This window comes from Streptomyces sp. NPDC022552 (assembly GCF_055561875.1).
This window is the reverse complement of sequence record NZ_JBVHGJ010000016.1, coordinates 1-57,671: the sequence shown is the minus strand read 5'-3', so window position 1 is coordinate 57,671 and position 57,671 is coordinate 1. Positions and strand designations below refer to the sequence as shown.

At 70.8% G+C, this 57,671-nt stretch carries 48 protein-coding genes (1 of these 48 running past the window's edge); 27 read left to right on the top strand and 21 right to left on the bottom strand.

Annotation, left to right across the window (positions count from 1 at the left end; genetic code table 11):
* Together ACZ3OF_RS30930 and ACZ3OF_RS30925 are read left to right on the top strand one after the other, a co-directional pair.
* Positions 1 to 459, top strand: partial view of a GNAT family N-acetyltransferase gene (locus tag ACZ3OF_RS30930; RefSeq protein WP_361678850.1) — the 3' portion only. Its footprint begins 87 nt before the window's first position; 459 of the gene's 546 nt are visible here — the last part of the coding sequence; its start codon lies beyond the left edge, outside the window; the stop codon is at positions 457 to 459.
* A gap of 77 nt (positions 460 to 536) precedes the next feature.
* A complete protein-coding gene (locus ACZ3OF_RS30925; protein WP_361678847.1) occupies positions 537 to 2,237 on the top strand; it encodes a proline--tRNA ligase in 1,701 nt (566 codons plus the stop codon).
* A 101-nt stretch (positions 2,238 to 2,338) separates the two neighbouring features.
* Here ACZ3OF_RS30925 and ACZ3OF_RS30920 read toward each other — a convergent pair whose 3' ends face one another.
* Genes ACZ3OF_RS30920 through ACZ3OF_RS30905 form a run of 4 tightly spaced genes read right to left on the bottom strand, consistent with a single transcriptional unit; the run spans position 2,339 to position 5,357 of the window.
* Entirely contained in the window at positions 2,339 to 3,334 is a 996-nt protein-coding gene (locus ACZ3OF_RS30920) for a slipin family protein (RefSeq protein ID WP_467308068.1), read from the bottom strand.
* A gap of 47 nt (positions 3,335 to 3,381) precedes the next feature.
* Complete coding sequence (locus tag ACZ3OF_RS30915; RefSeq protein WP_361682171.1) at positions 3,382 to 4,281, bottom strand: aminoglycoside phosphotransferase family protein; 900 nt, start codon at positions 4,279 to 4,281, stop codon at positions 3,382 to 3,384.
* A gap of 30 nt (positions 4,282 to 4,311) precedes the next feature.
* Positions 4,312 to 4,728, bottom strand: coding sequence for a ferritin-like domain-containing protein (locus tag ACZ3OF_RS30910; protein ID WP_361682168.1), 417 nt, complete (start codon positions 4,726 to 4,728; stop codon positions 4,312 to 4,314).
* Positions 4,725 to 5,357 (bottom strand): hypothetical protein, encoded by a 633-nt coding sequence (locus ACZ3OF_RS30905; RefSeq protein WP_467308064.1) that lies wholly within the window; start codon positions 5,355 to 5,357, stop codon positions 4,725 to 4,727. Before ACZ3OF_RS30905 ends, ACZ3OF_RS30910 begins: the two co-directional genes overlap by 4 nt.
* Before the next feature lie 152 nt (positions 5,358 to 5,509).
* Between ACZ3OF_RS30905 and rimP the strand changes: the two genes are divergently transcribed.
* The 9 genes from rimP (at position 5,510) to ACZ3OF_RS30860 (ending at position 17,541) form a co-directional block, all read left to right on the top strand.
* Positions 5,510 to 6,007 (top strand): ribosome maturation factor RimP, encoded by a 498-nt coding sequence (gene rimP, locus ACZ3OF_RS30900; protein ID WP_361434419.1) that lies wholly within the window; start codon positions 5,510 to 5,512, stop codon positions 6,005 to 6,007.
* 2 nt (positions 6,008 to 6,009) lie between these two features.
* Positions 6,010 to 7,011: a transcription termination factor NusA gene (gene nusA, locus ACZ3OF_RS30895; protein WP_361682162.1), complete on the top strand. Its 1,002-nt coding sequence runs from the start codon at positions 6,010 to 6,012 to the stop codon at positions 7,009 to 7,011.
* A 131-nt stretch (positions 7,012 to 7,142) separates the two neighbouring features.
* On the top strand, positions 7,143 to 7,421 hold the full coding sequence (locus ACZ3OF_RS30890) for a YlxR family protein (protein ID WP_352191528.1): 279 nt from the start codon (positions 7,143 to 7,145) through the stop codon (positions 7,419 to 7,421).
* Between the two features lie 147 nt (positions 7,422 to 7,568).
* Complete coding sequence (gene infB, locus ACZ3OF_RS30885; protein ID WP_361682159.1) at positions 7,569 to 10,664, top strand: translation initiation factor IF-2; 3,096 nt, start codon at positions 7,569 to 7,571, stop codon at positions 10,662 to 10,664.
* 140 nt (positions 10,665 to 10,804) lie between these two features.
* Positions 10,805 to 11,098, top strand: a complete 294-nt coding sequence (locus ACZ3OF_RS30880) for a DUF503 domain-containing protein (protein ID WP_019889861.1) — start codon at positions 10,805 to 10,807, stop codon at positions 11,096 to 11,098.
* 29 nt (positions 11,099 to 11,127) lie between these two features.
* A complete protein-coding gene (rbfA, locus tag ACZ3OF_RS30875; protein WP_361434416.1) occupies positions 11,128 to 11,577 on the top strand; it encodes a 30S ribosome-binding factor RbfA in 450 nt (149 codons plus the stop codon).
* Positions 11,577 to 12,473, top strand: a complete 897-nt coding sequence (gene truB / locus ACZ3OF_RS30870) for a tRNA pseudouridine(55) synthase TruB (RefSeq protein WP_389574072.1) — start codon at positions 11,577 to 11,579, stop codon at positions 12,471 to 12,473. The genes rbfA and truB overlap by 1 nt, the downstream gene beginning before the upstream one ends.
* 216 nt (positions 12,474 to 12,689) lie before the next feature.
* Positions 12,690 to 16,553, top strand: a complete 3,864-nt coding sequence (locus ACZ3OF_RS30865; protein ID WP_467308058.1) for a trypsin-like peptidase domain-containing protein — start codon at positions 12,690 to 12,692, stop codon at positions 16,551 to 16,553.
* A gap of 31 nt (positions 16,554 to 16,584) precedes the next feature.
* Positions 16,585 to 17,541 (top strand): bifunctional riboflavin kinase/FAD synthetase, encoded by a 957-nt coding sequence (locus ACZ3OF_RS30860; RefSeq protein WP_361681273.1) that lies wholly within the window; start codon positions 16,585 to 16,587, stop codon positions 17,539 to 17,541.
* Positions 17,542 to 17,564: 23 nt separating this feature from the next.
* On the opposite strand, the gene ACZ3OF_RS30855 is transcribed toward ACZ3OF_RS30860, so the two are convergent.
* From ACZ3OF_RS30855 to eccE, 8 genes are all read right to left on the bottom strand, one after another.
* Complete coding sequence (locus ACZ3OF_RS30855; protein WP_467308055.1) at positions 17,565 to 18,638, bottom strand: ABC transporter ATP-binding protein; 1,074 nt, start codon at positions 18,636 to 18,638, stop codon at positions 17,565 to 17,567.
* Positions 18,635 to 19,600, bottom strand: coding sequence for an ABC transporter ATP-binding protein (locus ACZ3OF_RS30850; protein WP_361434411.1), 966 nt, complete (start codon positions 19,598 to 19,600; stop codon positions 18,635 to 18,637). The genes ACZ3OF_RS30855 and ACZ3OF_RS30850 overlap by 4 nt, the downstream gene beginning before the upstream one ends.
* Positions 19,597 to 20,496, bottom strand: a complete 900-nt coding sequence (locus ACZ3OF_RS30845; RefSeq protein ID WP_361681263.1) for an ABC transporter permease — start codon at positions 20,494 to 20,496, stop codon at positions 19,597 to 19,599. The genes ACZ3OF_RS30850 and ACZ3OF_RS30845 overlap by 4 nt, the downstream gene beginning before the upstream one ends.
* Entirely contained in the window at positions 20,493 to 21,554 is a 1,062-nt protein-coding gene (locus ACZ3OF_RS30840) for an ABC transporter permease (RefSeq protein ID WP_467308052.1), read from the bottom strand. The genes ACZ3OF_RS30845 and ACZ3OF_RS30840 overlap by 4 nt, the downstream gene beginning before the upstream one ends.
* 12 nt (positions 21,555 to 21,566) lie before the next feature.
* Positions 21,567 to 23,423 (bottom strand): ABC transporter substrate-binding protein, encoded by a 1,857-nt coding sequence (locus ACZ3OF_RS30835; protein ID WP_467308050.1) that lies wholly within the window; start codon positions 23,421 to 23,423, stop codon positions 21,567 to 21,569.
* 178 nt (positions 23,424 to 23,601) lie between these two features.
* Positions 23,602 to 26,976, bottom strand: coding sequence for an SCO5717 family growth-regulating ATPase (locus ACZ3OF_RS30830; protein WP_467308048.1), 3,375 nt, complete (start codon positions 26,974 to 26,976; stop codon positions 23,602 to 23,604).
* Between the two features lie 227 nt (positions 26,977 to 27,203).
* Positions 27,204 to 28,034: a hypothetical protein gene (locus ACZ3OF_RS30825; protein ID WP_361681251.1), complete on the bottom strand. Its 831-nt coding sequence runs from the start codon at positions 28,032 to 28,034 to the stop codon at positions 27,204 to 27,206.
* Entirely contained in the window at positions 28,034 to 29,347 is a 1,314-nt protein-coding gene (gene eccE, locus ACZ3OF_RS30820) for a type VII secretion protein EccE (RefSeq protein WP_467308196.1), read from the bottom strand. Before eccE ends, ACZ3OF_RS30825 begins: the two co-directional genes overlap by 1 nt.
* A 191-nt stretch (positions 29,348 to 29,538) precedes the next feature.
* On the opposite strand from eccE, the gene eccB reads away from it, so the two are divergent.
* The 7 genes from eccB (at position 29,539) to ACZ3OF_RS30785 (ending at position 36,194) form a co-directional block, all read left to right on the top strand.
* Positions 29,539 to 31,098: a type VII secretion protein EccB gene (gene eccB / locus ACZ3OF_RS30815; RefSeq protein ID WP_467308047.1), complete on the top strand. Its 1,560-nt coding sequence runs from the start codon at positions 29,539 to 29,541 to the stop codon at positions 31,096 to 31,098.
* A gap of 12 nt (positions 31,099 to 31,110) precedes the next feature.
* Positions 31,111 to 32,352, top strand: coding sequence for a type VII secretion-associated serine protease mycosin (gene mycP / locus ACZ3OF_RS30810; protein WP_467308045.1), 1,242 nt, complete (start codon positions 31,111 to 31,113; stop codon positions 32,350 to 32,352).
* A gap of 123 nt (positions 32,353 to 32,475) precedes the next feature.
* Positions 32,476 to 32,898, top strand: coding sequence for a hypothetical protein (locus tag ACZ3OF_RS30805; protein WP_361681243.1), 423 nt, complete (start codon positions 32,476 to 32,478; stop codon positions 32,896 to 32,898).
* Positions 32,899 to 32,916: 18 nt separating this feature from the next.
* On the top strand, positions 32,917 to 34,242 hold the full coding sequence (locus ACZ3OF_RS30800; protein ID WP_361681240.1) for a hypothetical protein: 1,326 nt from the start codon (positions 32,917 to 32,919) through the stop codon (positions 34,240 to 34,242).
* A 67-nt stretch (positions 34,243 to 34,309) separates the two neighbouring features.
* Entirely contained in the window at positions 34,310 to 35,491 is a 1,182-nt protein-coding gene (locus ACZ3OF_RS30795) for a S8 family peptidase (protein WP_361681237.1), read from the top strand.
* 51 nt (positions 35,492 to 35,542) lie between these two features.
* A complete protein-coding gene (locus ACZ3OF_RS30790; protein WP_361603457.1) occupies positions 35,543 to 35,869 on the top strand; it encodes a WXG100 family type VII secretion target in 327 nt (108 codons plus the stop codon).
* A 16-nt stretch (positions 35,870 to 35,885) separates the two neighbouring features.
* Entirely contained in the window at positions 35,886 to 36,194 is a 309-nt protein-coding gene (locus ACZ3OF_RS30785; protein ID WP_361681234.1) for a WXG100 family type VII secretion target, read from the top strand.
* An 83-nt stretch (positions 36,195 to 36,277) separates the two neighbouring features.
* Here the strand turns inward: ACZ3OF_RS30785 and ACZ3OF_RS30780 are convergent, their stop codons facing one another.
* The 7 genes from ACZ3OF_RS30780 to eccCa all read right to left on the bottom strand — a co-directional run bounded on the left by ACZ3OF_RS30780 (position 36,278) and on the right by eccCa (position 45,336).
* The gene (locus ACZ3OF_RS30780; RefSeq protein ID WP_361681231.1) at positions 36,278 to 36,511 is read right to left on the bottom strand and encodes a DUF397 domain-containing protein; all 234 of its coding nucleotides are present in this window, start codon (positions 36,509 to 36,511) and stop codon (positions 36,278 to 36,280) included.
* A gap of 130 nt (positions 36,512 to 36,641) precedes the next feature.
* Positions 36,642 to 37,298, bottom strand: coding sequence for a hypothetical protein (locus ACZ3OF_RS30775; RefSeq protein WP_467308040.1), 657 nt, complete (start codon positions 37,296 to 37,298; stop codon positions 36,642 to 36,644).
* Between the two features lie 9 nt (positions 37,299 to 37,307).
* The gene (locus ACZ3OF_RS30770) at positions 37,308 to 38,039 is read right to left on the bottom strand and encodes a hypothetical protein (RefSeq protein ID WP_467308038.1); all 732 of its coding nucleotides are present in this window, start codon (positions 38,037 to 38,039) and stop codon (positions 37,308 to 37,310) included.
* The gene (locus tag ACZ3OF_RS30765) at positions 38,036 to 38,584 is read right to left on the bottom strand and encodes a hypothetical protein (RefSeq protein WP_467308036.1); all 549 of its coding nucleotides are present in this window, start codon (positions 38,582 to 38,584) and stop codon (positions 38,036 to 38,038) included. The genes ACZ3OF_RS30770 and ACZ3OF_RS30765 overlap by 4 nt, the downstream gene beginning before the upstream one ends.
* 100 nt (positions 38,585 to 38,684) lie before the next feature.
* The gene (locus ACZ3OF_RS30760) at positions 38,685 to 40,847 is read right to left on the bottom strand and encodes a hypothetical protein (RefSeq protein ID WP_467308034.1); all 2,163 of its coding nucleotides are present in this window, start codon (positions 40,845 to 40,847) and stop codon (positions 38,685 to 38,687) included.
* 11 nt (positions 40,848 to 40,858) lie between these two features.
* Complete coding sequence (locus tag ACZ3OF_RS30755; RefSeq protein WP_361681219.1) at positions 40,859 to 41,293, bottom strand: hypothetical protein; 435 nt, start codon at positions 41,291 to 41,293, stop codon at positions 40,859 to 40,861.
* An 89-nt stretch (positions 41,294 to 41,382) separates the two neighbouring features.
* Positions 41,383 to 45,336 (bottom strand): type VII secretion protein EccCa, encoded by a 3,954-nt coding sequence (gene eccCa / locus ACZ3OF_RS30750; RefSeq protein WP_467308031.1) that lies wholly within the window; start codon positions 45,334 to 45,336, stop codon positions 41,383 to 41,385.
* Between the two features lie 172 nt (positions 45,337 to 45,508).
* Between eccCa and eccD the strand changes: the two genes are divergently transcribed.
* From eccD to ACZ3OF_RS30720, 6 genes are all read left to right on the top strand, one after another.
* Positions 45,509 to 46,984, top strand: a complete 1,476-nt coding sequence (gene eccD, locus ACZ3OF_RS30745) for a type VII secretion integral membrane protein EccD (RefSeq protein ID WP_361681214.1) — start codon at positions 45,509 to 45,511, stop codon at positions 46,982 to 46,984.
* 186 nt (positions 46,985 to 47,170) lie between these two features.
* Positions 47,171 to 47,461 carry a 30S ribosomal protein S15 gene (gene rpsO / locus ACZ3OF_RS30740; protein WP_331917982.1) on the top strand — a complete coding sequence of 97 codons (291 nt, stop codon included), beginning with the start codon at positions 47,171 to 47,173 and terminating at the stop codon, positions 47,459 to 47,461.
* A gap of 280 nt (positions 47,462 to 47,741) precedes the next feature.
* Positions 47,742 to 49,961 carry a polyribonucleotide nucleotidyltransferase gene (locus ACZ3OF_RS30735; protein WP_361681212.1) on the top strand — a complete coding sequence of 740 codons (2,220 nt, stop codon included), beginning with the start codon at positions 47,742 to 47,744 and terminating at the stop codon, positions 49,959 to 49,961.
* The gene (locus ACZ3OF_RS30730) at positions 49,958 to 51,337 is read left to right on the top strand and encodes a M16 family metallopeptidase (RefSeq protein WP_361649600.1); all 1,380 of its coding nucleotides are present in this window, start codon (positions 49,958 to 49,960) and stop codon (positions 51,335 to 51,337) included. The genes ACZ3OF_RS30735 and ACZ3OF_RS30730 overlap by 4 nt, the downstream gene beginning before the upstream one ends.
* 17 nt (positions 51,338 to 51,354) lie before the next feature.
* Entirely contained in the window at positions 51,355 to 52,107 is a 753-nt protein-coding gene (gene dapB / locus ACZ3OF_RS30725; protein ID WP_361681209.1) for a 4-hydroxy-tetrahydrodipicolinate reductase, read from the top strand.
* 5 nt (positions 52,108 to 52,112) lie between these two features.
* Entirely contained in the window at positions 52,113 to 52,565 is a 453-nt protein-coding gene (locus ACZ3OF_RS30720; protein ID WP_361603428.1) for a tetratricopeptide repeat protein, read from the top strand.
* 25 nt (positions 52,566 to 52,590) lie between these two features.
* Here the strand turns inward: ACZ3OF_RS30720 and ACZ3OF_RS30715 are convergent, their stop codons facing one another.
* Positions 52,591 to 53,154 carry a hypothetical protein gene (locus ACZ3OF_RS30715; protein ID WP_361681207.1) on the bottom strand — a complete coding sequence of 188 codons (564 nt, stop codon included), beginning with the start codon at positions 53,152 to 53,154 and terminating at the stop codon, positions 52,591 to 52,593.
* Positions 53,155 to 53,249: 95 nt separating this feature from the next.
* Positions 53,250 to 53,489 carry a hypothetical protein gene (locus ACZ3OF_RS30710; RefSeq protein WP_361681204.1) on the bottom strand — a complete coding sequence of 80 codons (240 nt, stop codon included), beginning with the start codon at positions 53,487 to 53,489 and terminating at the stop codon, positions 53,250 to 53,252.
* Positions 53,490 to 53,677: 188 nt separating this feature from the next.
* Between ACZ3OF_RS30710 and thyX the strand changes: the two genes are divergently transcribed.
* The 3 genes from thyX to ACZ3OF_RS30695 all read left to right on the top strand — a co-directional run bounded on the left by thyX (position 53,678) and on the right by ACZ3OF_RS30695 (position 57,302).
* The gene (gene thyX / locus ACZ3OF_RS30705) at positions 53,678 to 54,418 is read left to right on the top strand and encodes an FAD-dependent thymidylate synthase (protein ID WP_361681201.1); all 741 of its coding nucleotides are present in this window, start codon (positions 53,678 to 53,680) and stop codon (positions 54,416 to 54,418) included.
* Positions 54,419 to 54,596: 178 nt separating this feature from the next.
* Positions 54,597 to 55,496 carry a 4-hydroxy-tetrahydrodipicolinate synthase gene (gene dapA / locus ACZ3OF_RS30700; RefSeq protein ID WP_361681198.1) on the top strand — a complete coding sequence of 300 codons (900 nt, stop codon included), beginning with the start codon at positions 54,597 to 54,599 and terminating at the stop codon, positions 55,494 to 55,496.
* Between the two features lie 120 nt (positions 55,497 to 55,616).
* Positions 55,617 to 57,302, top strand: coding sequence for a ribonuclease J (locus ACZ3OF_RS30695; protein WP_361603414.1), 1,686 nt, complete (start codon positions 55,617 to 55,619; stop codon positions 57,300 to 57,302).
* The last annotated feature ends 369 nt before the right edge of the window (positions 57,303 to 57,671 follow it).

Genomic DNA, 57,671 nt, shown 5'->3' with positions numbered 1-57,671 from the left:
CTGAGCGAGGACGAGATCGTCGTACGCCGCCACATCGTGCTGCGCCATCTGCTCAACCCGGGCGCCCGCGCGTACGGAGCGACCACCGCGTCCGGGCGGCTGGTGGGGTTCGTGTACGGGATGCCCAACGACCGGACCCACTGGTGGTCCGGCGTCGTGGAGCCGTACCTCCGCTCCAACGGCACCGTCGAGTGGCTCGACGACTCCTTCGTGATCACCGAACTCCACGTCCACCCCGACCATCAGGGGCGGGGCGTGGGCCGGGAGCTCATCACCACCATCACCGACCAGTCGAAGCTGCCGCGCTCGATCCTCTCCGCGATCGACACCGAGAGCCCGGCCCGCGGGCTGTACCGCTCCCTCGGGTACGTCGACCTCGCCCGGCGGGTCCACTTCCCCAGCGCCCCCCGTCCGTACGCCGTGATGGGCGCCCCGCTACCGCTCCCGCGCCGGAACTGAGTTACTGATTTCCACCCGCGCGGGCCGCCCGGCTAACCTCCTAGCCATCACCCTTACCCGGCAGGAGTACGAGAACCATGGCCAACGCACCGGTCCAGCGCATGTCCCAGTTGATGGCGAAGACGCTGCGCGACGACCCGGCCGACGCCGAGGTCCTCAGCCACAAGCTCCTCGTCCGCGCCGGCTACGTGCGCCGTACCGCCGCCGGCATCTGGAGCTGGCTGCCGCTCGGCAAGAAGGTCCTCGCCAACGTCGAGCGCATCGTGCGCGAGGAGATGGACGCCATCGGCGCCCAGGAGGTCTCGCTGCCCGCCCTGCTGCCGCGTGAGCCCTACGAGGCGACCGGCCGCTGGGACGAGTACGGCGCCGAGCTCTTCCGCCTCCAGGACCGCAGGGGCGGCGACTACCTCCTCGGCCCGACCCACGAGGAGATCTTCACCCTCCTGGTGAAGGACCAGTGCTCGTCCTACAAGGACCTGCCGGTCATCCTGTACCAGATCCAGACGAAGTTCCGCGACGAGGCCCGTCCGCGGGCCGGCATCCTGCGCGGCCGCGAGTTCCTGATGAAGGACTCGTACTCCTTCGACACGGAGGACGAGGGCCTCGCCCAGTCCTACGCCCTGCACCGCGAGGCCTACAAGCGCGTCTTCGAGCGTCTCGGTCTCGACTACCGCATCGTGGCCGCCACCGCCGGCGCCATGGGCGGCTCGAAGTCCGAGGAGTTCCTCGCCCCGGCCGAGGCCGGCGAGGACACCTTCGCCGACTGCCCGAACTGCGACTTCGCCGCGAACACCGAGGCGATCTCCTACGAGCTCCAGCCGGTCGACGGCTCCGCCGTCGCCGCCGCCGAGGAGATCCCCACCCCCGACACCCCGACCATCGAGACCCTGGCCGCCTCCCTCGGTGTCCCGGCCTCCGCCACGCTCAAGAACCTGCTGGTGAAGGTCGACGGCGAGATCGTGGCCGTGGGCGTGCCCGGCGACCGTGAGGTCGACATGGGCAAGGTCGAGGAGCACTTCGCCCCGGCCGTCGTCGAGATGGTCACCGAGGCCGACTTCGCCGAGCGCGCGGACCTCGTACGCGGCTACGTCGGCCCGCAGGGCCTGGAGAAGGTCACGTACATCGCCGACCCGCGCGTCGCCCCGGGCACGGCGTGGATCACGGGCGCCAACAAGGAGGGCATGCACGCGAAGAACGTCGTCGCGGGGCGTGACTTCGAGGTCTCCGAGTACGTCGACGTCGTCGTCGTGCAGGAGGGCGACCCGTGCCCCAAGTGCGGCACCGGCCTGAAGCTGGACCGCGCGATCGAGATCGGCCACATCTTCCAGCTGGGCCGCAAGTACGCCGACGCCCTCAAGCTCGACGTCCTCGGCCAGAACGGCAAGCCGGTCCGCGTGACCATGGGCTCGTACGGCATCGGCGTCTCGCGCGCGGTCGCCGCTCTCGCCGAGCAGTCGGCCGACGACAAGGGCCTGTGCTGGCCCGCCGAGGTCGCCCCGGCGGACGTCCACGTCGTGGCGGCGGGCAAGGCGCTCCAGACGGAGCTGGCCCTGGACGTCTCGGAGCAGCTGCGCGCCGCGGGCCTCCGGGTCCTGGTCGACGACCGCGCGGGCGTCTCCCCGGGCGTGAAGTTCACCGACGCGGAGCTGATCGGCGTCCCGAAGATCCTGGTCGCAGGCCGCCGCTCGGCGGAGGGCGTCCTGGAGCTGAAGGACCGCCGCACGGGCGAACGCGAAGAGCTCCCGGTGGCAGAGGCGATCGCCCGCCTGACCGCGTAGGCCCCGCCGCCGCGTGGCGGGCCCCGCCCACCCGGGCGGCGCCCGCCCCCGTTGTGGGCAATCGTTCCGCCCCACGGAACGATTGCCCACCACCCCGACCGCTACGCCGCTTCGTCGCGCGGTGCCGGGTCCGCCGGCGGGCCCGCCAGCGTGTCGTCCGGGAGCGGCGGGAGGTCCGCCAGGTCCGGAAGGTCCGTCGTCGACCGAGGCTCCGGCCCCTCCACCGCCTCCGGCTCCGACGTCAGCTCCGGCAGCGGGTCCTGGAACATCTCCGGCGGCGCCACCGGCACAGGGGCCGTGCCTTCGGCCGCATCCGACGGCGCCGCGCCGGCCTGCGGCGGCGTCGCCCGCTCCAGGAACCTCAGCAGCTCCACTGGGATCGGCAGGACCAGCGTCGAGTTCTTCTCCGCCGACACCGCCATCACCGTCTGCAGCAGCCTCAGCTGAAGCGCCGCCGGCTGCGCCGACATCACCTCCGCGGCCTCCGCCAGCTTCTTCGATGCCTGGAGCTCCGCGTCCGCGTTGATCACCCGCGCCCGCCGCTCCCGGTCCGCCTCCGCCTGCCGGGCCATCGAGCGCTTCATCGTCTCCGGCAGCGAGACGTCCTTGATCTCGACCCGGTCGATCGCGACACCCCAACCCATCGCCGGACTGTCGAGCATCAGCTCCAGACCCTGGTTGAGCTTCTCGCGGTTCGACAGCAGGTCGTCCAGATCGCTCTTGCCGATGATCGACCGCAGCGACGTCTGCGCCATCTGCGAGACCGCGAACCGGTAGTCCTCCACCCGCACCAGCGCGTCCGCCGCGTCGACCACCTTGAAGTACACGACCGCGTCCACCCGCACCGTCACGTTGTCCCGGGTGATGCCCTCCTGCGCCGGCACGGGCAGCGTCACGATCTGGAGGTTCACCTTGTGCAGCCGGTCGACCACCGGCACGATCATCGTGAATCCCGGCTGCCGGACCTGGCTCACGAGCCGCCCGAAGCGGAAGACCACACCTCGTTCGTACTGCTTCACCACGCGCGCGGCCGCGCCTACGTAGACCACGACCGCTACGCCGGTCGCCGCCGCCGCTGCCAACAGCTCCTCGACCATGACGGCCCCCTGAGCTCCGAGCCGAGCGTTACAGCAAGGTTATTCCCCTACAGCCAGCCCGCGAACTCGAGCAGCAGCTCCGCGTCCTGCCGCCGCCCCGCCGTCAGCGCCCGGGTCCCCGACTCGACGGCGCGGAACAGGGTCCAGCCGCGCAGCCGGTCCCGGTCCACCTCCAGGGAATCCGCCAGCTTGTTGACCCGCCGACGGGCCGCCGACGCCCCGGCCGAGGCGCCCACCAGGTCCTCGACCCGGTCCCGTACCAGCCGCGCCAGGTCGTAGGCGCGCTCGCCGACCAGCGGCTCGGGACCGACGGCCAGCCAGGGCGCGCGGTCACCGGCGAGCACCTTGCCCTGGCGGAAGTTCCCGTGCAGGAGCAGCGTCTCGGGGGAATCGGCGACCAGCTCCGCGCGCGCGTCGAGCGCGGCCGCGGTCAGCGCACCGGCCTCCGCGTCGGCGCGGTAGGACTCCATCGCCGTCGCCTGGCGGGCGGTGCGCTCGGCCACCGACTCGAAGCCGTGCCCCACGGGCGGCTCCACCCACAGCTTCCGTACCGTGCCCGCCGCCTCGAGGAGTGCCTTCGCCTCCGGCAGGGACCGCACCGACACCTCGGGGTGCAGCCGCTCCAGGACCAGCGAACCGTCCTCGGGCGCGCCGAGCAGCCGCACAGCGCCCCAGCCGTTCCAGTGCGCCAGCGCGTCCCGCTCCAGATCGGGCCGTGCGGCCTCCGGGGCGAGCTTCAGCGCGGCGGGGGAGCCGTCCCCCTGCCGTACGAGCACCACCAGGCTGCTGCGCCCGCCGGGGGCCATCACCCGTTCGACGTCCAGGGAGGCGTGCTCCACGGCGTTGCGCGCGAGCTCGGGCAGCTTCCCGAGCCACTCGGCCGCGACCGCGTCCCCGTACGTCTCGCCGAGCGTCCGCACCAGTCGCTGCGGCGGTTCGAAACCCATACGTGCGTTGTTCCTTCTGGTCAAAGGGGCCTACGCCCGCTCGGCGAGCCCAGGAAAGGTTACGTCGGTGCCGCGCCAGCGAACGGCCCGTACCGCCGCCTCCCGCAACGCGGCGGCCGCGTCCCGCCGCAGCGGCCCCTCCGCCGCCCGTACGAGATCGGAGTACACCCCGGCCAGGCGGTCCTCCAGGACGGCGGCGAGACGTACGGCGGCGGCCGTGTCCGGTACCGGGAACGGCAGCTCGTAGCCGGCCGCGGCGGCCACCGGTTCGCCGCCCAGGTCCCGCACGGTCCTGCGCAGCCCGTCGCGGCGGGCACGGTGCGCCTCGTACGCCGCCGTGGCCTCCGCGCGCCGCTCGGCGCCGATCCGGCCGCCGACGACGCCGTACCCGTACACCGCAGCGTGCTCGGCGGCGAGGGCGGCGCGCGCCGCGTCGAGGGCGCTCATGCCCGGCCTCCTTCGGTCAGCAGAATCGCGTGGACCGCTCCGGCCGCCGCCACGGAGGCGAGCAGCCGGGCGTACTCGGGCGGCGCGTCGAGCAGTGTCGCCGCGTGGGCGTCGGCGGTCGACCGGGCGGCCGTCGCCAGCTCCTTGAGGGCGACCGCGGGTTCGGTGGCCACGGCGGGCGCTCCCGAGGCCGGTGCCCCGGAGGCCGGTGCCCCGGAGCCCGAAGGGACCGGGCTCGCCGAACCGGTCGCCGAGCCCCTCCCCGAAGCGCTCCCCGTGCCGCTCGTCGCCCGCTCGGCGCCCGTGTCCGCCGGTCGGGTGTCCGCCGAAGGGGCGTCCTTCGCCGCGCCCTCGGCCAGCGCGGCGACATGGGCCGCCACCGCCGCCCGCAGCGGGGCCAGGCGCCCGGCCAGCGGGGGATGCGCGGTGAGCACCGCGTCGTAACGTTCCAGCAGATCCCGGCTCGTCGCCGCCGACCTGCGGCGGAGCGCCGCCTCGGCCAGTGCCGCCCGTTCCGCCGCGGAGGGCTTCCTCGGCCGCCCGCCGCCGCCCTCCGAGGTGCAGCCGGCCAGTGTCACCGCGCCGGCAGCCAGGAGCGCGCGCCTGCCTACGGTCCCCGTGCGCCCCACATTCACTCCCTCGGCCCGGATCGAAGATCACCGCAGGCGAGCGTACCCGCGGCCCCCGGCCCCGTGGACGGCAACACCCCCCGCGACCGGATACCCTTTGGTCTGACACGCGACGAACCCACAACAGCACACGCGGCCGAGGAGTCACCCGGATGAGCACCACCCAGAGCGACAGGCTGCGAGCACTCCTTGAGCCGCTCATCGCCTCGCAGGGACTCGATCTCGAAGAGCTCGAGGTGGCCTCCGTGGGACGCAAGCGGGTGCTGCGTGTGGTCGTCGACTCCGACGAAGGCGCCGACCTGGACCAGGTCGCCGATGTGAGCCGCGCGCTCTCGGCGAAGCTGGACGAGACCGACGCGATGGGCGAGGGGGAGTACACCCTCGAGGTCGGCACCCCGGGCGCGGAGCGCCCGCTCACCGAGCACCGCCACTACGTGCGCGCCACCGGGCGCCTGGCCAAGCTGCAGCTGAACGACGGCGCGGAGCTCGTCGCGCGGATCCTCGCCGTGGACGAGGACGGCATCGACCTCGAAGTGCCGGGCGTGAAGGGGCGCAAGCCCACCGCCCGCCGGGTCGAGTTCGCGGACGTCGCCAAGGCGCGTGTCGAGATCGAGTTCAACCGCAAGGACAAGAAGGAAGAGGAGGCGTAGCCGTGGACATCGACGTGAAGCTCCTGAAGGGCTTGGCACAAGAGAAGGAGATCTCCTTCGACCTGTTGGTCGAGGCGATCGAGTCGGCCCTCCTCATCGCATACCACCGCACCCCCTCGGCCCGCCGCCACGCGCGCGTGGAGCTGAACCGGCAGACCGGTCACGTGACGGTGTGGGCCAAGGAAGACCCCTCCGAGCTGGAGGAGGGCCAGGAGCCCAAGGAGTTCGACGACACCCCGTCGGACTTCGGCCGGATCGCCGCGAGCACCGCCCGCCAGGTCATCCAGCAGCGGCTCCGCGACGCCGAGAACGACGTCACCTTCGGCGAGTACGCCCGCCGTGAGGGCGACATCGTGGCCGGCATGGTGCAGCAGGGCAAGGACCCGAAGAACGTCCTCGTCAAGCTGGACGACAAGCTCGAGGCCATCCTTCCGGTGCAGGAGCAGGTGCCGGGCGAGGAGTACACGCACGGTCTGCGGCTGCGGACGTACGTGGTCCGGGTCGCCAAGGGTGTCCGCGGTCCGTCCGTCACCCTTTCGCGCACCCACCCCAATCTGGTGAAGAAGCTGTTCGCCCTGGAGGTCCCCGAGATCGCCGACGGTTCCGTCGAGATCGCGGCGATCGCCCGTGAGGCCGGTCACCGCACCAAGATCGCCGTACGGTCCACCCGTTCGGGCCTGAACGCCAAGGGCGCCTGCATCGGCCCCATGGGCAGCCGGGTGCGCAATGTCATGGCCGAGCTGCTCGGCGAGAAGATCGACATCGTCGACTGGTCGGACGACCCGGCCGAGATGGTGGCCAGCGCGCTCTCCCCGGCCCGGGTCTCCAAGGTCGAGATCGTCGACCTGGCCGCCCGCTCCGCGCGGGTGACCGTGCCGGACTACCAGCTGTCGCTGGCGATCGGCAAGGAGGGCCAGAACGCCCGCCTGGCCGCCCGCCTGACCGGCTGGCGCATCGACATCCGTCCGGACACCGAGCCCGACGAGCAGCGCGACCGGGACTGAGCGGCCCGCAAGGGCCGCAAGGATAGAGAGATCCCGCCCTCCTCACCTGGTGTGAGGGCGAGATCACGACAAACGACCGTTCGAATTTTGCCCCAAACGGGTGAGGTCGGTACGGGGAGGTAGACTTAGCCGTGTCTGGCCGGACGCATGCCCGCGCGTGCCCTGAGCGAACCTGTGTGGGATGCCGGGAGCGAGCGGCCAAGAGCGATCTGCTGCGCATCGTGGCGGTCGAGGGCGCTTGTGTCCCCGATCATCGCGGTACGCTGCCCGGCCGGGGTGCGTATCTGCACCCCGCCTCGGTCTGTCTCGACCTGGCGGTCCGTCGCCGGGCGTTCCCGAGGGCCTTCAAGGTCCAGGGGCCGCTCGAACTGGCGGAAATCAGGTGTCGGCTGGAGCAGCTCACCCAGTAAGAAGAAGTACGGCACGGAGAACCGTGCGGTCAGGTACCTCGCGAGTTGGAAGTAGGTCGAGATTGCGATGAGCACTCGATGAGTACGCGATGAGTACGCCCATGAAGTAGCGACGGTCCGGCGGTAACCGGACCTAAAAGGAGCGAAGTGGCTAAGGTCCGGGTATACGAACTCGCCAAGGAGTTCGGTGTGGAGAGCAAGGTCGTCATGGCCAAGCTCCAAGAACTCGGTGAATTCGTCCGTTCGGCGTCCTCGACGATCGAGGCGCCGGTCGTGCGCAAGTTGACTGATGCGTTGCAGGGTCCCGGCGGTGGCGCCGGCAAGACCGCTGCGAAGCCTGGCGCGCCTCGTAAGGCCGCCCCCTCGAAGCCCGCGGCGCCGTCTCCGGCCGCCGCGGCACGTCCCGCTGCCCCGAAGCCCGGCGCCCCGGCCCCCAAGCCGGCCCCCGCCGCGCCTGCGGCCCCGGTCACCCCGGCGGCTCCGGCGAGCAGCACCCCCTCTCCGGCTCCGGCCGCCTCGGGCCCCCGCCCGGGCCCGAAGCCCGCGCCCAAGCCGGTCACGCCGGCTCCGGCCGCGCCCGAGTTCACCGCGCCTCCGTCGGCTCCCGCCGCCGGTCAGCGTCCCGGTGGCGCGACCCCGGGACCCCGTCCCGCCGGCGAGCGTCCCGCTCGTCCGGGTCAGGGCGCGCCGCGTCCGCAGGGCCAGGGTGCCCCGCGTCCGCAGGGCCAGGGCGCTCCGCGTCCGGGCGGTGCCCGTCCGGCCGGTCCGCGTCCGGGCAACAACCCCTTCACCTCGGGTGGCTCCACCGGAATGGCGCGCCCGCAGGCGCCCCGTCCGGGTGGCGGTGCCCCCCGTCCCGGCGGCGGTGCCGTTCCGGGTGCCCCGCGTCCGCAGGGCGGCCCCGGTGGCGCCCCGCGTCCCCAGGGTCAGGGCGGCGCCCGTCCGACCCCCGGTGGCATGCCTCGTCCGCAGGCTCCCCGTCCGGGCGGCGCGCCCGGCGGTAACCGTCCGAACCCGGGCATGATGCCGCAGCGTCCCGCTGCCGGCCCGCGTCCCGGTGGTGGCCCCGGCGGCGGTCGTGGTCCCGGTGGCCCCGGTGGCCGTCCGGGTGGCGGCGGCGGTCGTCCCGGTGGCGGCGGCGGCTTCGCCGGCCGTCCGGCCGGTCCCGGCGGTGGCGGCGGCGGCTTCGCCGGTCGTCCCGGTGGTCCCGGTGGCGGCGGCGGTCGTCCGGGTGGTCCCGGCGGCGGTGGCGGCGGCTTCGGCGGTCGTCCCGGCGGCTTCGGTGGCCGTCCCGGTGGCCCCGGTGGCCGTGGTGGCACGCAGGGCGCCTTCGGTCGCCCCGGCGGTCCCGCGCGTCGTGGTCGCAAGTCGAAGCGTCAGAGGCGCCAGGAGTACGAGGCCATGCAGGCCCCGTCGGTCGGCGGCGTGATGCTGCCCCGCGGTGGCGGCGAGACCATTCGCCTGTCGCGCGGTGCCTCCCTCACCGACTTCGCCGAGAAGATCGGCGCCAACCCGGCGTCGCTCGTCGCGGTGATGATGAACCTCGGCGAGATGGTGACGGCCACGCAGTCCGTCTCCGACGACACGCTGCAGATGCTCGGCGACGAGATGAACTACACGGTTCAGATCGTCTCCCCGGAGGAGGAGGACCGCGAGCTCCTCGAGTCCTTCGACATCGAGTTCGGCGAGGACGAGGGCGGCGAAGAGGCTCTGGTCTCCCGTCCGCCGGTCGTCACCGTCATGGGTCACGTCGACCACGGTAAGACCCGACTTCTCGACGCGATCCGCAAGACGAACGTCGTCGCGGGCGAGGCCGGTGGCATCACCCAGCACATCGGTGCCTACCAGGTGGGTACCGAGGTCAACGGCGAAGAGCGTCGCATCACCTTCATCGACACCCCGGGTCACGAGGCGTTCACCGCCATGCGTGCCCGTGGTGCGAAGTCGACCGACATCGCGATCCTCGTGGTCGCGGCCAACGACGGCGTCATGCCGCAGACGATCGAGGCGCTCAACCACGCCAAGGCCGCCGGCGTCCCGATCGTCGTCGCGGTCAACAAGATCGACGTCGAGGGTGCCGACCCGACCAAGGTCCGCGGTCAGCTGACCGAGTTCGGTCTGGTGGCCGAGGAGTACGGCGGCGACACGATGTTCGTCGACATCTCCGCCAAGCAGGGTCTGCACATCGACTCCCTGCTGGAGGCCGTCGTCCTCACCGCCGACGCCTCGCTCGACCTGCGGGCCAACCCGAACCAGGACGCGCAGGGTATTGCGATCGAGTCCCACCTCGACCGCGGTCGCGGTGCCGTCTCGACCGTCCTGGTCCAGCGCGGAACGCTGCGCATCGGCGACACCGTGGTGGTCGGCGACGCGTACGGCCGTGTCCGGGCGATGCTCGACGACAAGGGCAACAACGTCGAGGAGGCGACCCCGTCGACTCCCGTCCTGGTGCTCGGTCTCACCAACGTGCCGGGTGCCGGCGACAACCTCCTGGTCGTCGACGAGGACCGTACGGCGCGTCAGATCGCCGAGAAGCGTGCTGCGCGTGAGCGCAACGCCGCCTTCGCCAAGCGCGTCCGCCGGGTGTCCCTCGAGGACCTCGACAAGGTGCTCAAGGCCGGTCTGGTCCAGGAACTCAACCTCATCATCAAGGGCGACGCGTCCGGTGCGGTCGAGGCTCTCGAGTCCTCGCTGCTCCAGCTCGACGTCGGCGAAGAGGTCGACATCCGTGTCCTGCACCGCGGTGTGGGTGCGGTCACCGAGTCCGACATCGACCTGGCCATGGGCTCCGACGCCATCGTCATCGGCTACAACGTCCGGGCTGCCGGCCGTGCGGCCCAGATGGCGGAGCGCGAGGGTGTCGACGTCCGGTACTACTCGGTGATCTACCAGGCCATCGAGGAGATCGAGGCGGCGCTCAAGGGCCTCCTCAAGCCGGAGTACGAAGAGGTCGAGCTCGGTACGGCGGAGATCCGCGAGGTCTTCCGCTCGTCCAAGCTGGGCAACATCGCCGGTGTCCTCATCCGCTCCGGCGAGGTCAAGCGCAACACCAAGGCGCGCCTCGTCCGCGACGGCAAGGTCATCGCCGAGGACCTCACGATCCACGGTCTGCGCCGCTTCAAGGACGACGTCACCGAGATCCGCGAAGGCTTCGAGGGCGGTATCAACCTCGGAAACTTCAACGACATCAAGATCGACGACGTCATCGCGACGTACGAGATGCGCGAGAAGCCGCGCGCCTGAGTGCAGCGGTAGGTCGGGGCCGGTCGGCGGAAAGTATTCCGTCGATCGGCCCCGGCCGTTGCGTGTACGGTTCTGGTGTTCCTGCCAAGCGACGGCGTGGCAGGCCACCGAACCCGAACCGGCGGGACATCCGGCACTACATGTACGTGGGGACTCTGTCCTTCGATCTGCTCCTCGGCGACGTTCATTCGTTGAAGGAGAAACGCTCCGTCGTCCGGCCCATCGTCGCCGAGCTCCAGCGCAAGTTCTCCGTGAGCGCGGCCGAGGTGGGCGACCAGGACCTCCATCGCAGGGCCCGTCTGGGCGTCGCGCTGGTGTCCGGGGACCCGGGGTTCGTGTCGGACGTGCTCGACCGCTGTGAGCGGCTGGTCGCGGCCCGGCCCGAGGTGGAGCTGCTGTCGGTGCGACGCAGGCTCCACACTGATGAAGACTGAATGAGCAAGGCAAAGAAGGAGAAGGACCAGTGGCCGACAACGCGCGGGCGAAGAAGCTGGCGGACCTCATCCGGGAGGTGGTCGCCGAGAAGCTGCAGCGCGGCATCAAGGACCCGCGCCTGGGTACGCACGTGACCATCACGGACACCCGCGTCACCGGTGACCTGCGGGAGGCCACGGTCTTCTACACGGTCTACGGCGACGACGAGGAGCGGGCCAGCGCGGCCGCCGGCCTGGAGAGCGCCAAGGGCATCCTGCGCTCCGCCGTCGGTGCCGCCGCCGGGACGAAGTTCACGCCGACGCTGACCTTCGTCGCGGACGCCCTTCCGGAGACCGCCAAGACGATCGAGGACCTCCTCGACAAGGCGCGGGCCTCGGACGCCAAGGTGCGCGAGGCGTCCTCGGGCGCGAAGTACGCCGGCGAGGCCGACCCGTACCGCAAGCCCGAGGACGAGGACGAAGAGGGCACCACCGCCTGATGAGCACCGCAAAGACGCCCGACGGCCTTGTCATCGTCGACAAGCCGTCGGGCTTCACTTCGCACGACGTCGTGGCCAAGATGCGCGGGATCGCCAAGACCCGACGCGTCGGCCACGCGGGCACGCTCGACCCCATGGCGACGGGCGTCCTCGTCCTCGGCGTGGAGCGGGCGACCAAGCTGCTCGGTCACCTCGCGCTGACCGAGAAGGAGTACCTCGGCACCATCCGCCTCGGCCAGACGACGATCACCGACGACGCCGAGGGCGAGATCACGGCCTCCGTGGACGCGTCCAAGGTGACCCGTGAGGGGATCGACGCGGGCGTGGCGGAGCTGACCGGCGCCATCATGCAGGTGCCGTCGAAGGTCTCCGCCATCAAGATCGACGGCAAGCGGTCGTACGCGCGCGTGCGCGGCGGCGAGGAGTTCGAGATCCCGGCACGCCCGGTCACGGTCTCGTCCTTCCAGGTGTACGACGTCCGCGAGGCCGTCGCCGAGGACGGCACGCCCGTCGTGGACCTCGTCGTCTCGGTGGTCTGCTCCTCCGGTACGTACATCCGGGCGCTCGCCCGCGACCTGGGCGCCGGACTCGGCGTGGGCGGTCATCTGACCGCGCTGCGACGGACCCGGGTCGGCCCGTACAAGCTCGACTCGGCGCGGACGCTCGATCAGCTCCAGGAGGAGCTGACGGTCATGCCGGTCGCCGAGGCGGCCGCCGCGGCGTTCCCGCGCTGGGACGTCGACGAGAAGCGGGGCCGGCTGCTGCTGAACGGCGTCCGCCTGGAGATGCCGTCCTACCCGGCCGGACCGGTCGCGGTCTTCGGGCCAGGGGACCGGCTGCTCGCCCTCGTGGAGGACCAGAAGGGCAAGGCCAAGAGCCTCGCCGTCTTCGGCTGACCCGTCGGGGTGGACCACGGTGGAGCGGGCACGCGCGCGTGCCCGCTCCACACTCCCCCCGGGTGATCCCCCGATCCCCCGGGCGAGTATCTATCCACTCCGATCCGCGTATTCACCCCTTCGGGCAGGCGCTCGGAGTGAAACGGGGGAGCGCTGGGGGGCGCGTTCGGCCTGTGTGGTTCTCGGAGTGATCACCGCCGACCTACCGTCGACACCATGGGACGCGGGGACCTCGGCACGCTGGTACGGATCTGCGATCCGGCGGGCCGACCGCGTGGCACCGGCTTCGTGGCCGACGACCGGGGAACGGTCGTCACCAGTCACGAGGCCGTCGACGGGCTCGTACGGATCGTCCTGCGCGCCCCCGGCGACCGGACGTACGTCGCCGAGGCCGACGCCGTCACCGCGCTGCCCGAGACGGGTCTCGCGCTCGTACGGACCGAAGGGCTCGACGTCCGGCCGATGCCGGTCTCGGCGCGGACCGAGGTCGAGGCCGGGACGTACGTACGGATCGCGGCGCACGGCTGGCGGGAGGCCCGGGTCCTCGGCGCGGCGGCCGTCACCTACCCGGCGGCCGGCCGCCGGCCGATTCCCGGCCACGCCTGGGAGCTGGCCATCGGCACCGAGGGCGCCGATGCCCTGCGGCTGGGCGGACAGGCCACGGGCGGGCCCGTCGTGGATCCGGAGACCGGGGCCGTCCTCGCCGTCCTCGCCACCGCCCTGCACGGCGACCACCGGGCCGCCGGCTACGCCCTGCGGCTCGCGCCCGTCGGCCGGCTCGGCGAGCTGCTGAGGCGCAACGCGGCGACCGCGCCCTGCTACGGACCCGAGCTCAACCTGGCGGCCGTCCTGGAGCTCACCGCCACCTCCACCGGAGTCGTGGACCCGGCCGGGACCCGGCCCGCGCCCGTCGAACGGGCCGACTGCGTACGTGAGTTCACCGCCTTCGCCGCCTCGGACGCCCTGGTCCTCGCCCTCGTCGGCGCCCCCGGCAGCGGCCGTACGACCGCGCTTGCCGCCCACCGCGCCGAGCGGGCCGGCGGCGCCGAGCCCGCCCCCACGGTCTGGCTGCGCGGGGCCGACCTGCGCGCCGACGACACCTCGGCCGCCGACGCCGTGGCCCGTGTCCTGCGCCAGGCCGGCCGTATCGTCACCGCCTCGGGCGCCCGCGGCGACACCACGGGAGCCACCCCCGAACACGCCGCGGCGCTCGCCCGCGCGGCCGGCCGGCCGCTGCTGATCGTCCTCGACGGCCCCGAGGAGATGCCTCCCGCCCTCGCGCACCGCCTCCCCGCCTGGACGAGGGGCACCGAGACCTGGCTCCGCGCCCACGGTGCCCGGCTGATGCTCGGCTGCCGCCCGGAGCACTGGGAACAGGCGTTCCGGCACTACACCCCCGAATCCCTGCACAGGCCTGGCGCCGCGCCGGGAGCCGGGGCGGTGCCCGGCGCCGTACCGCTCGGGGATCTCACCGAGGAGGAGGCGAGGCGTGCCCGCGCGCGGTACGGACTCGACCTCGGCGATCTCGCCGCCGACGACGCCCGGCATCCCCTCACGCTGCGGCTGCTCGCCGAGGTCCGGGACGCCGTGCCCGGGGGAGCGCCCGGGAGGCCCGGGCGGGAGGAGATCTTCGGCGCCCACCTCGACCTGATGTGTCTGCGGGTCGCCGTACGGATCGCCGCCGGTACCCGCCCCGTCCCGCGCGGCGCCGCCGTGCGCCGGCTCGCCACGCGGGTCGCCGGGCAGGTCCACGAGGCGGCCCGCAGATGCCTCGGACCCGGGCAGGGCGAACTGGACCGCGGCTCGTTCGAGGAGCTCTTCCCGTGGCGGACCGGCTGGGCCTCCGCCGTACTGACCGAGGGGCTCGTCGTCCCGGCAGGCTCCGGCTACCGCCTCGGCCACGAGGAGGTCGCCGACTGGATCCAGGGCGCCCACCTGGACGTCGACGAGGCCCTCCACACGCTCGCCGAGGCCACCGCGCCCGGCCCGACGCGGCCGGGGGTCGCTACGCCCGCCCCCACACGGCCCGGGGCCACCACCCCCGCCGCAGCACCGTCGGGGGTCTCTGCGCCCGGCTCGACGTGGTCGGAGGTCTCTGCGCCCGCCCCGGCACGGTGGGGGGTCTCTGCGCCCGGCCCGACGCGGTCGGAGGGCACGACCCCCGCCGCAGCACTGTCGGGTGCCACCGCGCCCGACCCCACGCGGCCGGAGGCCACCACCCCCGTTCCCACGCAGCCGGGGGCCACCACCCCCGCCGCAGCATGGTCGGGAGCCACCACCCCCGCCTCCACGCAGCCTGGGGCCTCACCGGAGGAGCCGGCCCCGGGCCCCCTGCCCGTACCTCGGCACCGCATCGGGCCCGTCGTCCAGGCCCTGCTCCTGATGGACCGCGAACACGGCTCCGACGCGCTCGGGCTCCGTCTGACCGGACTGACCGAGACCCTGAACCGGCTCCGCGCCGACGGCCTGGCGACCACCGACGCCGGCTGGTGGGCCTCCCGGCTCCTCGCCCAGACCCTGCTCCGGCTCCAGGACCCCCGGCCCTACCTCCCGGTCCTCCGCCGGCTCGCCGACCACCTGGGCGGCCCCCGGCCCGCCCCCCTCGCCGGCGAGGGGATCCCCCAGCCGCGCCCCGCCCCGGAAGCCCGGCCCCCGGCCCATCTCTCCACACCAGCCACCCCGCCCCCACCGCCTGCCCACCTCTCCGCACCGGCGGCCGCCCCCGTCTTCGGACCCGCGTTCTGGCAGGCACTGCGGGTCGGCGACGGGGAGCGGATCGACCTGCTGCGGCGGCTCGTGCCGGCCGACCCGCCCGTGGGCGCCACCACCGTGCCCCGGTTCCTCGACGTCGTCGCCGCACGCCTCGTCGCCGAGCCCCGTGGCGTACAGCCACTGCTCTGCCGCTGGTTCGCGGACCGACGCGCCCTCGCCGCCGCCCCGTACGCCACCGTCGGCACCGCCGCGCAGGCCCTGCTGCACACCCATCGGCACCTGGCCGTCGACGACCTCTGCGAAGCGCTCGTCGCCACCGCCCACCCGCTCGCCGACGGCCTGCTCACCGCGCTCACGGAGGACGAACCCTCGGCCGTGTGCCGGGCCGTCGACCGCTGGGCCCACGACGACGGCCGGCCCGCGCGCCGCGCCGCGGCCGCGACGTACGGCAGCCTGGTCGCCCCGCACGTCACGACCGGCCCCGACCGCGAACTCCTCCGCTACGCCGCCCTCGCCCTGCTCGCCCGCCCCGGCGACGCCGCCCTGCACGGCCCCGCCCTCGGCCTCCTCGTCCGCGACCCGCACACCCGCTCCCGCCATCTGCCCCGCGCCCTGACCCACCCGCGCGTACCCGCGGACGCCCTCACCGCCGCGCTCGTCACCCACGCCGAACCCGTCCTCGCCGCCCTCCAGGCCCGGCTGCACGGACCCGGCGAGGGCGCCGGAGAGACCCTCCGCGCGCTCGCCGAGGTCACCACGCCCGCCCTCGCCCGGCGCGCCGCCGCACTCGTCGGCGCGTACGTCGACCACCACCCCGACGGCGCCCGCCACGCCGCCGCCTTCGTCGACCGCCGCCTCGAACACGGCCCCGCCGCCCGCGCCGTCCTCTTCCCCCTGGTCACCGGCCTGCTGCGCGGCAGGCCCGTCCAGGTCCGCAGCGCCCTCGCCCCGGTGCTCGCCGCGCCCGGCACAGGCGCCTCCCGCCTGCTGCGTACCGAACTCCTCGACGTACTCCTCGACCACGAGCGGTACGCGGCACGGGACCTCGCCGTGCTCGACGCCCTGCTGCGGGCCGCCGCCCTCGGCTGCGAGCGGCGCCCCGAGGTCCGCACCCGCGACCTCGTCCACCGCAGCGCCCTCCTCCTGGTCCGTACGCCCGAAGGGGCGACCTGCTGCGACCGCAGGCTCGTCGAGCTCGCCCGCGAAGTACCCGCGTTCGCCACCCAGCTGGCACGCTGGCTCGCCGACGCCCCCGACGAGTGGGCCGTCGTGGTCGGCCCCGGCGCCCGCCGCACGGTCCAGAGCATCGGCAGGTCCATGCCGATGCGAGGAGAAGGCCGTGGGCATGGCAGTCTTAGACCGGCGTAATCGGCGAACAGGCGGACGAGGAGCGGTCACAGTGCAGCGCTGGCGTGGCTTGGAGGACATCCCCCAGGACTGGGGGCGCAGCGTCGTCACCATCGGCTCCTACGACGGGGTGCACCGCGGGCACCAGCTGATCATCGGGAGGGCCGTGGAGCGCGCCCGGGAGCTGGGCGTGCCCTCGGTCGTCGTCACCTTCGAGCCGCACCCCTCCGAGGTCGTAAGGCCCGGCAGCCACCCCCCGCTGCTCGCCCCGCACCCCCGCCGCGCAGAGCTGATGGCGGAGCTGGGTGTGGACGCGGTCCTCGTCCTGCCGTTCACGGCCGACTTCTCGCAGCTCTCCCCGGCGGACTTCATCGTGAAGGTCCTCGTCGACAAGCTGCACGCCAAGGCCGTCGTCGAGGGACCGAACTTCCGCTTCGGCCACCGAGCCGCGGGCAACGTCGCCTACCTCACCGAGCTCGGCGCCACCTACGACTACGAGGTCGAGGTCATCGACCTCTTCGTGAGCGGCACGGCGGGCGGCGGGGAGCCGTTCTCCTCCACGCTCACCCGCCGGCTGGTCGCCGAGGGCGACGTGGAGGGCGCAGCCGAGATCCTCGGACGCCCCCACCGCGTTGAGGGCATCGTCGTCCGCGGCGCCCAGCGCGGCCGCGAGCTGGGCTTCCCCACGGCCAACGTGGAGACCCTGCCGCACACCGCGATCCCGGCGGACGGCGTGTACGCCGGCTGGCTGACCGCCGCCGGGGAGCGCATGCCGGCCGCGATCTCGGTCGGCACGAACCCCCAGTTCGACGGGACGGAGCGGACGGTCGAGGCGTACGCCATCGACCGCGAGGGCCTGGACCTGTACGGCCTGCACGTGGCCGTCGACTTCCTGGCGTACGTCCGCGGCATGCTCAAGTTCGACACCCTGGACGACCTGCTCGCGGCGATGGCCGGGGACGTGCGGCAGGCCCGTGAGCTCACCGCGGCGTACGACAAGAAGAGCTGACCCCCCCCGGGGGCGGCCGCGCGTCAGACCGCCTTCGCGCCGCCGGCCACCCAGTGGCAGGCCACCTCCCGCGTACCGCCGCCGCCGAGCACCGGCAGGTCCTCGCCCCGGCAGCGGTCCGCGACCGCCGAGGCCTCGCCCGAGGCGAGGACCTGGCAGCGGGCGTGGAAGCGGCACCCGGACGGGATCCGGGCCGGGTCCGGCGGCTCACCGGTCAGCACCACCGGCGCCCCCTCGGACTCCGGCAGCACGGACAACAGAGCACGGGTGTACGGGTGCTGAGGGGCGGTCAGGACGGACTCCACCGTGCCGGTCTCCACGATCCGCCCCAGATACATCACCGCCACCCGGTCCGCGATGTTCCATGCGAGACCCAGGTCGTGCGTCACGACCAGCGCCGAGAGCCCCAGTTCGTCGCGGAGCCGCAGCAGCAGCGCCAGGATCTCGCCCCGTACCGACGCGTCCAGCGAGGCCACCGGCTCGTCCGCGACAATCAGCTCGGGCTGGAGGACCAGCGCGCCCGCGATCACGACGCGCTGGCGCTGCCCGCCCGAGAGCTCGTGCGGATAGCGCAGGAAGAACCGCTCCGGCGGGCGCAGACCCGCCCGGGACAGTGCTTGGGCGACGGCCGTCCGCTCGTCACCTTCGTACCCGTGGATCCGCAGCCCCTCGGCCACCGCGTCGTACACCGTGTGACGGGGGTTCAGCGAGCCGCTGGGGTCCTGGAGTACCAGCTGGGCGCGCCTGCGGTACGCCTTGAGCGCGCGTGAGGTGTACGAGAGGGGCGCACCGGCGAAGGTGACGGAGCCGGCCGTCGGCGGCACCAGTCCGAGCAGCGACCGCGCCAGCGTGGTCTTGCCGCACCCCGACTCGCCGACCAGGGCCACGATCTCCCCGGCACCGATGTCCAGATCCACCCCGTCCACGGCCCGCGCGGGGGGAGCGCCCCGCCTCCCGGGGAAGGTGACGCGCAACCCGCTCGCCGACAGCAGCGGACCGACGGCCTCCGCCGTGCCCGCCGGGGACGGCGAAGCCACCGACGCCCCCGCGCTCGCTCCCGCGCCCGTCGGTGCGGCGTCCGGTGTCAGCGGGTTCATGAGCCACTCCCTACGTGTACGCAGGCGGCGCGGCGACCCGCGCCCGCCTCCCGCAACTCCTGGTCCTGCTCACCGCAGACCTCCACCGCCGCCGGACAGCGCGGGTGGAACGCGCAGCCGCCCGGCAGATCGGCCGGGTCCGGCGGATCGCCCGGCAGCCCGCGCGGCGCCCGGCGTGACGCCGGGTCGCCGATCCTCGGGAAGGCCGAGGACAGGGCGCGCCCGTACGGATGCTCCGCCGCGTCGTACACCTCCCGCGCCGGGCCCTCCTCCACCACGCGTCCCGCGTACATCACCGCGAGCCGGTCGCAGGTGTCGGCGAGGACCGCCAGATCGTGGCTGATCATCAGCAGACTGATGCCGTCGTCGGCCACCAGACGCTCGATCAGCCGCAGGATCTGCGCCTGGATCATCACATCGAGCGCGGTCGTCGGCTCGTCGGCCACGATCAGCCGCGGATCGCAGGCGAGCGCCATCGCGATCATCACGCGCTGGCGCTGCCCGCCGGACAGCTCGTGCGGATACGCCGCCGCCCGCGCCGTCGGCAGGCCGACGTGCTCCAGGAGCTCCCCGACCCGCTTCCGCGCCTCCGCCGGGGTCGGCCGCCCGTGCACGAGCAGCGGCTCCGCGATCTGGTCGCCGATCCGCTGCACCGCGTTGAGCGAGTGCATCGCGCCCTGGAAGACGATCGAGGCCCCCGCCCAGCGCACGGCCCGCAGCCGCCCCCACTTCATGGCGAGGACGTCCTCGCCGTCGAGGAGGATCTGCCCCGTCAGCCGCGCCGACGCGGGCAGCAGGCGCAGCAGCGCCAGCGCCATCGTCGACTTCCCGCACCCCGACTCGCCCGCGACCCCGAGCTTCTGCCCGGCGGCCAGGGTGAGATCGACGCCCCGTACGGCGGGGACGGCGGACGCCCCCGACCCGTACGTCACCGTCAGGTTCCGTACCTCGAGCAGGCTCATCGCCCCACCCCCAGCTTCGGGTTCAGTACGGACTCGACGGCCCGCCCGCACAGCGTGAAGGCCAGCGCGACCAGCGCGATCGCGATCCCGGGCGGGGCGAGGTACCACCAGTGGCCGGACGAGACCGCGCCCGCCTCGCGGGCGTCCTGGAGCATGCCGCCCCAGGAGACCACCGTCGGATCGCCGAGGCCCAGGAAGGCCAGCGTCGCCTCGGTGAGGATGGCGGTGGAGATGCCGAGCGTGGTCTGGGCGAGCACCAGCGGCATCACGTTGGGCAGCACGTGCCGGCTCATGATGTGCCCGTGTCCGCCGCCGAGCGCCGTGGCCCGCTCGATGTACGGGCGGGACTCCACCGCGATCGTCTGGGCGCGCACCAGCCGGGCCGTGGTCGGCCAGCTGGTGACACCGATCGCGAGGATCACCGTCCACATCGACCGGGACATCACGGTCGCGAGGACGATCGCGAGGACGAGGGCCGGCATGACGAGGAACCAGTCCGTGATGCGCATGACGACCGTCGAGAACCAGCCGCCGTAGTGCCCGGCGATGATCCCGACGAGGGTGCCGATGGCGACCGAGAGCGCCGCCGCGAGCAGCCCGACGAGCAGCGAGATCCGCGCGCCCCAGATCAGCAGGCCGAGCAGCGATCGCCCGAACTGGTCCGTACCGAGGGGGAATTCGGCGCTCGGCGACTCCATGGCCGTACCCGGCGCGTTCGTCACCGACTGCACGTCAGCGCCGACGATCAGCGGCGCGGCGAGCGCGAGCAGGGCGATCAGGGCGAGTCCGGCGAGACCGTAGAGACCGGCGCGGTGGGTGCGGTACTGCTTCCAGAAGCGGGACACCGTACCGCGTCGGCGTTCCCAGGCCAGAGAGGAGAGTGACGAGGAGGTCATCGGCCCACCCGGGGGTCGAGCAGCGGATAGAGCAGATCGGCGATCAGGTTCATCACGATCATCGCGCCGGCGAAGACCACGAACAGACCCTGGACCAGTGGCAGATCGGGCACGCTGAGCGCCTGGTAGAACAGCCCGCCGAGCCCCGGCCAGGAGAACACCGTCTCCACCAGGATCGAACCAGCCGCCACATGGCCGAGGTTGATGAAGACCATGGTCACGGTCGGCAGCAGCGCGTTCGGTACGGCGTGCCGGCGCCGTACGACGTCGTCGCGCAGGCCCTTCGCCCGCGCGGTCGTCAGATAGTCGCTGCCCATCTCGTCGAGCAGCGAGGAGCGCATGACGAGCAGCGTCTGCGCGTAGCCCACCGCCACCAGGGTGACGACCGGCAGCACCATGTGGTGCGCGACGTCGAGGACGTACGCGAAGCCGGTCTCACCCGCGCCCGACTCCATGCCGCCGGTGGGGAAGAGCCCGGGGATCGGCCCGATGCCGACCGAGAAGACGATGATCAGGAGCAGCCCGAGCCAGAACGAGGGCACGGACCACAGGGTCAGCGCGACACCCGTGCTCACCTTGTCGCCGAGCCCGCCGTGGTGCCAGGCGGAGCGGGTGCCGAGCCAGAGGCCGAGCGCCGAGTAGATCACCACGGCGACACCGGTCAGCAGCAGCGTCGCCGGCAGCTTCGTCGCGATGAGATCGCCGACCGGGGCGTGGAACTGGTACGAGGTGCCGAGATCGCCGCTCAGCGCCTTGGCGCAGTAGTCGGTGAACTGCTGCCACAGCGGCAGATCGAGCCCGAACTGCCGGCGCAGCGTCGCCAGCTGCTCGGCCGAGGTGGGGATCCCGTGGGTCATCGCCTTGACCGGGTCACCGGGGATGATCCGGAACAGGAAGAAGCTGGTGACGAGGACGGCGAAGAGCGAGACGGCCGCGCCGCCCAGCTTCCCGGCCACGTAGCGGAGGTACTGGAGGGTCGTACCGGTGCGGGACGCGCCGTCCGTGGTGCGGACCTTCTCGGTCCGCACCACGTCGGCGGGGGTGCTTGCTGTCGTCACGTCGCCGCTCGTCTACTCGCGGTCGTCGGCGGTGGAGCGCCGCCGCATGCCGAGGAAGACGCCGAGACCGACCACGACGACCACGGCCGCGCCGATGGCGAGGACGGCACCGTCGGACGACTCGCTCTCCGATCCGGCGGCGGTGGAGGCCGGGGTCGGCACGGCCGACCACCAGCTCCAGTAGCCGTCCTGACCCCAGAGGTTGCCGGCGGCCGCCGGCATGGTCGTGATGGACTTGATCTGGTCCGAGCGGTACGCCTCCAGGGCGTTCGGGTAGGCCATGATGTTCATGTACCCGGTGTCGTACAGTCTCGACTGCATCTGCTTGACGAGATCCGCCCGCTTGGCGGCGTCGTACTCCGCCGACTGCTGCGCGTAGAGCGTGTCGAACTGCTTGTCGCAGATGAAGTTGTCGGTGGCGCCGGTGTCCTTCGGGGTCGCGGGCAGCGTGCCGCAGGTGTGGATCGACAGGACGTAGTCGGGGTCCGGGTTGACCGACCAGCCGTCGAACGCGAGGTCGTAGTCGCCCTTGGTCCACGGGTCGCCGACGTTGTCGAGGCACTCGACCTTCAGCCCGATGCCGAGCTCGCCCCACCACTCCTGGAGGTACTTCCCGACCGCCTTGTCGTTCGGGTCGGTGGCGTGACAGAGGATCCGGAAGTCGAGCGGCCTGCCGTTCTTGCCGACCCGCTTGCCCTCGCCGTTCTTCTTGTATCCGGCCTGGTCGAGGAGGAGCGCGGCCTTGGCCGGGTCGTAGGCGAGCTTCTGCTCGGCACTCGGCTTCCAGAAGTACGCGCCGAAGCGCGGCGGGATGTAGCCCTCGCCCTCGACGGCGTGGCCCTGGAAGACCTTGTCGACGATCGTGGTCCGGTCGACGGCGAGGAAGAGCGCCTTGCGGACCGCCGGGTCGAGGAGCGCCGGGTGGCCGTTGCCGAAGGTCTTGCCGTCCTTGGAGCGGGCGCCCGGGTTGGTGGCCAGGGCGAAGAAGCGCCGGCCGGGAGCGTCGTTGACCTTGATGTTCTTGGTGGACTTCAGCGCGTCGGCCTGAGCGGGTGTCAGGTTCGAGACGAAGGACACCTCGCCCTTCTGCAGCGCGGCGACGGCGGCGTCACCGTCCTTGTAGTACTTGAACACCAGCTCGTCGAACTTGGGTGCGCCCCGCCAGAAGCCCTTGTTCGGCTTCATCTTGATGTACTGGTCGACCTTGAAGTCCGTGATGACGAACGGCCCGTTGCCGACGATCGGGAACTGCTGGTCGTTGTTGAACTTCGAGAAGTCGCCGACCTTCTCCCAGACGTGCTTGGGCACGATCGGCACGTCGAGCGCCGTCATCGTGGCCTGCGGCTTCTTCAGCTCGATGACGAGGGTCCGCGGGTCGGGCGCGGTGACCTTCTTGAAGTTGGACGTGAAGCTGCCGTTCGCGGTGGCGGCGTTCGGGTCCGTCATCATCTTGTTGAAGGTCCAGGCGGCGTCCTCTGCGGTGGCCGGCTTCCCGTCGGACCACTTCGAATCCTCGCGGATCGTGTACGTCCAGGTGAGCTTGTCCGGCGAGGGCGTCCACGCCGTCGCCAGACCCGGAATCGCCCGAGCGTCGTCGGCGTCGTAATTGGTCAGGTACTCGTACGCCAAACGGTGGATGCTGGTCGAGACGAGCTTCTGGGCGAGGAACGGGCTCAGGGAGTCGACGCTCTGCGAGACGGCGACGGTGAGGGTGGTGCCACCGCTCTTCGCGTCGCCTTCGGCGGCCGGAGCGGCCTGGGCCGTGACCTGGGGGACGGCCATGAGCGTGGTGGCGGCGACGCCCGCGGCAAGGAGCAGCCGGGGCAGTCTTCGGGGGGTGGCGGGGCGGGGCGGGACCTTCGTGACCATGACCATAGGACGTACCTCGCGTCGTGGATCTTGGGCGCCAACTGGTGAAGCGAAGGTTTATCAGCGGTGGACGAGCGTCGTCAACGATGACTCAAACCCCTTGTGGGCTGCGGGAATACAGGAAGGCCCCGCACCGGGGAGCCGGTGCGGGGCCTCATTGGTCTACTCCTGTGACGCCTTACTGCTGAGGGGCTGGCGGAGCCTGCGGGGGCGTCTGCGGGGCCTGCTGCGGCCACCCGGCGGGGGGTACGGGAGCGTTCGGATCCGCTTGCGCCTGCGGGGGTGCGGGCTGCGCGGGGGGCTGCTCCCAGCCCTGGGGCGAGCCGGGCTGACCGGGCTGGCCGTACGGAGACGGCTGCCCCGGCTGTCCGGGCTGAGGCGCGTAGGGCTGCTGCGGGTAGGGCTGCGGCAGGGCCTGCGGGTACGGCTGGGCCTGCTGCTGCGGGTACGGCTGGGGCGCGTACGGCTGACCCGGCTGCGGGGGCTGCGGGGCGTACGGCTGACCGGGCTGAGGCGCATACGGCTGACCGGGGGCGGCCTGACCGGGCATGGGCTGTCCCGGCATCGGCTGCTGCCCCGGCATCTGCTGCTGGCCCGGCATCGGCGGGGCCACGTTCGGCGGCAGGGCGCCCTGGCCGTCACCCGTCCACAGCCCCTGCGCCTGCTGCGCACGGGAGAAGTCCTCGGCGACCATCGCCGACAGGTTGAAGTACGCCTCACGCGTCTTCGGCCGCATCATGTCGAGATCGACCTCGGCGCCCGCCGACAGGTGCTCGTCGAACGGCACCACGATCACCCCGCGGCAGCGGGTCTGGAAGTGCTGCACGATGTCGTCGACCTTAATCATCTTGCCGGTCTCGCGCACTCCGGAGATGACCGTGATGGAGCGCTGCACCAGATCCGCGTATCCGTGCGCGGAGAGCCAGTCGAGCGTCGTCGAGGCGCTGGAGGCACCGTCGACGGACGGGGTGGAGATGATGATCAGCTGGTCGGCGAGGTCCAGCACACCGCGCATCGCGCTGTAGAGCAGACCCGTACCGGAGTCGGTGAGGATGACCGGGTACTGCTTGCCCAGGACGTCGATCGCCCGCCGGTAGTCCTCGTCGTTGAACGTCGTCGAGACGGCCGGGTCCACGTCGTTGGCGATGATCTCCAGACCGGAGGGCGCCTGCGAGGTGAAGCGGCGGATGTCCATGTACGAGTGGAGGTAAGGGATCGCCTGCACGAGGTCACGGATGGTGGCCCCGGTCTCGCGCCGTACGCGGCGGCCGAGCGTGCCGGCGTCCGGGTTGGCGTCGATGGCGAGGATCTTGTCCTGCCGCTCGGTGGCCAGGGTCGCGCCGAGCGCGGTGGTCGTCGTGGTCTTGCCGACACCGCCCTTGAGGGAGATGACCGCGATCCGGTAGCAGGAGAGGACCGGCGTACGGATGAGGTCGAGCTTGCGCTGCCGCTCGGCCTCCTCCTTCTTGCCGCCGATCTTGAAGCGGGCGGAGGCGGCCGGGTTCCGGCTGGACTTGGCCTTCTGCTTGTTGTTGCGCAGCAGGCGGTCGGAGGAGAGCTCGACGGCGGCGGTGTACCCGAGCGGGGCACCTGGCACGGACCGCTCACGCTGGTCGTGCGTGACGGGGGTGGGCCAGGCGGCACCGGTCCGCGGATCGACGGGCGCCTGCGGCGGAACCTGCGCGTCGGGCTGAGGCTGTCCGGGCTGCGGGAACCCGTACCCACCCTGCGGCGCGGGCGCTTGGGGTGCCTGGGGTGCCTCGGGCGCGGGTGCCTGCGGAGCCTGGGGCTGGCTGGGCTGCGGGAAGCCGTACCCGCCCTGTGCCTGCTGGGGCACGGGGGCGGGCTGGGGCTGGCCGGGCTGCGGGAAGCCGTACCCACCCTGCGGCGCGGCGGCCTGGGGTGCCTCGGGCGCGGGTGCCTGAGGAGCCTGGGGCTGGCTGGGCTGGGGGAAGCCGTACCCGCCTTGCGCCTGTTGGGGCACGGGGGCGGGCTGGGGCTGGCCGGGCTGCGGGAAGCCGTACCCACCCTGGGGGGCGGGGGTCTGGGGTGCCTGGGGTGCCTCGGGCGCGGGTGCCTGAGGAGCCTGGGGCTGGCTGGGCTGCGGGAAGCCGTACCCGCCCTGTGCCTGCTGGGGCACGGGGGCGGGCTGGTGCTGGCCGGGCTGCGGGAAGCCGTACCCACCCTGGGGGGCGGGGGTCTGGGGTGCCTGCGGCTGCCCCGGCTGCGGGAAGTCGTACCCGCCCTGCGGCGCGGGGGCCTGGGGTGCCTGGGGTGCCTCGGGCGCGGGTGCCTGCGGAGCCTGGGGCTGCGGCTGTCCGGGCTGCGGGAAGTCGTACCCGCCCTGCGGCGGTACGGGAGCCGCCGGGGCGCCGGTGGGCGCCGGGGCAGGCCACTGCTGCGCGGGCGTGGGAGCCGCGGGCTGGAACGACGGCGGCAGCGGAGGCAGTCCGGTCCCGTCCTGCGGCGCGGGCGCCGTCGGCACGGCGGGCGGCACCACGGCAGGCGGCAACGCCGCCGGGACTGCGTCCTGCGGCTCCGGCTGCTCGGTTTGCCCGGGCGGGGCGGGGGCGGCCTGCGGAGCATCGGCGGCCGGCAGCACAAACGCGTCCGGGTCGGGGGACTCGTCGGACAGGGCCGGGGCGCCGGGCGCCTGGTCGGCCTCCGGTGCCGTCTCCGCGACGGCCTCCGCCGGACGACCCTGCTCCGGCCCGCTCGCGGCGTCCGCCGACGAAGGCTCGCCCGCGGGCGTCCCTGCGGCAGCCGACGCGTCCTTCTGCGTCGGCCCGGTAACGCCGCCCTCTTCGGGGCCGGTGGTCTCCGTGGAGCCGCTCCCGGAATCGGCCGGCGCTGTGACGGGAGCGCCGTGGGTGTCGAACGCGGGCGGCTCGCCCGCGCCGGCGGCGTCCGTCGGCGCATCGGTACGCGGACCCGCCGCGCCGTCCGTCGCCGCACCGGCGGCGGAATTCGCGCCGGTCTCCTCGGTGCGTGCGTTCTCGGCCGCGGCTGCCGCCGCGCGCTCGGAGATCTCCGCCATCTCGCGCTTCAGCGCGGCGGGGGAGAAGCGCATGGTGGCGCCGCTCTCCAGATCACCGTTGCCGAACGACCCGCTGTCGGCGGCCACGACCGGCGAGGCAGGCGCGGGCACGACCGGTGCGGCGGGCGCGGGCACGACCGGCGAGGCAGGCGCGGGCACGACCGGTGCCGGAACGGGCGCGGCAGGCTCGACGGGCGCGCCCGGAGCCGGAGTCGGGGCCTGAGTCGGGACCTGAGCCGGGGCCTGACCCGGCGGTACCTGCGCCTGAGGCGCCCAGTTGGGCTCGAAGCCGCTGTTCGCCGGAAGCCCCGGGACGCCGAGGGGCGCGCCCGACGGCGGTGGCATCGCACCCTCGGTGGCCCCCGTACCGGCTGATCCCGACGCGTTCTGCGTGTACCAGGCCGGAGGGGTGTAGTCGATGGTGAACTCACCCGTCATCTCGGCGGGATCCGCGTCGGACTGATCATCGGCGGGTGGATTCCAACCCCCGTGGATCCCGTCCCGATCGCCGTTCACTTTGCCTCCTGGTGTGGTCGCGCACCCTTGTGCTGTCGTGGGCGGGCCCTACCCACCCTAAACGCCAACCGTGTGTGGGGGGCAGGCCCGACTGCCCGCCCGCATCTGTCCCGTAGATCACGTCTCGCCCCCAAGTGACCTACCGGCACCGCAGAGTGAACCCCCAGGTGATCACACGGAGGTTCAAATGCGCACAAAAAAGGACGGGATGGGAAGTCGTCGAGCCGTCAGTCCATCCGGCGGGCGTTGCCCAACAATCCGGTCTCGGTGTCTGTCGCCTGCGTCATCACGAACTGCCGGTCGCTCGGTGTGCACCAGAGGCTCACACCGTCGGCGAGCGTCGACAGCGCCTCGGACTCCGCACGGGGCAGCCCCATGATCCGGCCGATCTGCGCGGCTTCGTCCGGCGAGACCCGCTGGACGCCGACCAGCGAGGACTTCTCCAGGAGACGCGGAGCCACCGGGCTCAGGTACGGCAGCAGCGTCACCACCGACTGCCAGGGGCCGGACACGACCCGGCCGCGCGGCGGACGCATCCCGCAGTCCCGCACCACGACCACGGGGCTGACCGCCGAAGCGCCCTGCGGCGGGACCCGGCCGACATCGTGCAGCGTGATGCACGGCTGGCCACCGCCCGCGGCCTGGGCGAGCCCGGTCCATGCCTGTGCCCGGCCGGTCTCCACGGCCACGCGGGCTCCGGTCGCGGCCGCGCGCAGCGCCAGCACCTGCGCCGTCCACAGACCGCCGATCAACGTCACCTCGTACGGAGTGGGGCGGTTGATGCCGAGCACGGCGGGCCGCCCCTCGGCGTCGACGCCGATGACCATGCCGTCGTCGCCGACCGGAAGGCCGAGTGCGCCGAGCTGCTCCAGCGGTACCGCGTGCCGGTCGCGGCGCGGGCCGACGAGCCCGAAGCCGAATCGGGGCCGCGCGCTCCGCCCCGTACCGCGTCCGGAACCGCCGCGCCTGCCCGCACCGGAACGGGCGCCATCGGTACCCCGGTTGCCGGGAGACGGCTGGGAAGAGGGCGAGGAAGAAGGTGAAGGGGAGAAGGACATCAGCGAGCACCTCCGAGCGGCAGCGAGGCCAGCATGGCGGGCACCTGCTCGCGGTCGAGCCGCACCAGACCCGTCTTCACCCCACGTGCCGCACGCTCCAGTTCGCGCCGCGCGGTCACGAGCTCCTCGTCGCTGCGGCCGGTGATCCGCACGTGGCCTGCCACCGTCACCTCCTGACGGTCACCGCCGCTGAGCGTCAGACTGAACGTCGTCGCGAGCGCCGGCAGCGAGGTCAGCAGCGCGATCAACTGCGGCATGGACGCACCCGCGCCACCCGGGCTGCCCAGCTGCGGCCAGCGTCCCACCCAGTACGTCGTATGACGCCGGTCGTCGACCCGCCAGGTCCGCGGGGTCTCCTGGGTCCGCCGCGCCTGCGCCCGGCCCCGTCCAGCCTGAGCGATGGCCATCGGACTCGCGCACGTGGACGTCGCCAGGGCGGCGATCAGCTCCTGCTCGGTGAGCACCGTCGCCTTGAACCCGGCGCCGGCCAGCCGGCTCGCCAACTGGTCCGCGGCGCGCACCACACACTTCTGGGCACCCTTGAGTCCGCCGCCGCGGGCGGCGACCGCCTCTGGGCACAGCTCCGGGTCCAGCTTCAGCGCCACCCAGGTGATCCGCAGCGCCGGTGAACCCGTCTGCGCCTGCAGCGGCGCGTAGTTCCGCTTGGCCATCGACTGCTCCGGCAGATGCGGCGCGGGCGCCGGTTGCGTGTGCTGCACGATCTGCGCGGACTCCAGCTTGATCCCGTCCACGTCCAGGACCTCCCGGACGAGCGCGACGGGCAGCGGCCGCGCGGCGCGGTCCGGACGCAGCGCCGTGGCCTCCGAGTCGACGCGCACCAGCGCGGTGAGGAACGTACCGTCGCCGACCATTCCCACGGGCCTGCGGTCCCTGTCGCTGTACACGTAGGTGCGGAGCGCCGGATCGCATTCCACGACCGGCGCGAGACCGGGCTCCGTGCTCTCCGGGACCACGAGCGAGGCGGCCCGGCGCGTACGCGTACGCAGGGCCAGGTAGGTGGCGAGCCACTCCGGCATCGAGCGGCTGTGCCGGCGCACCACCGCGAGCAGGACGAGCAGCGTCGACAGGGCGCCGGCGGGCACCAGCAGCAACGGCTCGATGACCCACGCCACGAGCAGCAGCGCCGCCGCGATTTCGATCAGTACGAGCTGTTGCAATCGGAACGATCCGAAGTGTCCCGGACGTGCCTGAAGTCGAGGGGAGACGGCCGAGGGTGCTCCGGCCTGGGAGTGCCCCCGGGGCGCGGATGAGGGTGCGGCCGCCGCGTGCCGCGTCCGCGTCGCGGATGCCATCATGGAGAATCCCCCCAATTCGTCCCGATCACCCCTGGCCTGCCAGGGCTTTGGCGGCCGGTTCACCCTACCCGCCCCGCAAGCGCCGCCGGACAGCAGGCATAGTAGGGGGCCGGTCCGACAGCCGGAGCCCGGGTGCCATGCCCCCCGGACTCGTCGGTGAAGACTGCGCCTGACGAAAATGGGGACTCATGGCATCACGGCGGGATGAGCTCAATGCGTACACCTTTGCGAAGAAGCGCACGGTGGCCGCATTCCTCCAACCTTCGCCCTCGGGTACCGAGGAGGGGGCTCCGAGGCCGCTGCGCGCGGTACTCCCCGGCATGATCGTGGGCGCCCTGGTGCTCGCCGGATTCGGCGCCTGGGGCATGTTCAGCCCCCAGGCCCCCAAGGGTTGGGACAAGCCCGGGACCAAGGTGATCGTCGGCAAGCAGTCGACGACCCGGTACGTGGTGCTCAGCACCGGCAAGGGCAAGGACAGGAAGACCCTTCTCCATCCCGTCCTCAACCTCGCCTCGGCCCGGCTCCTGCTCACGCCGCAGCAGTTCTCGGTCATCCAGGTCGACGACAAGCTCCTCGACGGGGGCAACCCTCCGCGCGGTCCGATCCTCGGCATCCCGTACGCCCCCGACCGCCTCCCGAACGCGAACGAGGCAGGCGCGGCCAAGCGCTGGGCCGTGTGCGAACAGCCGGGAGGGGGCAAGGGGGCCAGCGTCCAGAAGGCCACGTTCGTCTTCGCCCAGCGGGACTTCAAGCGCACCGAGGGCAGTGGGAAGCTCAAGGACGGGCAGATCATGTACGTCCAGGGGCAGAAGGGCAAGGCTCGCTACCTCGTCGACCACCGGGGTACGAAGTACCTGGTGCCGGGCGACCCCGCCGAGTCCGCGGGGCTCACCATGGCGCTCGTCGGCCTCAACAAGGAGCCCCAGCAGGTCACGGACGACTGGCTGGCCACCCTGCACACCGGGAGCCCCGTCGAGTTCCCGCAGATCCCCGGCAAGGTCGGCGATCCGGCCGGCATCGACGGCGGGAACCTCAGCCAGACCGAGGGCCGGGTCGGCATGGTGCTGCTGGGTCAGACGGGTTCCGGGCCGCAGCACTACGTGGTCCTGCCCGGAAAGGTCCAGCCGGTCTCGGAGTTCACGGCATGGCTCCTCATCAACTCGCCGCAGACCGACGCCCTCGACATGGACGGCAGGGCGACCACGGTCGACGCCGCCTCCTTCACCCCGGACTCCACCTCGTTCGGTTCGCAGTATCGATGGCCGACCCGCAAGTCCGAGCAGGTCAACACGGTGACCGGGGCCGGCGCCCGGGACACCCTCTGCAGTGTGCTCAACCAGGTCGACGACAAGGGTCGTACGACGCTGACCACGTGGGCGGGCAAGCGGTACCCGGCCGAGATCACCGCCGGCGGCACCAGCACGTATGTGACCCCGGGCAGCGGCCTGCTCTACACCCAGATCCAGGGCAACCAGACCAAGGCCGACGGTTCGCTCTTCCTCGTCACCGACACCGGTCTGCGGTACGCGGTGCAGGCCAACGGCGACAGCGACGCGGCACGGTCCGACATCGGCACCGGGGACCAGGCCGACAAGCAGACCGACGGCCGCCCGGAACCGAGCGAGGCGCAGACGCGTCTCGGCTACGAGAAGGTCACCCCGCTCCCCGTACCGATGGCCTGGTCGGAGTTCCTCTCCAAGGGACCGAGGCTCGACACCAACAGCGCGCGTCAGCCGCAGGGTTCGTGAGGAGCGGCAGTGGTGACGTACCGAACGGCGGCCCTGCTCACCGCCACGGCCCTCACGGGGATCCTCGCCGCGCCGCCCGCGGTCGCGGCGCCGCACGACCTTCTTCTCGACGGCAGCGGCGAGTGCACGTTCCCGATGAAGAAGCAGATCGAGGGCATTCCCTGGTCGCTCCAGCGGGTCCTGCTCGACGAACTCTGGCAGGACACCAAGGGCAAGGGCATCCGCGTCGCCGTCATCGACACGGGCGTCGACGACGTCAACCCCCAGCTGAAGACGGCGGTGGACGCCAAGGCGGGGAAGGACTACCTGAAGCCCGACAAGAAGAACCCGGGCCCCGGAGACGAGCAGCGCGGCAAGACCGACGGCACCGTCGACGAGGTCGGTCACGGCACCAAGGTCGCCGGCATCATCGCCGCCCGCCCTCGCTCCGGCACCGGCTTCGTCGGGCTGGCCCCCGAGGCGACGATCATCCCGATCCGCCAGAACGACGAGAAGAACAGCGGCAAGTCCGACACGATGGCGCAGGCGATCGACCACGCCGTCGCCAAGGGCGCGCACGTCATCAACATCTCGCAGGACACGACGCAGGCGCTCAGCGAGGACTCGGCGATGGGCAAGGCGGTGGCCCGCGCACTGGAGAAGGACATCGTCGTGGTCGCCTCGGCAGGCAACGACGGCATGGACGGCAAGCTCAAGAACACCTATCCGGCGGCTTTCCCCGGCGTCCTCGCCGTGGCCTCCTCCGATCGCAACAACGAACGGGCGGAGTTCTCCCAGTCGGGCACGTTCGTGGGCGTCGCGGCGCCTGGCGTGGACATGGTCTCGACCGTCCCGGGCGGGGGGCAGTGCGTGGACAACGGCACCAGCTTCTCGGCACCGTACGTCTCCGGCGTCGCCGCGCTCCTGCGGGCCAAACATCCCAAGTGGAGCCCGGCGCAGATCGTCGCCCGCATCGAACAGACGGCGGTACGATCCGTCAACGGCCGCGACAACCACGTGGGCTGGGGCGTGGTGGACCCGGTCCGGGCCCTCTCCGACGCCCCGGAACCGGCCCCGACGGAACCCACCCCCGACCCGGCCCCGCCCAAGCCACCGGCGCCGGAACCCGCGCACCTGGCATTGACGGAGACCTCCCAGGAACGCGCCGAACGCATCGGCACGTACGCCCTCGGCGTGGGAGGTGTCCTGGTGGCCGTGGTCGTGGGCGCGGCCACGGTGATCCGCGACAGCCGGCGCCGCCAGAGGGGGATGTGACTTTGCAATTGGAACTGTCGTACCAAATGGCTAGAGTGGTGTGCGAGTTCGAGAGCCTGACGAGGGGGCACTGAGGTGGGAGAGCCGGCCGGGGGTGGCAAGCAGGGGCTTGAAGTCGGAGAAGTGACTCTCCAGAGCTTCTACTCGCGCATGCAGAAGCTCGTCGAGGAACTGAAGGGCTCGCCCGCCGAGCACACGAAGATCGGCGAACAGAAGGTCACGGCCGCGTCGTACGGCACGGGCTTCGCCGCCGCGACGGAACTTCACAGCGCGTACGAAAAGGTACGTACGCGGCTCGAAGAACTGACGAGGACGTTCGGCGAGACGATCGAGGGCATGGGCCTGGCGGCCACGATCGCCGACAAGGGCTACACGGGCGTGGACGAGGAAGAGCGCGAGCGGTACGCGGCGATCCAGAAGCGCACGCAGCAGGAGTACCGCGAGCGCCACGGCGAAGGCGGCCAGGGAGCCGGCGGCGGCAAGGACAAGCCCGAGCAGCCCACCAAGGACACGGACGGCACCGGCGATTCCGGCGGATTCAGCTAACGGGGGAGTGGCAAGAACATGGCAGGAGAGTTCGAGGGGAAGTCCCTGGACGCCCTGTACGCGATGATCGCGTCGGCCAAGCCGGAGGAAATCACCACCACCGGCACGGCGCTGGCGTCGGCGGTGCCGAAGATCCTCGAGATCGCCGCCGACCTCCGTCTGTACATCAGCCGCGTCCAGTGGGAGGGCGAGGGAGGCAACTCCTTCCGCACCTGGGGCGCGGGCATGGTCTCCGAGACCCTGGTCCTGGGCGACTTCACCAAGGTCGTCGCCGACGAGATGCAGCGCGCGGGCCAGGCCCTGTCGGAGGCGAAGGCGGCGGTGCCGAAGCCGGCGGGCATGTGCTTCGCGGACCCGGAGAAGGAGAAGGCCCGCATCGAGTCGGAGACGGGCCCGAAGCTCCAGGAGGCGATCCACCAGCTGGAGCGTCTGTCGTCGTATTACGACGCCACGCGGAACCGGATGGGGGCGGAGCGGGAGCCGGAGTTCAAGCCGATCACGGCGATCCGCGGCTCGAACGAGCGCGAGTACGGAACGGGAAGCGGCAGTAGTGCCAGCACCTACGCCACTTCCTCCAGTGCAGGCTCGACCTATGGCGAGTCCTCGTCTTCCCGTACCCCCGATGCGGCGACACCGAGCCGCCCGACTCCTGACGTGACGCTGCCCCCGACGGCCGCGAGGCCGCCGGAGTCGGAGGTGAACACGAACCTCGACTCCGTGACCATCACGCCGGACGCTCCGCCCCGCACTCCTACGCAGCCGCCCACTACGCCGCCGGTCACGACGGTCGGCCCGCCGACTCCTCCGTTGCCGCCCCTCGCTCCGCCGGTCGGCCCTCAGCCGACGACCGGTCTGCCTCGCGCGAACCCAGGGCTCCCGGGCCCTGCGACCGGCGGCCTGAAGGGCCCCAGCCCTCTCGGGACACCGCCTCGCGCGGAAGGCATCACCGGCGGCCGTCAGGTGCCCGGTCGCACCGGCCTGCCCGGTCAAGGGCCGCGGCTTCCCATGGGCCCAGTGATCGGCGAGGAACGCGCTGGCCAGTACGGTCGCGGCGGGGCAGGCATGCATGGACCTGGCGCCGGCATGCACGGTGCGCCGGGCGGTAACACGGGCGGTGCGGCTGGCCGACGGCTGGCCATGCAGCCGGGCGGAACCGTAGGAAATCCCACCGGGTCCGCCGGGCGGGCGTTCACCCCTGGCGGTACGGGTCTGGTCCGTCCGGCCTCGACCGAGCGGGGCGAGGACGAGCGCCGTACGAATCGTTCCCGCCCTGACTATCTGACCGAGGACGAGGAGACGTGGGCTTCCGGCCAGCGTCAGATCGTCCCGCCCGTCATCGACTAGGAGTCCTTCGCACATGTCTCCGCTTGCTCGTGCCTGTCGCAGCCGTGCGATCGGTCTGCTGAGCGCCATGACCGCCGTCGTCGCGATGTGGACCGTCGCGGCGCCGGCCGCGCAGGCGGAAGACATGCGCGGGCGTCAGTGGTACCTGGACGCGATGAAGGCCGACGAACTGTGGAAGGTCGCCACGGGCAAGGGAATGACCGTCGCTGTGCTCGACACCGGGGTTGATTCGACGGTGTCGGAACTCCGCGGGCGGGTCCTGGCCGGCGCGAACTTCTACGACGCCGGTGGGGGCGATGGCCGTACGGACACTGAACGCCACGGCACCAACATGGCCATCGCCATTGCGGGCAGCGGGGTCAATGGCGGTGTGAAGGGGATTGCACCCGATGCCAAGGTCCTGCCGGTGAAGGTGGGAGAGGGCGCCACCTTCGGTCTCGCGAAGCAAGCGACAAAGGCCATTCGCTATGCAGTAGACAATGGCGCACGCGTCATCAGCATCTCCATGGGCGGCGGAGCCGACGAATCCGAGGCTCCGGAGTGGCAGGAGGCCGTGAACTACGCCCTCGGGAAGGGCACCCTGGTCTTTGCGGCATCGGGAAACACTGGGTCCGAGACCTATCAGGACTACCCTTCGTCCATCCCCGGCGTGGTAGCTGTCGGCGCTCTGGACACGAAGGGCAAGGTTGCCGAGTTCTCCAGCTACGGCTCCCACCTCGCCCTCGCCGCCCCGGGCGTCGAAATTCCCGGGCTCTGCACCGCCAACAAGGCGCGGTACTGCGCCCATGAGGGCACCAGCCAAGCCACCGCCATCGCCTCCGGCACCGCCGCCCTCATCTGGTCCGCGCACCCCGACTGGACCGCCAACCAGGTTCTCCGCGTCATGATGGAGACCGCGGGGCACGTCGGTGCCGTCCCGGACAAGTACATCGGCTACGGCTCGGTCCGTCCCGCCCAGATCCTCTTGGAGGGCAAGGGCAACCCGGGCGACCCGGACGTCAATCCGCTGCTCGCCGCGCAGAGACAGCAGCAGTCGCAGTCGCCCGCACCTCAGACTTCCCCCTCTCCTGACAGCACGGGGGCAAGCGGCACCAACGGGCCGACCCAGGATCCGAAGAAGCCTGAGTCGGCGGCCCGGCCCGATGAGGGCGGGTTCCCGCTCTGGGGCATCGCCGCGGGTGCCGTCGTCATCGTCGCCGTGATCGTCGGCGTCGTCGTGGCGGCAGGCAGGCGCAACAGGAGAGCGTAGCCAGAGCTGAGCTACGCGTACGAGTACCTTCCCGACAACGAGGAGCGTCACATGACCAGCCCCGCAGGTGGGTTCGGGCTTGCCGAGGATCCGGTAACCCAGGCCAAGAACAAGATCATGCAGACCGGTGAAGAGGTCTCCAAGCAGGCCCGCGAGATGGCCAACATCCTGGAGACGGTCCACGCGGGCTGGACGGGTGCGGGTGCGGCCGGCTTCAAGACCGCGCAGACGGCCCTCAACGAGGACCACGACACCATTCGCCGCCTGCTCAACGTGCTGCTCAACGCGGTCAACGAGACCAAGAACCTCAGCACCGCGAACGACTTCGAGGTGTTCCAGACCCTCAAGGCCAACAACTCCGCGCTGAACAACCTCTGAGTCCGAGGAGAGCACCATGTCCGGCATCGATCAGAACACCAAGGTCCGGTACGAGAGCGTCCAGGAGATGGCGAACCGCCTCCGGACCGTCTCCTCGAACATCATCAAGGACCTCGAAGAGATGAACGCCGCCCTCCGTGTCGTCACCGACACCTGGGACGGCGAGGCCCACCAGGAGTACGTGATCCTCCAGGGCAAGTACAAGAAGCGCGCCGAGGACATGAAGAACCGCCTCGAGCTCGTCGCCAAGCAGATCGAGACGGGCAAGGACAGCTACCGCGCCACGGACGTCAAGGCGTCGCGCCTGTTCACCGAGGGGTACTGACCCCGAGCGTCCGGTACGCACAGCAGAAGGGGCCCGTTCCAGCCGGAACGGGCCCCTTCGCGTACGCCTCGTCCGTACGCGGCCTACTTCAGGTCGAACTCGCCGTCCTTGGCGCCCAGGACGAAGGCCGTCCACTCGGCCTCGGTGTAGCGCAGGACGGTGTCGGGGTCGAGGGAGGAGCGCATCGCCACGGCCCCGCCCGGCAGGTGGGCGATCTCCACGCGCTCCTCGTCGGCGGTCGTGCCGGGAGGGCCCTGCCACTCGACGTCGCTGATGTCGAGCGCGTACAGCTCGTCCTTCTCCTGCTGAGTGCCCATCAGGCTGTGCTCCTTCGTGCGGCGGTGCGGCGGTGCGGCGTTGGAACGTGCAAGGTCGTCGCAGGTCAATGATCTGGGACGACGGGGGCTCGTGTCCTGAGGAACGGCGAGATTCACGCTCGCCGGCCCGTCACTTCGCCTGTGCGGCGAAGGTCTTGGCCAACTCCACGACCTGCTCCGGCTTCAGCGAGGTCTCCCCGGACTCGCCGGAGGTCATCACCAAGGCGACGTCGCCCTTGCCCTCGGCGTCGAGCCGGACGGTGACGACGTTCCCGCTCTTGCTGGGCACGACCGCTCCCGTCTTCGCCTTCGCGCCCTCTTCGGTGTAGGACTTCAGCTCGTCGACACCCATGCTGCCGGCACTCTGGATGACGGGCGCCAGGGCGTAGATCCCGCTCCCCTCCTCCGTACCGATGGTGTGGATCTCCAGCTTCTCCTCGCCCACGTGGTACGAGCAGCTGATGAGCGCACCGGTCTTGCCTTGCCACACCGACTGCGGATCCGTCGTCCTTCCGCCCTCGGCGGTGGCGACGGGGCTCGCCGCGTCGGACGTCGCGTGGCCCGGCTCGATGCTCTCGCCCAGCTTCGCCGACTCACCGGCCTTCCCCGCGTCGTACGGCACCGGACAACTGTCGGCCCCGTCCTTCCCGACCTCCTCGGCGAGCGTGACCAGCCGGTCCACACTCAAGGAGCCGCCGGCGTCCGCCCCGTCGCCTCCGCAGGCGACGAGGGTGGCCAGCATGACGGCGCCGGCCGCGGCGGCGATCGCGCGCTTGGTATGAGTCATGATCGTCTTTCACTGTTCCGTGGAGAGCGGCTTCACCACTGGCTCCTCGGCCAATGGCTGGTTCTCACAACCGAGGACTTCCGTGGCCTTGCGCGCCATGTAGTAGAGGAACGCCATCTGCTGATCCTGCGTGCCGTGGTCCTTGACCGGACCAAGGTTCACGGTGAACGAGGCGTCGGCGTGGAGAAGAAACTTCTTCGACCGTGCGTTGAGGTCACCAGGCATGTCGCACGGGACATAGATGTCCGTACTGACGTCGTGGGACTTCCCTGTCGCGTCGGCCAGACGGTAGTGGCGGGTGCCGTCCGGGTTCTTGCCCGTCTCCGCGTCGGCGAGGGGCACCCAGCTGTATTCGATGGAAGCTTGGCCGTCTCCGTGCTGACGGTCCGGGAAGAACTCGCACTGCCTGAGGCGATGGGTCATCCATTTTTCCGGGTACCCGCGCAGGTTGATGTGCATCTTCTCGACGAAGTCAGGGGTTCGGTTACTGATTCGGTCCGTGAAGGTTTCCGCCCTGATCACCTGGCGCAACAGCTCTGCCTCGGCGGATTCGGAAGAGATGTCGCACACGTAATTGTCAGGATGTGCTGCCTGAGGCGGCGTTTCGCTGGTGCATGACGTCACGGTGAGGAAAGCGGCGATGGCCAAGAGCGGCCATGACGCGCGTTTTCGCGCGGCCGTCCCTGGTTCGCACCGCTGTCCCGCCATGTCCTGGACGTTCTCGCCCCGGTCGAACGTCACGATCCAGCGCTCTCAGTTCGAACGACAGGCTCCTTCTTCAGCGGATCACCCTCGCAGCCCAAGGCGTCTGTGGCCCGACGAGCCATGAGATAGGCGAAGGAAATTTGTTGTTCCTTCGTCTCCGGAGCGACCTTGGTGCCCATGAGGACAGTGTTCGAGAGATCTGCCTGGAGCAGCATGCCGTTCGAGGCCTTGGCGTCGGCTCCAGGCAGGGCGCACGGCACGCGGAGCTGCGAGCTGATGTCGTTGGCCTGGCCCTTCACCCCATTGAGGTCGTACCGGCTGACCGTGCCCGGCAGCTGTCGGCCGGCGAAGTCCTTCGGCACCCAGTAGAACTCGAGGCGGGCAGCCTTGCTTCCCGTCCCTTCCTCCGGCTTGAACCTGCAGGCGTCCACGGTGGAGGTCGCGTTCCCCGGTGTCTTCTGGCGTAGATCGGCGAGGAGCCGATCCGCCAGGTCCGAGGTGTTCTCGAAGGAGGTCGTTTCCACTCGATCCGTGCCGAGCAGATCGTGGAGCAGCCTTGCCTCGCTGGATCCGGCGGTCACGCTGCACGGCTCCTCGACGGGTGCCGCGGAGTCGTCGTCGGATCCGCACGCGGTCACCCCGATGGCCATCGCTGCGATTACGGCGGGCCAGGCCCGGAAACTAGTGGTGAAGATGCGTCGTGGCAGCGTTCCGCCCGGCGTCGTAGCCGTCATTGGCACTGTTCTTGGCCTCCTTCCAAGCGCCGTCTCCCTGGATGCCATTCTTCTCTCCCCAAGCGTCGAAGAGGCGGTTGGTGCCCTCCATGCCCCTCGCGTAGTTGGTGCTGCCGTCCTTCTTGCCCTGTTCCTCCGCCGCGTCGGTGATGTCCTTGACCCACTCGTATTTGACGGTGTCGACGATGGCGCCGGCGGCCGAACCGGCGAACGGGATCTCACCGACGACGCTGTTGACGCCATTGGCCGAGTACTCCGCGGTCGTCTCGGCCCATTCGGTCTTGTCGTCCACCTTGTCGCGATAGACGTCGGCACCGATGCCGTTCAGTGCGCCCATGGCCGCACCGACGTCCCGGCCGCGGTCGTTCCAGTCCGCGCTCGAACCGTGCACCTTGTCGCCCTCGAACGCGGGAGCACCGGCGAGCTGACTGGCCGAGTACGCACGCTCAGCCTCGTACAGCAAGGCGTAGGCCTCGCTGTCGTCGGAGACTCCGCGCATGACACGGACGAGGCTTCCCTGCCCCACCGCGATGTTCGCCTTGTCGCCCGATCCGTTGATGCCGTCGTTGCCGTCGATCCCGCCGTAGGCAGACTCCTGACCGCCCAGGATGACGTGGGTGTCGGCCACGTAGTCGGCCATGGCGTGAGCCATCGGCTTCTGAATGTTCGCCAGGTCCTCGGGCCACTTGTCGCCGTTCATCTCGGAGTCGAGGTACCTGATGGCGTGATGCATGACCCGCGCCTGCCCCTCGGTGTGTCCGCCGACCGGGCCCGGCTTCTCGCCCGGCTCGTGGCCCGTCGCCGCCGCCTGAATGGCGTTGCCGAGGCCCGTGGCCTTTGAGGGGTCATCCATGAACTGGGGAGGCCCATAGATGTTGTTCATCCCCTCCTTCGGCCACTCCCGATCCGTGAGCAGGAACTTCAGGTGCTCGTTCTCGTTACCCGGAGCCTTGGGGTCGAGGAAGTACTCGGCGTCCGCGGGGTCCTTGCTCATGATGTTGAGCAGGCCGTCCAGCGGGTCGGCAGCGACGTTGGGGCGCTTGACGTCGTTGAAGTGCAGCCAGTTGTCAGGGTCCTTCTTCTCGATCTCGATCATGTCGTGACCGAGCTCGTTCAGGAACTCCTTGCCGTAGCCGTCCGGGTTCCCCTGGTTCATGAGGGTGACGAGGACCTGGTACCCCTGCGTGGGGACCTGCCCGCCGGTGACGTCCTTGTCGCCGAGGCCCTTCAGACCATCGACGAACGGCCGGTACGCGTAGCTGTTCGGGTCCTTCGTCCCCGAGGCGATCGTGTCCGCGAGGCCGGCGTTGATCGAGTTGTACAGCTTCTTGTCCGCGTCCGAGATGCCCCGCTCGTTCGCCGCCAGGTTCATCTCGTCGGCGATCTTCAGGGTGTCCTTGGCCCCCAGGCCGTGCAGGTACGCCTCGCTGAAGTGCTTGTCCTTGGCGTTCTTCTCGAGGATGTCGCGGTACTGCTCCAGCTCCTTCTTCGAGGCGTCGCCGTTGCGCACCTTCTCCGAGAGGGCGAGCGCCTCCACGGCCTCCACGTCGCCCACCGGCTTGGAGTTGAAGCCCAGCGGGGCCGTGCCGTCCGCGCCCGACGCGTTCAGGAGGGCGGTCTTGACGTCCTGGTCGAACTCCGTGACTGCCTTGACCGCGTCGTTGATCTTCTTCGTGTACGACTGCTCGACCGAGTGCAGTTCAGGGTCGTGCTTGATCGTGTAGGCCTCCTTGTCGGTGACCTTGCTGAAGTCGAAGCTCGCGTTGCCGGACTCGGAGACCTTCATCCCGGCGTCGACCGCCTCCTTCACGGCGGTCGTCACCCGGCTCTTGAGCTCCGTGAGCGTGCTGTGGGCATCCCGCAGCAGCGACTCCATCGCCTTCGCTTCCTTCTGCGCGGCGTCGAGCTCGTTGCGGGTGATGCCGAGGTTGACCGCACCGATCTGCTGGGCCTGGCCGGTCCACAGCGGGTTGCCCGTGGCGACCTTCTGGACCTCCTTCTCGTACAGGTCCTCGACCTTCTTGAACTTCTCCGCCATGCTCTTCCAGCCGTCGGCGGCGGTGCTCAGCTTGCCGAGGTCGGTCTTCATGATCTCTTCGTACGTCGGCATCGCGATTCCCCCTACAGTCCCGAGACCTTCGACTGTGCCGGGGCGAAGCCGTACCCCGTCACGATGTCGTTGCTCTGGAACAGCGTCGACGCGCCCCGAAGAGCGCCCTTCTCCGATTCCAGCCGCGCGTTCAGACGCTTCACCTGACTGTCCCAGTGTTCATGGGCCTTCTTCAGTCCGGCGGCCGTCTCCCAGCCCTTGAACTCGGCGACGGCACCGCTGGTCGATTCGTCGGCCGCGTCGGCGGCCGACTTCACGTCCGGCTGGATGTGGTTCTCGATGGCGTTGGCGGCCGCCTTCTTCTTCGCGGGCGTGGTCGCCAGGTCGGCGGGTCCGGTGCCCCCGCCACCTCCCCCGTCCGCGGGGAGCTGGTTGAGGCGTGTGTTCGCCGACTGGTTCTCGATCGCGGCGTTCTTCGCCTGGGTCCACTCGTCGTTGAACGACATTGATTCCCCCTCGCTGGGTTAGGGCGATGTTTGCAGTGATGAAGTGTCCACGTCCATTGGTGACGACGTCACGGGCCGCCGCGCAGTTCTCACCTCTCCGGCATCCGTCCCGTCTGCACCAGCGACGAGCCGCCCCGGCGCCCCACGAAGAAGCCACGCCCCGGCGGCATCGGCCGCGGCCGGGCGCTGCCCAGGAGGTCGCCCTCCTGCGGGTCGCCCGACAGGACCACGCCCTGCGCGCCGAGCTCCTTGATGCGCTGCATGAACGCCTCGTACATCGAGCGCGAGGCCCCCGCGCTGTTGCGCGCGATGATGAACCGGACGCCCGTGTCCCGGGCGAAGGGGAGGTACTCCGCGAGCGCGGCCAGCGGGTTGCCGCCGCTCGTCGCCACCAGGTCGTAGTCGTCGACGACGATGAAGACCTGAGGCCCCGACCACCAGCTGCGGTCCCGCAGCTGCTGCGGGGTCACGTCCTGCGGAGGCTGGCGCCGGGCGAACACGCCGGCCAGCGCCTCCATGTGCATCTGCATCGAACTCGCCATCGGCGCGTACTCGAGCAGGTGCTCCTCCGGCAGGCTGCCGAGCAGCGCGCGCCGGTAGTCGCCCACGACGAGCTTGGCCTCGTCGGGGGAGTACCGCTCCGCGATCTGCTTGGTGATCAGCCGCAGCAGGTTCGTCTTGCCGGACTCGCTCTCGCCGAAGATCAGGAAGAACGGATCGGTGTCGAAGTTGACGAACACGGGCTCCAGCCGCGTCTCGTCGATGCCGATCGCGATGCCGTGCTGAGGGAACTCGAAGCCCTTCGGCAGTTGGTCGGCCGGCAACTTGTGCGGCAGCAGCCGGACGGACGGCGCCACCTGCCCCGTCCAGGAACCCCGTACAGCAGCGACGAAGTTCGCCGTACCCACCGAGAGGTCGCTCGCCGAGCCCGAACCGTCGATCCGCGGCAGCGCTGTCATGAAGTGGAGCTTCTCCGGCACCTGGCCACGACCGGGCACCCCCGTCGGGACGTTCGCCGCCACCTTCCGGTCGAACTCGGAGTCCATCACGTCACCCAGACGCAGCTCCAGACGGCTCAGCATCTGGTCCTTGATCGCTGCCCGCACCTCCATGTACCGGGCGGCGGTGATGACGACGTGGATGCCGTACCCGAGACCGCGCGCCGCGATGTCGGAGACGATCCCCTCCAGCATGTCGTACTCGCCCCTGAAGCCGCCCCAGCCGTCGATGATCAGGAACACGTCGCCCCAGGCCTCGCCGGGCAGTTCACCCGCGGCGCGCTTGCGCCGATAGGTGGAGATCGAGTCGATGGAGTGCGAGCGGAAGAACTCCTCGCGCCGGTTGAGTACGCCGAGCACCTCCGCGACCGTACGCCGAACGCGCTCCGGATCCAGCCGGGACGCGACCCCTCCGACGTGCGGCAGATCGGCCAGCGACGCCATGCCGCCACCGCCGAAGTCCAGTGCGTAGAACTGCACCTCGGCGGGCGTGTGGGTCAGGGCGAACGACGAGATCAGCGTCCGCATCAGCGTCGACTTGCCGGACTGCGGACCGCCGACCACCATCATGTGGCCGGCCGCGCCCGAGAAGTCCCGGTACAGGACCTCGCGCCGCTGCTCGAAGGGCTTGTCGATCAGGCCGAGCGGCACCGTCAGACCGCCGGGGCGGGTGTACTCGGTCGCCGTCAGACCGCGGTCCGCGGTCGGCGCGAGCCCCGGAAGAAGCTGGTCGAGCGACGGAGCCCGGTCCAGCGGCGGCAGCCACACCTGGTGGGCGGGCACGCCCTGTCCCTCCAGCCGGCGCACGATCACGTCGAGGACGGTGTCCGCCAGGGCGTCGTCCTCCTCCTCGCGCTGCGCCGCCAGATACGCCGGGTCGGGCGCCGCGTACACCACCGGCACCGGAGTCGCCGTGAAGACCGCCGGCCGCCGCTCGATGGGCAGCTGTCCGGCCGCGAGCCGCGGCCCGCCCGTGCGGTACGCCCCGGAGACGTACGCCGCCTTGAACCGGGTCATCTCGTCCGTACCGAACTTCAGATAGCCCGAACCCGGCACCGACGGCAGGTGGTACGCGTCCGGCACGCCGATCGCCGTGCGGGACTCGGCCGCGGAGAACGTCCGCAGACCGATCCGGTACGACAGGTACGTGTCCAGGCCGCGGAGCTTGCCCTCCTCCAACCGCTGCGAGGCCAGCAGCAGGTGCACACCCAGCGAGCGGCCGATGCGGCCGATCTGGATGAACATGTCGATGAAGTCCGGCTTCGCGGTCAGCAGCTCGGAGAACTCGTCGATGACCAGGACCATCGACGCCAGCGGCTCCAGTGGCGCACCGGCCGCCCGCGCCTTCTCGTAGTCGTGGATGTTGGCGTAGTTGCCCGCCGAACGCAGCAGTTCCTGACGGCGCTGCAGCTCACCGCGGATCGCGTCGCCCATGCGGTCCACGAGCGTGAGGTCGTCGGCGAGGTTGGTGATGACGGCGGCGACGTGCGGCATCTGCGACATGCCCGCGAAGGTCGCACCACCCTTGAAGTCCGCGAGGACGAAGTTCAACGTCTCCGAGGAGTGCGTCACCGCCAGACCGAGGACCAGGGTGCGCAACAGCTCCGACTTTCCGGAACCGGTCGCGCCCACGCACAGACCGTGCGGGCCCATGCCCTCCTGTGCGGCCTCCTTGAGGTCCAGCATCACCGGCTGGCCGTCCTCGCCGACACCGATCGGCACGCGCAGCCGCTCGGCCACCGACCGGGGCCGCCAGGTCCGTGCCACGTCCACCGAGGCCGCGTCGCCCAGGTTCAGCAGATCCGTGAAGTCCAGGTTCGCGAGCAGCGGTTCGTCGTCGTCCCCGCCGCCCATCCGCAGCGGCGCGAGCTGTCGCGCCAGCGCCTCGGCGGCAGGCAGCGAGATCCCGTCCGGCACACCCTCGTACGCGAAGCCGCCGCCCGACTCCAGGCGCAGCCGCCCGGGCCGTACGACCACGGAAAGACCGCCGCGCGGCTCGTCGAGCTCCCCGGAGATCACCTCGACGATGGTCACGCCCTGCAGACCCTCGGGCGCCGCGAAGAGCGAGTCCGGCGGCACCATCCCGCCGTCGAGCACCACCACGACATGCGGCTGGTCCAGGACCGGCTGGTTGTCGCGGCTGAACCGCGGCCGCCCGTCGAGCCGCGAGCGGATCATCGACTCCAGCTCACCGAGGTCGTCGCCGAACAGCCGCTTGCTGCCCGCGCCGTCGATCTGCCCGGCCACCTGCGTGTGCGGCAGCCACTTCGTCCAGTCCCAGCGCTCCTGCGCGCCCCGAGCCGCGACCACGACCACCATCAGGTCGTCGGGGGAGTGCAGTGTCACCAGCTGGGAGACCATGCCGCGCGCCGCCGCGTGCGCCGCCTCCGGCTCCCCGGAGACCGTCACGTGATAGAAGGCGCGCATCGAGACGGCCATCGGCAGTCCGTCCAGCGAACCGTGCACGGCCAGGAACTGCTGCATCGCCCCCGCGCACAGCGGCTCCAGCTCGTCCACCGGCGCCGTGTCCGGCGCGACCAGGGGCGTCGCCAACTGCTGGGCGCCGAGCCCGATCCGTACCTGACCGAAGTCCTTGTCGCCCACGCGCCGTTCCCACACCCGCGAGCCCTCGGCCACCACCGACCACAACTGCTCGGGAGCAGGGTGCAGATACAGCTGCGCGTCCCGCTGCTTGCGCGCGGTGCGCCGGACCGTACGCCGGGTCTGAGCGAGGTATTTGAGGTAGTCGCGTCGGACATCGGCAATTTGCCCCTGCGTACCCTTCCGGAACCGCACGAGCTGGGCGATGACCATTCCGACGGTCGAGACGAGCATCAGGATGCCCATGATGCGCATGAACGGATGGGCGCCAGGCATGAAGAAGAAGACCACCGAGGAGCCCATGCCGAGCATCGGCAGGAGCTGCATCAACATGCCCTCCTGCTGCCCGCGCGGCAGTTCGGGAGGGGGCTCCAGGACCAGTTCCTCGCTGGGTACTTCCGGAGGAAGGGACCTCGGCGGGCGTTTGACGACGATCTGGCTCACCGGCGCATCAATCCCTCGTTACGGGCGGACTTCGTGCGGGAGTTCCGCACCGGCGCCCAGCGAGCGACGGCCTCCCCCATGAGACGGCGATCCTACTTGCAGCCTCCTCCGCCCGTCCCCGGTAGGGTGGCGCGCGCACTGTGCGCAACCGCGAATCAGGGGGTCCAGACACGTGAGTACGACCGCAGCGACCGGCTTCTGCCGTGTCACCGTCGTGGCGCCGGACAGTCGTATAGACGTCGCGCTCCCGGAGGACATCGCCGTGGCCGACGTCTACCCCGAGATCCTGCGGCTCACCGGTCAGACCCAGTCCGCCGGCACCCCCACCGGCTACCACCTCGTCCGGCGTGACGGCTCGGTCCTCGACGGGTCGCGCACCCTCGCCGCCCAGCAGGTCCTCGACGGTGAGGTCCTCTCGCTGCGGCCGTTCGCGCAGTCGCTGCCGCCCGCCGTCTTCGACGACGTCTCCGACGCCGTCGCCTCCGCCGTCACCCGCGACCGGCACCTGTGGAGCGACGACCTGCTGCGGGGGGCCGGACTCGTCGGCGGAGTACTGCTGTTGGTCCTGATGGGCTTCGTCCTCTGGTTCGCCGATCCCGTACGCCACGACATGCACAGCCTCCCCGGTGTCGTCGCCGGCGCGGTGGGCGTCCTGCTGACCGCCTTCGCCGGTGTACGGGCCCGCGTCTACGGCGACCGGGCCACCGCCGTCGCCCTCGGCCTCGGCGCCCTGCCGCTCCTGCTCATCGCCGGCTCCGGCATAGTCGGACCCGACGCCGGCCACGGCCCCGGACGCCTGCAGTTCCTGCTCGGCTGCCTCACGGTGCTGGTCGCCTCGGTCACCCTGGTCGTGCTCACCCCCAGCGGCGACGCCCCCTTCGTCGCGGCGACCTTCCTCGCCACCGTCGGCACCCTCGCCACCTTCCTGGCGATCGTCTCCGAGTCCTCGGCCACCGAGACGGCCGCCGTCTGTGCCCCGGTCGCCGTCGGCCTGGTCGCCTTCCTGCCCGGGCTCTCCGCCCGCTTCGCCCGGCTGCCCATCGGTTATGCCTCCCCGCGCAGCGCCCCCGACGACGAGTTCCACGCCGACCCGAACCGCACCGCCGACGAGGCCCAGCCCGTCGACGGCGAGCGCATCGCCCTCCAGGCCCGGCGCGGCCACGAGATGCTCCTCGGCCTCGTCGGAGGCTGCGCCGCCGTCGTCGTCGGCTCCGCCGCGGTCCTCGGCTTCGCCGGGAACGTCTGGGGTCAGCTCCTCGCCCTCGCCGCCGGCCTCGCGATGCTCCTGCGCGCCCGGCTCTTCCGCTACACCTCGCAGGTCGCCTGCGTCCTGGTCGCCGGTATCGCCGCGATCGCCCTGCTGATCCTCGGCCTCTCCCTGAACCCGCCGGCCGACCTGGTCAAGGACCTGCTGATCTACGGGGACCGCGGCGGCCTGGACATCCGTACGATCTGGCTCACCGCCGCCGTGGCCGCGGGCGCCGCCCTGGTCACCGCGATCGGCCTGATCATCCCCAGGAAGGGCCTCTCGCCCTTCTGGGGCCGCTTCCTCGACCTGACCGAGGGCTTCGTCCTGCTCTCCCTCGTTCCGCTCTGTCTGGCCGTCCTGGACGTCTTCATGGCGGCCCGCTCCCTCACCAGCAAGTAACGGGCACCCCGCCACCTGGTACGCTGTGTAACGGCCGTTTGTGTACGCGCTCCCGGACATGCCCGAATCCACGGATTCACCTTCTGGGAGCTGCGCTCATCGGACCTTCGCCTCCGAGTCACGGAAGCTCCCCTGAGACCAAGACCAGGGGCACTCGTGGGCGCACGAACACCAGAGGAGTACCGAGTGTCTCTCGACGCCGCTACGAAGAAGCAGATTTTCGCCGAGTTCGGCCAGAAGGAGGGCGACACCGGCTCCCCCGAGGTTCAGGTCGCGATGCTCTCCCGCCGCATCTCGGACCTGACCGAGCACCTCAAGCAGCACAAGCACGACCACCACTCCCGTCGTGGTCTGCTGATCCTGGTCGGCCAGCGTCGCCGCCTGCTGCAGTACCTGGCCAAGAAGGACATCCAGCGCTTCCGTACCCTGGTCGACCGACTCGGCATCCGCCGCGGTGCGGCCGGCGGTGCCAAGTAAGGACGCCGTGAAGGGAGCGGTTCCCACTTTTAGGGGGCCGCTCCCTTTGCTGTACGTGCGCGATGTACCGACCGGCACTTAGTCTGGTCACACAACGCCACATTCAAGAGCGAGAGGCCGCCGGCACGCCGCCGGTCCTCGGTAGTGGCCCCCGGACCCCACAATCCCGGGTGCTTCGATCGAAGACCGGCCCGCATCCGAAGGCGCGCTTCTCCTCCACCACCGTCCCCGGCCACACGGGCCGACGGACGAAAAGACGAACACGTAGGAGAAACCGCTAGTGGAGAACGAGACCCACTACGCCGAGGCCGTCATCGACAACGGCACCTTCGGCACCCGCACCATCCGCTTTGAGACGGGCCGCCTGGCCAAGCAGGCCGCCGGCTCCGCCGTGGCGTACCTGGACGACGACACGATGGTCCTCTCGGCCACCACCGCGTCCAAGAAGCCCAAGGACCAGCTCGACTTCTTCCCCCTCACGGTGGACGTCGAAGAGCGGATGTACGCGGCCGGCAAGATCCCCGGCTCCTTCTTCCGCCGGGAAGGCCGCCCCTCCGAGGACGCCGTCCTCACCTGCCGCCTGATCGACCGCCCGCTGCGCCCCTCCTTCAAGAAGGGCCTGCGCAACGAGATCCAGATCGTCGAGACGATCATGGCGCTCAACCCCGACCACCTCTACGACGTGGTCGCCATCAACGCCGCCTCCTGCTCCACGCAGCTGGCCGGCCTGCCCTTCTCCGGCCCGATCGGCGGCACCCGTGTCGCTCTGATCAACGGCCAGTGGGTCGCGTTCCCGACGCACACCGAGCTCGAGGACGCCGTCTTCGACATGGTCGTCGCCGGTCGCGTCCTGGAGGACGGCGACGTCGCGATCATGATGGTCGAGGCCGAGGCCACCGAGAAGACCATCGAGCTCGTCAAGGGCGGCGCCGAGGCGCCGACCGAGGAGGTCGTCGCCGCCGGTCTCGAGGCCGCGAAGCCCTTCATCAAGGTCCTCTGCAAGGCCCAGTCGGACCTCGCCGCCAAGGCTGCCAAGCCCACCGGCGAGTTCCCGGTCTTCCTCGACTACCAGGACGACGTCCTGGAGGCGCTCACCGCCGCGGTCAGGAGCGAGCTCGCCCAGGCGCTCACCATCGCCGGCAAGCAGGAGCGCGAGGCCGAGCTGGACCGCGTCAAGGAGCTCGCCGCCGAGAAGCTCCTCCCGGCCTTCGAGGGCCGCGAGAAGGAGATCTCCGGTGCCTACCGCGCGCTGACCAAGAAGCTGGTCCGCGAGCGGATCATCAAGGACAAGGTCCGCATCGACGGCCGCGGGATCACGGACATCCGTACCCTCGCCGCCGAGGTCGAGGCCATCCCGCGCGTGCACGGCTCGGCGCTGTTCGAGCGTGGCGAGACCCAGATCCTGGGCGTCACCACCCTCAACATGCTCCGCATGGAGCAGCAGCTGGACACCCTCTCCCCGGTGACCCGCAAGCGCTACATGCACAACTACAACTTCCCGCCGTACTCCGTCGGTGAGACCGGCCGCGTGGGTTCGCCCAAGCGCCGCGAGATCGGCCACGGCGCGCTCGCCGAGCGCGCCATCGTGCCGGTGCTGCCGACGCGCGAGGAGTTCCCGTACGCGATCCGTCAGGTGTCCGAGGCCCTCGGCTCCAACGGCTCGACGTCCATGGGCTCGGTCTGCGCCTCCACCATGTCGCTGCTGAACGCCGGTGTGCCGCTGAAGGCCCCCGTCGCCGGTATCGCCATGGGCCTGATCTCCGAGGAGATCGACGGCAAGACCCACTACGTCGCCCTCACCGACATCCTCGGTGCGGAGGACGCCTTCGGCGACATGGACTTCAAGGTCGCCGGTACGAAGACCTTCGTCACCGCGCTCCAGCTCGACACCAAGCTCGACGGCATCCCCGCCTCGGTCCTGGCCGCCGCGCTGAAGCAGGCCCGTGACGCGCGTCTGCACATCCTCGACGTGATGAACGAGGCGATCGACGTTCCGGACGAGATGTCCCCGAACGCGCCGCGCATCATCACCGTCAAGATCCCGGTGGACAAGATCGGTGAGGTCATCGGCCCCAAGGGCAAGATGATCAACCAGATCCAGGAGGACACCGGCGCCGACATCACGATCGAGGACGACGGCACCATCTACATCGGTGCCGCCGACGGCCCGGCCGCCGAGGCCGCCCGCGCCACGATCAACGGCATCGCCAACCCGACCATGCCGGAGGTCGGCGAGCGCTACCTGGGTACGGTCGTCAAGACCACCACCTTCGGTGCGTTCGTGTCCCTGCTCCCGGGCAAGGACGGCCTGCTGCACATCTCGCAGATCCGCAAGCTCGCCGGTGGCAAGCGCGTGGAGAACGTCGAGGACGTGCTCGCGGTCGGCTCCAAGGTCCAGGTCGAGATCGCCGAGATCGACCAGCGCGGCAAGCTCTCCCTGATCCCCGTGATCGCGGACGAGGACGCCGTCGAGGACGCGAAGGACGACACCGACCAGTGACGTCCCGTAGTTCCCGTGTGACGGCCCGCCCCTCTTCGGAGGGGCGGGCCGTCGCCCGTACCCAAACGCTTCTCCCGGGCCGGGACGGCATCGGCACGGTCCGCCGCACCACCCTCCCCGGTGGTCTGCGGATCGTCACCGAGACCCTTCCCTCCGTGCGCTCCGCCACCTTCGGCATCTGGGCGCACGTCGGCTCGCGCGACGAGACGCCCACGCTCAACGGCGCCACGCACTACCTGGAGCACCTCCTCTTCAAGGGCACCAAGCGGCGCAGTGCCCTCGACATCTCCTCCGCGCTAGACGCGGTCGGCGGAGAGATGAACGCCTTCACGGCGAAGGAGTTCACCTGCTACTACGCGCGGGTCCTCGACACCGACCTGCCGCTCGCCATCGACGTGGTCTGCGACATGCTGACCGGCTCGCTGATCCTCGAAGAGGACGTCGACGCCGAGCGCGGCGTCATCCTCGAAGAGATCGCGATGACCGAGGACGACCCGGGTGACGTCGTGCACGACCTGTTCGCGCAGACCATGTTCGGCGACACCCCGCTGGGCCGCCCGGTCCTCGGCACGGTCGACACCATCAACGCCCTCGACCGCGGCCGGATCGCCCGCTTCTACAAGAAGCACTACGACCCGACCCACCTGGTCGTCGCCGCCGCGGGCAACATCGACCACGCGACCGTCGTACGCCAGGTCCGCCGCGCCTTCGAGAAGGCGGGAGCCCTCTCCCGTACGGACGCGGTCCCCGTCGCCCCGCGCGACGGCCGGCGCACGATCCGCACCGCGGGCGCCGTCGAGGTCCTGGGCCGCAAGACCGAGCAGGCCCATGTCGTCCTGGGCATGCCGGGCCTCGCCCGCACCGACGAGCGCCGCTGGGCCCTCGGCGTGCTGAACACGGCCCTCGGCGGTGGCATGTCCTCCCGCCTCTTCCAGGAGGTCCGCGAGAAGCGCGGCCTGGCCTACAGCGTGTACTCGTACACCTCCGGCTTCGCCGACTGCGGCCTCTTCGGGGTGTACGCGGGCTGCCGCCCCAACCAGGTCCACGACGTGCTGAAGATCTGCCGGGACGAGCTCGACAAGGTCGCCTCCGACGGGCTGACCGACGACGAGATCGCCCGCGCCATCGGCCAGCTCTCCGGCTCGACCGTCCTCGGCCTGGAGGACACGGGCGCGCTGATGAACCGCATCGGCAAGAGCGAGCTGTGCTGGGGCACCCAGATGTCGGTCGACGACATGCTGGGCCGGATCGCCGCCGTCACCCCGGACGAGGTCCGCGAGGTCGCCCGTGATGTGCTCGGACAGCGGCCCTCGCTGTCCGCCATAGGGCCGCTGAAGGACAAGCAGGCGGCTCGCCTGCACGAATCCGTCTCCTAGAAGGAGTTCAGAGAGCAATGAGCAAGCTGCGCGTGGCGGTTGTCGGATCCAAGGGCCGGATCGGCTCCGAGGCCGTACGGGCCGTCGAGGCCGCCGAGGACATGGAACTGGTCGCGGCGCTCGGCCGCGGCGACAAGCTGGAGACGCTCGCCGAGGCGGGTGCCCAGGTCGTGGTCGAACTGACCACCCCGGACTCCGTGATGGGCAACCTCGACTTCTGCGTACGCCACGGTATCCACGCCGTCGTCGGTACGACCGGCTGGAACGAGGACCGCCTCGCGCAGCTGAACACCTGGCTCGCCGCCTCCCCGGAGACCGGCGTCCTGATCGCCCCGAACTTCTCCATCGGCGCCGTGCTGACCATGAAGTTCGCCCAGATCGCGGCCCCGTACTTCGAGTCCGTCGAGGTCGTCGAGCTGCACCACCCGCACAAGGTGGACGCGCCCAGCGGCACCGCCACCCGTACCGCCCAGCTGATCGCCGCCGCCCGTGCCGAGGCCGGCCTCGGCACCCAGCCGGACGCGACCGCCACCGGCCTGGACGGGGCGCGTGGCGCGGACGTCGACGGCGTCCCGGTGCACGCCGTACGGCTCCGGGGCCTGCTGGCCCACCAGGAGGTGCTGCTCGGCGGCGAGGGCGAGACCCTGACGATCCGTCACGACTCGCTGCACCACTCCAGCTTCATGCCGGGCATCCTCCTGGGCGCCCGTCGTGTCGTCTCCACCCCGGGCCTCACCTTCGGCCTGGAACACTTCCTGGACCTGGGCTGACGGTCATGGGTGGAAAGATCACGTACGTCTTCCTCGCCACCGTCCTCGTCCTCGTCTTCGGCGTGGTGGCGATGGAGGGCGTCCTGCTGCTGCTGACCGGCGAGCCCATCGCCATGGCCATGGGCGCGGTCGCGTTCCTGCTGCCCTGCGTGGGCGGCTGGTTCCTCTGGAAGAACACCGCCTTCGCGCGGAACGCGCAGCGGCTCGCCCGCGAACTGGAGGCCGAAGGCGGCCTGCCGGTGGACGAGTTGAAGCGCACGGCCGGCGGCCGTATCGACCGGGAATCGGCCGACGAGGTCTTCGCGCGGCGGCGTGCCGAGACCGAGGACTCCCCGGACGACTGGCGCTGCTGGTTCCGGCTCGCGGTCGCCTATCACGACGCCCGCGACACGCCGCGCGCCCGCAAGGCCATGCAGCGCGCGATCGCCCTGCACGCCGGCCGTACGGTCGGCGCGTAGGGGCTCCACGAGGGCGTCAGCGGGCTCAGTTCGCGGGAGTCGGCACGACCCCGTACTCGGCGTTCCACGCCTCGACGGTGTCCGCCGCGCGGTCGAACGCCTCGATACGGGAGAGGAAGTCGGCGTTGTGGTCGGTGAGCAGAGCGATCTGCTCACCACCCTGCCGTACGAGAATCAGGGCCTGGCCCTGCACGGTCCTGGGCAACCCCAGCCACCGCACGGGCTGCTGCGCCGTACGCACCTGCGCCACGCGCGTCCACGCCACCGTGGTGGTGGAGAAGAAGCCGACCCTGCGCACGCCGTGCCGGCTCACCCACGTGCCCACCCGCAGCATCCGCAGCGCGGCGACGATGATCAGGGCCGCCAGGGCGAACGTGACGACGGCACCGCTCATCGCGCCCGCGGCGACGATGATCACCGCGGCGAAGAGCACGAACGAGGCGAGCAGCAGCGCGAGCGCCGCCGCCCCGACGCGCCAGGGGCCGGGCCGGTAGGGACGACGCCACTGGTCGTGGTCGTCGAACGGCAGCGCGACGTCGTCGTCGGTCGCGTCAAAAGCGCGGTCGGCCGTCAGAAAAGGCAGGGGCACGACTGATCCTCACTCACAAGCACGCTCGAAGGGGCTGTGCCCGGTGAGGCTACCCAGGTGGTCTCGACCGGGCCACCTCAGGGGGGCCGTTCTGATCAGCGGCCGTCGGAGGCTTCGGACTGCTGACGGTGCCCCTCGGCCGCCCCCGACTGCATGGACGGCATTCCGAAGAGCAGCGATCCGACGAGACCGGCCACGACGGTCAGCCCGATCAGCGTACGGCCCGCTACCTGGGAGACGCTGAGGCGCTCCCTGGGCGGCGGAGTGACGTTACTGCGGAAGCGGTCGGCCTCAGCGACGAACGCGAACGGGACGGCCTCTCGCCGGCGGAACATCAGGGCCACTCTCCTCGGAACTCGTGTGGTGCGGTGTCACAGATACAGACGATCAAAGTCATCGTTCGGTGCCCGATTTCCCCGAATTGACCAAAGAATGTCGTCCGGGTGGGTGTGGGGATCCGCTGTCAGTGCCTCCCCGTAGAGTGGGCGCCGCCCGAGCGACGCACTTTGGAAGGACCCCGCCGGTGACCGACACCCCCGCAGCAGACCTCAAGCCCAGTTTCCGCAGCGATGTGACCGTCGAGCTGGTGAAGCACAGCGCCGCCGACTCGGACGTGCTGTGGGCGGCCCGCGTCTCCACGGCGGGTGAGCAGTCGCTCGAAGAGCTGCAGAAGGACCCGGAGCGGTCCAAGGGGCTCATCAACTACCTGATGCGGGACCGGCACGGCAGCCCCTTCGAGCACAACTCGATGACCTTCTTCATCAGCGCCCCGATCTTCGTCTTCCGTGAGTTCATGCGGCATCGCGTCGGCTGGTCGTACAACGAGGAATCGGGCCGCTACAGGGAGCTGGAGCCGGTCTTCTACGTCCCCGACGCCTCCCGCAAGCTCGTCCAGGAGGGCCGCCCCGGCAAGTACGTCTTCGTCGAGGGCACCGAGGCCCAGCAGGAGCTGACCGGCCGCGTCATGGAGGACTCGTACGTCCAGGCGTACGCGGCGTACCAGGAGATGCTCGCCGCGGGTGTCGCCCGCGAGGTCGCCCGCTCGGTCCTTCCCGTCGGCCTCTTCTCCTCGATGTACGCCACGTGCAACGCGCGCTCGCTGATGCACTTCCTCGGCCTGCGTACCCAGCACGAGCTGGCCAAGGTGCCGTCCTTCCCGCAGCGGGAGATCGAGATGGTCGGCGAGAAGATGGAGCAGCACTGGGCGCAGCTCATGCCGCTCACGTACGACGCGTTCAACAAGAACGGCCGTGTGGCCCCATAAAGCACAGATGTACGACGACGTCACGCGAAGTGTCCGTATTGCGACGTTTCACGAAGTTCATCTAGGCTGATCAAACGGACCCGGCACTGCTTGAACCCCCGAGCAGGCAGTGCCGGGCTCCCTTTCTCACGTCCCCCGAGGGGACACCGGGCGATGAGCAGCGAGTAGCGTGTTACCCATGGCTCCGATCTCCACTCCGCAGACCCCCTTCGGGAGGGTCCTCACCGCCATGGTCACGCCCTTCACGGCTGACGGCGCACTCGACCTCGACGGTGCCCAGCGACTCGCCGCCCATCTGGTGGACGCGGGCAACGACGGCCTGGTCGTCAACGGCACCACCGGCGAGTCCCCGACCACCAGCGACGCGGAGAAATCGGAGCTGGTACGAGCGGTACTGGAGGCGGTGGGCGATCGCGCCCACGTCGTCGCCGGCATCGGCACCAATGACACCCACCACTCCATCGAGCTGGCCCGCGCCGCCGAGCGCGACGGCGCGCACGGCCTCCTCGCCGTCACGCCGTACTACAACAAGCCCCCGCAGGAGGGCCTGCACCGGCACTTCTCGGCCATCGCGGACTCCACCGGCCTGCCGGTCATGCTCTACGACATCCCGGGCCGCAGCGGTGTCCCCATCGACACCGAGACGCTCGTCCGGCTCGCCGAGCACCCCCGGATCGTCGCCAACAAGGACGCCAAGGGCGACCTCGGCCGCGCCAGCTGGGCCATCGCCCGATCCGGCCTCGCCTGGTACTCCGGCGACGACATGCTCAACCTGCCGCTGCTCTCCGTGGGCGCCTGCGGCTTCGTCTCCGTCGTCGGCCACGTCGTGACGCCCGAGCTCCGCGCCCTCCTGGACGCCCACCTGAACGGTGAGGTCCAGAAGGCCACCGAGATCCACCAGCGGCTCCTGCCGATCTACACGGGCATGTTCCGCACGCAGGGCGTGATGACCACCAAGGCTGCCCTCGCCCTCCAGGGCCTCCCGGCCGGCCCCCTGCGCCTGCCCCTCGTGGAGCTCTCGCCGGAGGAGACCGCCCAGCTCAAGATCGATCTCGCCGCCGGCGGGGTAGAGCTGTAACTACAGACTTCACAACTGAATATCCGATCGACGAACGATCGACTGACAACAGCAAGTGCACGAATGTCATGCGCGCCACGTGCCCAAGCGGTACGTGGCGCGTGTGGTGAGGAGAGTCTTTTGAGTCATCCGCATCCTGAACTCGGCGCCCCGCCGAAGCTGCCCAAGGGTGGCCTGCGCGTCATCCCGCTCGGCGGGCTCGGTGAGATCGGCCGCAACATGACGGTCTTCGAGTACGAAGGCCGGCTGCTGATCGTCGACTGCGGCGTCCTCTTCCCCGAGGAGGAGCAGCCGGGCATCGACCTGATCCTGCCCGACTTCACCATCATCAAGGACCGCCTCGACGAGGTCGAAGGGATCGTGCTCACGCACGGCCACGAGGACCACATCGGCGCCGTCCCCTACCTGCTCCGGCTCAAGCCGGACATCCCGCTCATCGGCTCCAAGCTGACCCTCGCGCTGATCGAGGCGAAGCTGCAGGAACACCGGATCCGTCCGTACACCCTTGAGGTGTCCGAGGGCGACCGGGAGAACCTGGGCCCCTTCGACTGCGAGTTCATCGCGGTCAACCACTCCATCCCGGACGCGCTCGCGGTCGCCATCCGCACCCCCGCGGGCATGGCCGTCGCCACCGGCGACTTCAAGATGGACCAGCTCCCGATGGACGGCCGGCTCACCGACCTCCACGCGTTCGCGCGGCTCAGCGAGGAGGGCATCGACCTTCTCCTGTCCGACTCGACGAACGCCGAGGTCCCGGGCTTCGTCCCGCCGGAGAAGGACATCTCCAACGTCCTGCGGAACGTCTTCGCGAACGCCCCGAAGCGCATCATCGTGGCCAGCTTCGCCAGCCACGTGCACCGCATCCAGCAGATCCTCGACGCGGCGCACGAGTACGGCCGCCGCGTGGCCTTCGTCGGCCGCTCGATGGTCCGCAACATGGGCATCGCGCGCGACCTGGGATACCTCCGCGTCCCGGCGGGCCTGGTCGTGGACGTGAAGACCCTGGACGACCTTCCGGACGACGAGGTCGTGCTGGTCTGTACGGGCTCCCAGGGCGAGCCCATGGCCGCGCTGTCCCGGATGGCCAACCGCGACCACCAGATCCGGATCGTCCAGGGCGACACCGTGATCCTGGCGTCGTCGCTCATCCCGGGCAATGAGAACGCGGTCTACCGCGTGATCAACGGCCTGACCCGCTGGGGCGCCAACGTCGTCCACAAGGGCAACGCCAAGGTCCACGTCTCGGGCCACGCCTCGGCCGGCGAGCTGCTGTACTTCTACAACATCTGCAAGCCGAAGAACCTGATGCCGGTCCACGGCGAATGGCGCCACCTGCGCGCCAACGCCGAGCTCGGTGCGATGACGGGCGTCCCCAAGGACCACATCGTCATCGCCGAGGACGGCGTCGTGGTCGACCTGGTCGACGGCAAGGCCAGGATCGTGGGCAAGGTCCAGGCGGGTTACGTCTACGTCGACGGCCTCTCGGTCGGCGACGTCACCGAGACCCACCTGAAGGACCGCCGGATCCTGGGCGACGAGGGCATCATCTCGGTCTTCGTCGTCGTCGACGCCTCGACCGGCAAGATCGTCAGCGGGCCGAACATCCACGCCCGTGGCTCCGGCATCGAGGACTCCGCGTTCGACGCGGTGGTCCCGAAGGTCGAGCAGGCCCTGAACAAGTCGGCCCAGGACGGCGTCGTCGAGCCCCACCAGCTCCAGCAGCTGATCCGCCGCTCGGTCGGCAAGTGGGTCTCGGACACCTACCGCCGGCGCCCGATGATCCTCCCGGTGGTCGTGGAGGTCTGAGGGACGGCCCCTGACCCGGGTCTGACCAGCGCCAACTGAGAGCGGGGCGCCTCGATTTGCATCGAGGCGCCCCGCTCCAGTACGTTTACGGCTCCGCCAGCAAGGGAAGCCCCGACACCTTCGTGTGTCCGGATGGATGACCGAGCGGGGCGGGAAATCCGACTCAGAACTTCTGATAAAGTCGGATCAACGCCGGAAAGCGGATCGGGAAAACCGAGAAGCCGGAAAGCACCGAGGAAATCGGATCGGAAAGATCTGATAGAGTCGGAAACGCAAGACCGAAGGGAAAAGCCCGGAGGAAAGCCCGAGAGGGTGAGTACGAAGGAAGCGTCCGTTCCTTGAGAACTCAACAGCGTGCCAAAAATCAAC

Bases quoted from the DNA above. Each gene is read 5' to 3' on its own strand.
- ACZ3OF_RS30855 (WP_467308055.1), bottom strand. From the start codon at position 18,638: ATGAACCCGCTGACACCGGACGCCGCACCGACGGGCGCGGGAGCGAGC.
- ACZ3OF_RS30825 (WP_361681251.1), bottom strand. From the start codon at position 28,034: ATGTCCTTCTCCCCTTCACCTTCTTCCTCGCCCTCTTCCCAGCCGTCT.
- ACZ3OF_RS30925 (WP_361678847.1), top strand. From the start codon at position 537: ATGGCCAACGCACCGGTCCAGCGCATGTCCCAGTTGATGGCGAAGACG.
- eccE (WP_467308196.1), bottom strand. From the start codon at position 29,347: ATGGCATCCGCGACGCGGACGCGGCACGCGGCGGCCGCACCCTCATCC.
- ACZ3OF_RS30780 (WP_361681231.1), bottom strand. From the start codon at position 36,511: ATGGGCACTCAGCAGGAGAAGGACGAGCTGTACGCGCTCGACATCAGC.
- ACZ3OF_RS30920 (WP_467308068.1), bottom strand. From the start codon at position 3,334: ATGGTCGAGGAGCTGTTGGCAGCGGCGGCGGCGACCGGCGTAGCGGTC.
- truB (WP_389574072.1), top strand. From the start codon at position 11,577: ATGAGCACCGCAAAGACGCCCGACGGCCTTGTCATCGTCGACAAGCCG.
- ACZ3OF_RS30790 (WP_361603457.1), top strand. From the start codon at position 35,543: ATGACCAGCCCCGCAGGTGGGTTCGGGCTTGCCGAGGATCCGGTAACC.
- ACZ3OF_RS30710 (WP_361681204.1), bottom strand. From the start codon at position 53,489: ATGTTCCGCCGGCGAGAGGCCGTCCCGTTCGCGTTCGTCGCTGAGGCC.
- ACZ3OF_RS30910 (WP_361682168.1), bottom strand. From the start codon at position 4,728: ATGAGCGCCCTCGACGCGGCGCGCGCCGCCCTCGCCGCCGAGCACGCT.
- ACZ3OF_RS30845 (WP_361681263.1), bottom strand. From the start codon at position 20,496: ATGACCTCCTCGTCACTCTCCTCTCTGGCCTGGGAACGCCGACGCGGT.
- dapB (WP_361681209.1), top strand. From the start codon at position 51,355: ATGAGCAAGCTGCGCGTGGCGGTTGTCGGATCCAAGGGCCGGATCGGC.
- ACZ3OF_RS30915 (WP_361682171.1), bottom strand. From the start codon at position 4,281: ATGGGTTTCGAACCGCCGCAGCGACTGGTGCGGACGCTCGGCGAGACG.
- eccB (WP_467308047.1), top strand. From the start codon at position 29,539: ATGGCATCACGGCGGGATGAGCTCAATGCGTACACCTTTGCGAAGAAG.
- ACZ3OF_RS30865 (WP_467308058.1), top strand. From the start codon at position 12,690: ATGGGACGCGGGGACCTCGGCACGCTGGTACGGATCTGCGATCCGGCG.
- ACZ3OF_RS30775 (WP_467308040.1), bottom strand. From the start codon at position 37,298: ATGACTCATACCAAGCGCGCGATCGCCGCCGCGGCCGGCGCCGTCATG.
- ACZ3OF_RS30720 (WP_361603428.1), top strand. From the start codon at position 52,113: ATGGGTGGAAAGATCACGTACGTCTTCCTCGCCACCGTCCTCGTCCTC.
- ACZ3OF_RS30785 (WP_361681234.1), top strand. From the start codon at position 35,886: ATGTCCGGCATCGATCAGAACACCAAGGTCCGGTACGAGAGCGTCCAG.
- dapA (WP_361681198.1), top strand. From the start codon at position 54,597: ATGGCTCCGATCTCCACTCCGCAGACCCCCTTCGGGAGGGTCCTCACC.
- ACZ3OF_RS30835 (WP_467308050.1), bottom strand. From the start codon at position 23,423: ATGGTCACGAAGGTCCCGCCCCGCCCCGCCACCCCCCGAAGACTGCCC.
- ACZ3OF_RS30880 (WP_019889861.1), top strand. From the start codon at position 10,805: ATGTACGTGGGGACTCTGTCCTTCGATCTGCTCCTCGGCGACGTTCAT.
- ACZ3OF_RS30795 (WP_361681237.1), top strand. From the start codon at position 34,310: ATGACCGCCGTCGTCGCGATGTGGACCGTCGCGGCGCCGGCCGCGCAG.
- ACZ3OF_RS30850 (WP_361434411.1), bottom strand. From the start codon at position 19,600: ATGAGCCTGCTCGAGGTACGGAACCTGACGGTGACGTACGGGTCGGGG.
- ACZ3OF_RS30755 (WP_361681219.1), bottom strand. From the start codon at position 41,293: ATGTCGTTCAACGACGAGTGGACCCAGGCGAAGAACGCCGCGATCGAG.
- rimP (WP_361434419.1), top strand. From the start codon at position 5,510: ATGAGCACCACCCAGAGCGACAGGCTGCGAGCACTCCTTGAGCCGCTC.
- ACZ3OF_RS30800 (WP_361681240.1), top strand. From the start codon at position 32,917: ATGGCAGGAGAGTTCGAGGGGAAGTCCCTGGACGCCCTGTACGCGATG.
- ACZ3OF_RS30760 (WP_467308034.1), bottom strand. From the start codon at position 40,847: ATGCCGACGTACGAAGAGATCATGAAGACCGACCTCGGCAAGCTGAGC.